Here is a 57671-nt window from a genome sequence, read left to right as displayed (position 1 = left end):
CCGGCACCGCCGCTGGGCTCGCCGGCGGCACTACCACGATCATCGACTTCGTGATTCCCAACCCCGGCCAGCCGCTGATGGAGGCCTTCGAGACCTGGCGCGGCTGGGCCGAGAAAGCCGCCAGCGATTATGCCTTCCATGTCGCGGTAACCTGGTGGGACGACAGCGTGCATGAAGATATGGGCACCCTTGTGCGCGAGCATGGCGTCAACAGCTTCAAGCATTTCATGGCTTATAAGAACGCCATCATGGCTACCGATGACATCCTAGTGGCCAGCTTCACCCGCTGCCTGGAGCTTGGCGCAGTGCCCACCGTGCATGCCGAGAACGGCGAACTGGTCTACCACATGCAGCAGAAGCTGCTCGCTCAGGGCCTCACCGGCCCTGAAGCGCATCCGCTGTCGCGCCCGCCACAGGTCGAGGGCGAAGCCGCCAGCCGTGCCATCCGCATCGCCGGGACGCTGGGCACGCCAATCTACGTGGTCCACGTCTCGTGCCGCGACGCGCTCGACGAGATCACCTACGCCCGCCGCCAGGGCCAGCCGGTCTACGGCGAATGCCTCGCCGGGCACCTGATGATCGACGACAGCGTCTACCGCAACGCCGACTGGGCCAAGGCCGCCGCCCACGTCATGAGCCCCCCGTTTCGCAGCAAGGCGCATCAGGACGCGCTGTGGACCGGGCTACAGTCCGGCAACCTGCAGACCACTGCCACCGACCACTGCTGCTTCTGCGACGATCAGAAAGCGATGGGTAAAGACGACTTTACCAAGATCCCCAACGGCACCGCCGGGATCGAGGATCGCATGGCGGTGATCTGGGACGAAGGCGTCAACGGCGGGCGCATCTCGATGCAGGACTTCGTCGCCGTCACCTCCACCAACACCGCCAAGATCTTCAACATGTACCCGCGCAAGGGCGCGATCCAGGAAGGCGCCGACGCCGACCTGGTGGTCTGGGACCCCAGCGCCACGCGCACCATCTCCGCCAAGACCCACCATCAGAACGTCGATTTCAACATCTTCGAGGGCAAGACCGTGCGCGGCATCCCACGCCACACCATCAGCCAAGGCAAGTGGGTATGGCGAGATGGCCAAGAACTACACGCCGAGAAAGGCGCTGGTCGCTACATCGAGCGGCCCGCCTATCCCGGCGTCTATGACGTACTCAAGAAACGCGCCGAGCGCAACGCGGCCACCGCCGTCGAGCGCTGAGCCGCACCTTCGTCGCTGACCGAATTGCATAACAAGAAGCGGCCCGCCGATGCGCTCTACGCGAACGGCGGTGCCGAAGGAGAGCTACCGTGACCCACCCTCTCAACCACCTGCCTCGAACCGGCGATGGCACCCGTGATGGCACTACCGCGCTGGAGGCCAACTTCAGTGACTTGCATCCGCCACTGACCCAGCGCCAGGCATTCATCGAGAGCCAGCGTTGCCTGTACTGTTATGACGCTCCGTGTGTCGAGGCCTGCCCGTCGGATATCGACATTCCGCGCTTCATCCGCGAGATCGCCGAGGACAATATCAACGGCGCCGCCCAGACCATTCTCGAGGAGAACATCCTCGGCGGCAGTTGCGCCCGGGTCTGCCCCACCGAGATCCTCTGCGAACAGAGTTGCGTGCGCAATCACGACGCCGAGTGCCAGCCAGTGTTGATCGGCCTGCTGCAACGCCACGCCGTCGATCACATGCACTTCGACGGCCATCCGTTCGTGCGCGCCGCCGACACCGGCAAACACATTGCCATCGTCGGCGCTGGACCTGCCGGACTCTCTTGTGCCCACCGGCTGGCCACCTTCGGCCACCGGGTGACGGTCTTCGAGGCCGAGGCCAAGCCCGGCGGGCTCAACGAATACGGCATCGCCAAGTACAAACTGGTCGACGACTACGCCCAAAAGGAGGTCGACTTCTTGCTTGAAATCGGTGGCATCGAGATCCGACACGGCCAGCGCCTGGGCGACAATCTCGATCTCGAGACCTTGCAGCGCGAGTACGATTCAGTGTTTCTGGGCTTGGGCCTCGGCGCCAGCCGCCAGCTTGGCCTGACGGGAGAACACGCTACGGGCTTGATGCCCGCCACCGATTACATCAAGGAACTACGTCAGAGCGAGGACATTGGCGACCTGGCGCTGGCCAAGCGCTGCGTGGTGATCGGTGCCGGCAACACTGCCATCGACATGGCGGTGCAAATGGCTCGCCTGGGCGCCGACGCAGTCACCCTAGTCTATCGGCGCGGAGTCGAGTCGATGGCCGCCACCGGCCACGAGCAAGAAATCGCCAAGGCCAACGGCGTGCGCATCGTCACCTGGGCCCAGCCCGAACGGATTCTGCTCGACGACGCTGAACGCGTGGCCGGCATGCGCTTCGCGCGCACCGAGTCACAAGATGGCGCCCTCGCCGCCACCGGCGAAACCCTCGACATCCCCGCCGACGCGGTGTTCACGGCGATCGGCCAGGCCTTCGATGAGAATAGCCTGAGCGACGTGCGTGCCGGCCAGCTCGGCCAAGAAGCCGGCAAGATCGAGGTCGACGGTAACTTTCGCACTCGGCTTGCCGGCGTGTATGCCGGCGGCGACTGCATCGCGGCCGGTCAGGACCTGACCGTCCAGGCCGTGCAGCACGGCAAGCTGGTCGCTCAGGCCATCCACAACGAGATCATGGCCCAGCAGGAGGTGGCGTAATGAAGGCATCCGCGAAAAAGCCCGACGTCGATCTAAGCATCGAATTCGCCGGCATCCGCTCGCCCAACCCCTTTTGGCTGGCCTCCGCCCCGCCCACCGACAAGGCCTATAACGTCGAGCGCGCTTTCGAAGCCGGCTGGGGTGGCGTGGTCTGGAAGACCCTCGGTGAGGACCCGGCGGCAGTCAACGTATCGTCGCGCTATTCGGCGCACTTCGGCAAAAACCGCGAGGTGCTGGGCTTCAACAATATCGAGCTGATCACCGACCGCAGCCTGGAGATCAACCTGCGCGAGATCACCGAGGTCAAGAAGCGTTGGCCCGACCGTGCGCTGATCGTCTCGCTGATGGTGCCCTGCGTCGAGGAGAGCTGGAAGGCGATTCTGCCGCGGGTAGAGGCCACCGGCGCCGACGGCATCGAACTCAACCTGGGTTGCCCGCACGGCATGCCCGAACGCGGCATGGGCGCCGCAGTGGGCCAGAACCCCGATCTCATCGAGCAGGTCACGCGCTGGTGCAAGCAGTATTACTCCAAGCCAGTGATCGTGAAGCTCACGCCCAATATCACCGACATTCGCGTTGCTGCTCAGGCCGCACTGCGCGGTGGCGCCGACGCGGTCTCGCTGATTAACACCATCAACTCGATCACCTCGATCGATCTCGACAACATGGTCGCCAAGCCCACCGTGGGCAACCAGAGCACTCACGGCGGCTACTGCGGAGCGGCGGTCAAGCCCATTGCCATGAACATGGTCGCCGAGATCGCCCGTGACCCGGAAACCCAGGGCCTGCCGATCTGCGGTATCGGCGGCATCTCCAACTGGCGTGACGCCGCAGAATTCGCCGCACTCGGCGCCGGCGCGGTGCAGGTGTGCACCGCTGCCATGCTCCACGGCTTTCGCATCGTCGAGGAAATGCAGGACGGCCTGGCGCGCTGGATGGCAGAGAAGGGCTATCGCAGTCTCGCTGAGTTTTCCGGCAAGGCAGTGACCAATACCACCGACTGGAAGTATCTGGACATGAACTTCCAGACCATCGCGCACATCGACCAGGACACGTGCATCCAGTGCGGACGCTGCTACATCGCCTGCGAGGACACCTCGCACCAATCGATTGCCAAGTTGATCGACGCCGCCGGTGCGCGGCGTTATGAAGTCATCGAAGAGGAATGCGTGGGCTGCAATCTGTGCCAGATCACCTGCCCGGTCGAGGACTGCATCAGCATGGTGCCGCAGCCAAGCGAAAAACCCTACATGAGTTGGAACGAAGACCCGCGCAACCCGTTTCGTGAATCCGCCTGAACGCGTTCCTGTCCATTCGAGCGGCGCCTCTGGCAGCAATGCTGGGGGGCGCCCCGCTCGCGGACGCTCACCTCACGGCGATAGCCCTATCCCACGCAAGATGACGCTAGTCACTGTCTGCACCGCATGCTCGAACTGAGTGTCGTCGAGGGGCGCATCATCGTTGAGAAGATAGATTTGGTAATCGAAGTCGGCATAGTGCTGGGTCGACGCCCAGATCATATACAGCAAATAGGACGGCTCGACAGGCCAGATCTTCCCCGCCTCGACCCATTCACGTATCTTCGCTTCCTTGAGCTTGGCCCACTCATAGAGGTTATCGCGAAGCGAATCGCCGATCACCGTTCCACCTTGCATGACTTCGGCTGCCCAGACCTTGGAGCCCGCCGCGCGGCCACGCGAGTGGTTCATCTTGGCGCGAATGTAGGTGGAGAGCACGATCCGCGGATCGTCGTAAAGCTCGAAGCACAACGCATCCTGCTTCCACACCTCAAGCAGTTCGAGCAAAACGTCACGGTAAAGCTCTTCCTTGGTGGAAAAGTAGTAATGCACGTTGGACTTGGGAAGCCCCGCCAATTGCGCGATCTCTCCCATCGAGGCGCCGGCATACCCTTTCTCGGCAAACACCTGCTCCGCCGCCAGCAGGATCTTCTCCACGTTCTGCTGACGAATCCATCCCTTACGTCTGGCCATTGTTCTCTCAATCCGCTCGAATCCTCACGCTATTGTGCGAGTCTACCACCGCTCTCACCACACTTGCGCCGCGCGCTTCAACCGGCAAGACCATCCGATGCTTGAGGGTTGCGGTATACCGACCTAATAGCGCACTGTGAATGATCAGGCTCGATCACCTTAAGGAGTTCACTATGACCATCGCACAAGGCGACAAGCTGCCCAGCGTCACCCTCAAGACCAACGGCGCCAACGGCCCCGAAGACCTCGACACCGGTGAGCTGTTCGCCGGCAAGCGTGTGGTGCTGTTCGCGGTGCCCGGCGCGTTCACGCCGGGGTGCTCCAACACCCATATGCCGGGCTTCGTGATTAATGCCGACGACATCCTCGCCAAGGGGGTGGATACCATCGCCTGCCTGGCCGTCAACGATGCTTTCGTCCTGGGTGCCTGGCAGCAGGATCAAAACGCCCAGGCGATCACCATGCTCGCCGATGGCCATGCAGACTTCACCCGCGCCATCGGCATGGAGAAAGACGCCAGCGGCGCCGGCATGGGCACCCGCAGCCAGCGCTATGCCATGATCGTCGACGATGGCGTAGTCAGCTACCTGGGCGTCGATGAAAAGGGCGTCGAGAAAAGCAGCGCCGAAACCATTCTCGCCAATCTGTAAGTTCGCTCAGCGTCGCCCTCCCCATGGCCCGCCTCTCGGCGGGCCATTTCGTAAGCGCCTGACTGGCTTTCGTAGCGACGTCAGCGACCAGATTATCTATGTCGATGGTGGCTTGCTTATCGTGATCTAAGCCGCTGCTGCCCACTCATGGTGCGCCAACACTATACAACTCCCCTTCTTGGCGCATCATTTCCCCGCACCATCGCCATCGTGGCATTCAATCTCGACGCCTTAAAAATATAAGTATTTGATATATATGATTTTTATAAAAAATGGCACGCACTTCGCTATCTATAAGATACGAAGAACGCCAACCATCGAATCCGGCGCCTTCTTCCCCCTTTTTAGCGTCGCTGCCCAGCAGCGATGAACCGAGTGAGCTGGCGTGCTCCCCTAGTCCCCTTCTTGGGGACTTTTTTTTGCTCGCCTTTTGGAGTCTCTTCCACCCATCGGCCACACTAAGCCTTTCCCTGCAATGGAATGCATGCCGAATGTCGTCTTTACTACGTCGCTCCTGGCACTTATCGATACTGACCATCACGCTCGCCGGCATGGCACTGCCCGCTATGGCGGCCATCGATCGCCCGGCACTCGAGGAAGCCGCACAACGTATCGGGGATTTGCCGCGTACGCATACGCTACTGATGGCCATCGACGGCGACACAGTCATCGAACGTGGCTGGCGCGGGCACGACGTCGACGAGACAGCCAACATCAAGTCGCTCTCCAAGGTGTTGATCTCTGCATTGGTGGGCGCGGCCATCGCGCGTGACGTCATCCAGGGCGTCGATCAGCCGATCACTGACCTGCTCGGTGATCGCGTCCCCGCCGAGGCCGACCCGCGCGTCGCTGACATCCAGGTCGGCCATCTGCTTTCCATGCAGGCCGGGCTGGAACGCACCTCCGGCGCCAATTACGGTGGTTGGGTGGCCAGTGACGATTGGGTCGGCAACGCCCTGTCACGCCCCTTCGTCGCTGACCCCGGCGGGCGCATGCTGTACTCGACCGGCAATAGCCATCTGCTCTCTGCCGCGCTCACCGATGCCAGTGGCCGCGATACGCTCACGCTGATGCGCGAGTGGTTGGGCACGCCTCTGGAGATCGCAATACCGCCCTGGACGCGTGACCCACAAGGCATCTATTTCGGGGGCAATGAAATGGGGCTTTCGCCGCGCGCCTTGTTGAAAATCGGCGAGCTATATCGTCAAAAAGGCATGTACGACGGTGAACGCGTGCTCCCCGCCGAATGGATAGAGCGTTCCTGGCAAACGCGTACCCGCTCGCATTTCAATCAGGACGACTACGGCTACGGGTGGTTCATTACCCAGCTTGCCGATACGGCGGTCTATTATGGTTGGGGATATGGGGGACAGTTACTGTTCGTGGTGCCGGCACATGACGCTACCATCGTCATGACCGCCGATCCCACGCCACCTTCCAATGGCAGCGATTATCTGGATCGCGTCAAGGCAGCCGCGACCGACCTGATCGAAGCCATCGATTGATATCGGCATCATGTCTTGCCGACAACACAGCCATCACCCAACAAGGAGTCGCTCATGTCAGCCTCTCATGAAAGCCAAGGCACCTGCCTGTGCGGCGCTGTCAGCCTTCGCGTGTCGCTCACCGGTTACGGCGTGAGTGTCTGCCACTGCCGCATGTGCCAAACCTGGAGCGGCGGCCCGATGCTTGCCATCGAAAGCGACGAGCCCATGACCCTGGAAGGCGAGGAAAACGTCAGCGTATATGCGTCTTCGGACTGGGCCGAACGCGGCTTCTGTCGGCAGTGCGGCACGCACCTCTTCTACCGTCTCGCCAATGGCCAGCACTACGCCTTTCCCCTCGGTCTGCTGGATGCCGGCGAACCCTGGACAATCGCCCAGCAGATCTTCATCGATGAAAAGCCCAGCTTCTACGATTTCGCCAACGACACTCCCCGCCTGACCGGCGACGAGGTCTTTGCGCAATTTGCGGGCAGCGCTGGCAGCTAGGTGCCGCTGCCAGCCAAGGAAAGCAATGGCCCCGCATGTGCGGGGCCATCGAGTTTCAGGAGGGGAAGGAGAACTGCGTCCCTTCGCGAACGCCGGCCGATGGCCAGCGCTGAGTAACAGTCTTGCGCTTAGTATAGAAGCGCACCGCATCGGGACCGTAGGCGGCCAGATCGCCGAACAACGAGCGCTTCCAGCCCCCGAAACTGTGATACGACACCGGGACAGGTAGCGGCACGTTGATGCCGACCATCCCTACCTGGATATTGTCGCTGAAGTAGCGCGCCGCCTCGCCGTCACGGGTGTAGATGCAGGTGCCGTTGCCATACTCGTGAGCGTCGATCAGTTTCATGGCCTCTTCCATGGAACCGACACGTACCACCAGCAGCACCGGGCCGAAGATCTCCTCGAGATAGCACGTCATATCGGGCGTGACGCGATCGATCAGGGTGCCGCCGACGTAGAAGCCGTTCTCATGCCCCGGGACCTTCACGCCACGCCCATCGACCACGATTTCGGCCCCCTGTTGCTCGGCACCGTCGATGTAGCCGCAGACCTTCTCCTGGTGAGCTTTGGTGATCACCGGACCGAAATCGTTCTCGGCGTCATGGAAGGGGCCAACCTTGAGGGTCTTCATCTGTGTCTGCATCTTGGCGATCAACGCATCGGCTGCCTCGTCGCCCACCGCCACGGCGACGGACAACGCCATGCAGCGCTCGCCCGAGGAACCGAAGGCCGCCCCATTCAGCGAATTGACCACGTTATCCATATCGGCATCGGGCATCACGATGGCGTGGTTCTTGGCGCCGCCGAGCGCCTGGCAACGCTTGCCGTTGGCACTGGCGCGGCTATAGATATACTCGGCGATCGGCGTGGAACCGACGAAGCTCACGGCCTGCACGCGGTCGTCGTCAAGCAGTGTATCGACGGCTTCCTTGTCGCCGTTGACCACATTGAGCACGCCGGCGGGCAGGCCCGCTTCGAGTGCCAGCTCGGCGATGTAGAGCGCCGAGGTCGGGTCGCGCTCGGAGGGCTTGAGCACGAAGGTATTGCCGCAGGCGATGGCCATGGGATACATCCACAGCGGCACCATCGCCGGGAAGTTGAACGGCGTGATGCCGGCCACCACGCCCAGCGAGTGGAACTCGCTCCAGGAGTCGATACCCGGCCCGGTATTCTTGCTGTACTCGCCCTTGAGCAATTCCGGTACACCGCAGGCGTATTCGACATTTTCGATGCCGCGCGCGAGTTCCCCCTTGGCATCGTGGACAATCTTGCCATGTTCCTGGCCGATCAGCCGGCAGATCTCGTCGGCGTTCTGCTCCAGCAATTGCTTGAAGTTGAACATCACCCGAGCCCGCTTGGCGGGCGGCGTAGCGCGCCAGGCCGGGAAGGCAGCCTGGGCGGCGGCGATGGCCTCCTCGACGGTGGCCTTGGAGGCCAGGCTGACCTGGCTGCCGACCTCGCCGGTAGAGGGGTTGAAGATGTCCTGGGTGCGCCCTTCACCGGCGACGCGTGAGCCGTTGATTAGATGGCCGAGGGTGGTCATATGCTACCTCTCATAGGAGTGTTGTAGGTTGAAGTCTTCAGCCCAATAAGGTGATTGGCGGGTGGCTCGGGGCTGATCCCCGTCGACGGGTCTCTGAGGAGGCGCCGTTAACCCTTCCATGGGGGCTACTTTTGCCATCCATGGCAAAAAACCTCCTCTTCGCCCCGTCCCCGGTGCCCGCATCTTCCACTAATACTGTTCCGTTCAATCCAGTTCGCCGATGGAATCGCCCAGCACATTGACGAGGCGATCGATCTCTTCGCGCTCGACGATGAAGGGCAGCCCGAGCTGAATGGTGTCGCCGCCGTAGCGCACGTAGAAGCCCTTCTCCCAGCACTTCATGGCGATCTCGAAGGGACGCCGTCCCGGCTCGCCGGGATATGGCTCGATCTGCAGGGCGCCGGCAAGACCGTAATTGCGGATGTCGCTGACATAGCGCGTGCCCTTGAAACCATGGAGCGCCTCCTCGAAGATCGGGCTCATCTCCCGCACCCGCTCGATCAGGCGGTCGTTCTCGAGTACATCCAGCGCGGCCAATGCTGCGGCACAAGCCACCGGATGGCCCGAATAGGTATAACCATGGGGCAGCTCGAGCATATAGTCGGGCCCGCCTTGTTCCATGAACGTCCGATAGATCTCGCCCTGCACGATCACTGCACCCATGGGCACCGCGCCGTTGGTCAACTGCTTGGCGACATTGAGAAGATCTGGCACCACGCCGAATTCCTCGGCGCCGGTCATCGATCCCATGCGGCCGAAGCCGGTGATGACCTCGTCGAATATGAGCAGGATGTCGTTGGCATCGCAGATCTCGCGCAACCGCTTGAGATACCCTTTGGGCGGCGGAATCACCCCGGCGGAACCGGCCAGCGGCTCGACGATCACCGCCGCGATGTTGGAAGCATCGTGCAGCGCGATCAGCTCCAGCAGCTCATCGGCGCGCTCGGCACCCTGCTCGGGCATGCCTTTGGTGAAGATGTTCTCCTTGAGCAACGTATGCGGCAGGTGATCGGCATCCACGCCTTGACCGAACAAGGTGCGATTGGCGCCGATGCCGCCCAGGCTGAAACCACCGAAGTTGACCCCGTGATAGCCCTTGGCACGCCCGATCAGCTTGGTCTTGCTCGGCTTGCCCTTCTTGCGCCAGTAGGCACGGGCGATCTTCAGCGAAGTATCCGCACTCTCCGAACCGGAGCCGGTGAAGAACACGTGATCGAGCCCTTGAGGCGTCAATTCTCGCAGACGATGGGCCAACTCGAAGGCCTTGGGATGGCCGTACTGGAAGGCCGGTGAGTAATCCAGCTCCCCAAGCTGGCGGCTGACCGCCTCGGTGATCTCGGGACGACAGTGCCCCGCGCCGCAGGTCCACAACCCCGAGAGCGCATCAAAGATTTGGCGCCCCTGGGCATCGGTCAAGTAACTGCCCTTGGCGCCCACGATGAGACGCGGGTCGCGCTTGAATTGACGATTGCCGGTATACGGCATCCAGTAGGCATCCAACTGTTCCGGGCTCAAGCCCGCCATAGGTGGAAACGCGCGATCCGACATCTCTCCTCCTGCCGCTAGACGGTAATAAGTTGTTCTATCGGAAAAGCTAGGCGGGGTCGTCGATAAGTTAAATCCAGAAATACTGAATCTCATGCAAGTCACTGGTTAACTTTATGCACGGGCGGGGCTATCCTCGAAGGCCCCCATCATCGAGAAGAGGAATTCCGCCATGCCTTCCCGCAGCGAGACCCTGATGGGTCAGCCCAGCGATGCCGACCTCCGGCTGCTGAGGATTTACCGCAAGGTGGTGGAGTGCGGTGGGTTTTCCGCCGCCGAGGTAGAACTCAACATCAGCCGTGCGGCGATCAGCATGGCGATGAATGACCTGGAGACACGCCTCGGCCTGCGGCTCTGCCAGCGCGGGCGCAGCGGCTTCGCCCTCACCGACGAGGGCGCCGAGGTCTACGCTGCCACTCTCCAGCTACAGAGCGCCGTGGAAGGGTTCCGCACACGCGTCAATGGCCTGCATGCGCGTCTCAAGGGCGAGCTCAGCATCGGCATCACCGATAACCTGGTGACCATGCCCGAGATGTATATCACCGACACCCTCAGCGCGCTCAAGGCGCGTGGCCCCGAGGTACGCATCAATATCCGCATGATCCCGCCTAGCGACATCGAACTGGGCGTGCTGGATGGACGCCTGCATACCGGGGTGATTCCGGCGCTCAAGACGTTGCCGGGGCTTGCCTATCTGCCGCTCTACGAGGAATCCTCGCGGCTCTACTGCACCGCCGGCCATCCGCTCTTCGAGGCCGAGGACGTAAACGAGGAACGGCTCGCCGCACATGACGCCGTGGTGCCCGCCTACGCGCAGACGCCGGAGGTCAAGGCGTGCCACGCTCCGCTCAAGGCCGCCGCCTCGGCGACCGACCGCGAAGGTATCGCCTTCTTGATTCTCTCCGGCCGCTATATCGGCTACTTGCCGACCCACTATGCCGAGCAATGGGTGCGTGACGGCCGCATGCGAGCCTTGAATCCCGAACGCTGGCATTACCTGACCCACTACAGCGCCATCACTCGCAAGGGCGCGCCCCCCAACCTGATACTGGAAAGCTATCTTGAGGCGTTGGAGCACCTGATCCAGACAGCACCAAGCATCAAGCCTTGCGACTGACCAGCACGATACCCACCAGAATCGCCACGCCGCCGAGCACGAAATTCCAGGACAAGGGTTCGTCGAGCAGCACGGCCCCGAACAGCACCCCGAAAATCGGTGACAAGAACGAGAACACGCCGAGTTGCGAAGCCCAGTAACGACGCAGCAAGGCAAACCACAGAAGCAACGCCCCCACCGAGATGACCAGCGTCTGGAAGCTTAAGCTGGCCACTGCCATGCCGCTGAACGCGACGTCTTGCCAATCGCCTAACCACATTGTGATGGGCAACAACAGCACGCCTGCGGTCAACAGCTGATACGTCAGCGTCTGAAGCGGCGGCGCCTCGGAGAGTGAAGAGCGGCGCACCATCAGCGTGGTCGCGGCCCAGGAAACCCCTGCCAGCAATCCCAGAAAGTCACCCAGCAGTATCGCGCCGATGCCTCCATCGGGAGATGCCGAGGGCATCATGGCGATGAGCATGCCCAGAAACGCCATGCCGATCCCCCACCATTGCGAGCGCACCAACTGCTCGCCCGGCACCCAGAGATGCAACCCCAATGCCGCGAACACCGGCGCCGTATAGAGGAAGACCGACATATGCGATGCCAGGGTGTAATTGAGCCCCCAGGCGACGAAGGCGAACTCCCCCGCAAAGCCCAGGCCGACCAGCACGCCCGCGCCCAGACGCGCACGGAAATCCGCCAGCCGAATGCCTCGCCAGCGCGCAATACCGAGCACCAATATCCCCGCCAGCAATGATCGCACGACGATCTGAGCCAGCGGCGGGATATCCCCGGCCACGGCCTTGATGGCGACTTGCTGCAGTCCCAACGCCACACAAAAAACCGTCATCGCCACGCCAGCGGGCATGTCGAGACCGCGCCGCGCGTGAGTCGATGTCATGCTGGCACGAGACGTCACAGTGCCTGAGGAAGATTTCGTCATGATCGCATCCCTTCTTGAATCACGACTCAGTGGAGCATTTGCCGCGCGGCGATCCAAACGATTAATCTGCCCCCTCAGGCTCAGGAAAACTCAACTCATGAAGATCGAACGACTGCCCCTCAACGCGCTACGCGCCTTCTCGGAGGCCGTGCGCGCCGGTAGCTTCAAGACGGCGGCCAAGCGCCTCGGCGTCACGCCCGGCGCGGTCAGCCGCCAGGTCAAGCAGCTCGAAGACCGGTTGGGCGTGGCACTGTTCGAGCGTCATGCCAACGGCGTACGCGTCAGCGAGGCCGGCCATCTGCTGGCCGAAGATGTCGATGCCGGCCTAGCGCGCATCGCCAACGGCGTACAAACCGTGCATGAACATGCCCATGCGGCCACCACGCTGACCCTCAGCGCGCCGCCATCGTTCACCCAATTCTGGCTACTTCCACGTTTGGCGGCATTCGAGGCACTGGAAAGCCATATCGAGATATCCCTGGACGCGGACCAGAACCTGAGCGACCCGATATGGCAAGGCGACAGCGCACGACTCGCCCTGCGCTACGGGCGCGGCCCCTGGCCCGGCGTCAGAAGCATACGGCTCCTCGAGGACTCGCTGTTTCCCGTCTGCTCCCCCGCCCTGTTGGAGCGCTCTCCTATCGACACGCCCGCCGACCTACTCGCCCATCCATTGCTCGAGGTAGTCTGGTAATCACGGCAGAACGTCGACTTCCCCGGCTGGCGAGATTGGTTCGACGCCGCCGGGCTACCGGGCAAGACACTGCCGATTCAGCAGCGGTACTCCCTCTACGGCCTGGCTCTCGACCAAGCGATCGCCGGACGCGGCGTGATACTCGCCAGCCCGGCCGTCGTCGCCGACCGTCTTGCCAGCGGCGTGCTTGTACGCCCTTTCGGCGAACGCCACGTGATCGACTCGCCGTTCACCTACGACCTGATCCTCCCCGCCACCGGCCAGGCCCCACCCGCGATCCAACACTTCATCGACTGGCTCATTGGCGAGGCCGAACGGTTTCGGCAGCAATCTATAGCGTGAAATGCTCTTCACCGCATGACGACTCGCAAGTCGTCCAACTGGCAACGGCCATCTTATCCTGGGGCACCATCTGCACCACGCTGCCCACGACGATCAAGCATGGCGATGGGAGCGGCGTGGCGGCGAGCTTTTCAGGCATGTCGCCGAGCGTGCCGATCAGGGTTTGCTGTTCGGGCAACGAGGCATTGGCGGCGAGCATGATCGGCCAGTCGTCGGGCAGGCCGGCGTCGCGTAGTCCTTGGCAGATTTCAGCGACCTTCGAGAGCCCCATATAGAACACCAGCGTCTCGTCGCGGCGCGCCAGCGCGGTCCAGTCCGGCTCGCCACCGGCGCGGCAATGCTGGGCGGTGACCAGCCGTAGCTGCTGGGCATGGGCGCGGTCGGTGAGTGGCATGCCCAGGCTGGCGGCGGCAGCGGAGGCGGCGGTAATCCCGGGGACGATTTCGGTGGGCAGCCCCGCCTCGGCCAGCACGGCAAGCTCTTCGCCCATGCGCCCGAAGATGCCCGGATCGCCGCCCTTGAGACGCACCACCGATTTGCCTTCACGCGCCAGACGCGCCAGCAAGCTACCGATCTCGGCTTGCGGCACGCTGTGATGGCCGCGCGCCTTGCCCACGTAATAACGCTCGCGCCGGGGTGGAATCATGCCCAGAATATCGTCGCCGATCAGGCGGTCGTAGACGATGGCATCGGCTTGCGTGAGCAGACGCCAGGCACGCAGAATGAGTAGATTCGCGCTACCCGCCCCGGCCCCCACCAGATAGACATGGCCGGGGCGCGTGGCGCATCCCGCCGCCGGTGTCTGAGCGAGCGGTGCCCTGAGATTTTCCCGCGTGCCGGGCCACCAGCGCGCCAGCAAGGCACTCACGCTTGCGATGGATGCTTCAGGCCGTTTCCAGCGCTTCATCAGCCCCAGCATGCGCCACCTCCTCTTCGAGCAATGACTTGAGTTCGGGAATACAGGAACCGCACTGGGTCCCGCAGGCCAGGCGCGCGCCCAGCGCATCGACATCGCTATCGCCACCGCGAATCGCCTCGCGGATCGCCGTGGCACCGACCTGATGACAACTGCACACCACCGGCCCCGTGTCGGCCTCGCCGGAGGCACATCCTGCCAGCACGCGACGCCGCTGTTCGGTTTCCAGCGCGATATCGCCGAAGCGGGCATCGAGCCAGGCCAAGCCCGGCAATTCGCTGGGTGGGCCGACCATCAGCCACCACACCAGGCGCCCGTCGCGAATTCCTGCCGCGCGCAGCCGCCCGCTCGCGACGTCCTCGCTCCAGAGCGTCGCCGCCACTCCGAACTGCTCGGCGCACCAGGCCGGCCAGTCACGCGGTGAGGCGCCCGCCTTGCTGGCCAATTGCCAGCGCTCGGCATGCTCAAGCGGCATGCGCGCCCAATAAGCAAGCGATTCGCGCTCGGACAACGCGCCGCTATCGTTCGCCACCAGCAGCGTCGCTTCTTCGGCGATGGCCAGCGGTGCCAACGCGACAGCGCCATGTTTGGTTTCGGGCTGTCCGGAGACGGGATCGGTATGCGCAGCAAAGAGCGTGCCCACGCGCCCGGCATTGCTGAACTGCGCGTTCCAGTGGATCGGCATGAAGGCCTCTCCCCGGCGCTGCGCCGTCGCCACGCGCGCCCGCACTCGGGCTTCGCCGTGGGCGTTGTAAAGCCGTGCCAGGCCGCCATCCGCGACACCGGCGACCTCGGCATCGTCGGGATGCAGATCGACATAGGGTTCGGCGCGATGATTGAGCAAGCGCGGGGCACGGCCGGTGCGCGTCATGCTGTGCCACTGATCGCGCACGCGTCCGCTGTTGAGGCGCAACGGATGCGCGCCACTCACGGCCTGGCGCGGCGCGTGCGGCGTCACCGCGACCAGCCGCGCGCGCCCATCCGGCGTGGCGAAGCAGCCGTCCTCGAACAGCCGCGCGGTACCGTCTGGCGCGGCCTCGGTCACCGGCCACTGAATCGGCACCAGGGCATCGTAGGCGGCGCGATCCAGCCCCGCCAGGGCGGAAATATCGAACACACGCGGCACACCATCGGCGCGGTTGGCGTGGCCGGAAAGTCGCGCGTGCTCGACGAAGATATCGCGGGGGTGGCAGTAAGCGAACGCTTCCTCATAGCCCAGATATCTGGCGACCTGGGTGATGATCCACCAGTCGTGGCGCGCCTCACCGGGCGGCGGCAACATGCCACGCTGGCGCGAGATCCGCCGCTCGGAGTTGGTCACGGTACCATCCTTCTCCGCCCAGGAACTGGCCGGCAGCACGATGTCGGCATACGCCAGGGTATCGGTATCCGCCATGCATTCGGAGACGATCACCAGCGGGCATTTTGCCAGGGCGCGCTTGGCACGGTCGGCATCCGGCAGACTGACCACGGGATTGGTGGCCATGATCCACAGCGCCTGGATTTCGCCACGCTCGATGGCCTTGAAGAGCTCGACGGCCTTGAGCCCCGGACCGTCCGGCAGATGAGGAGCGTGCCAGAATTCAGTCACCAGCGCTTGGGCACCCGGGGTGTGGTAATCCATATGCGCGGCGAGCTGATTCGCCAAGCCCCCCACCTCGCGCCCGCCCATGGCATTGGGCTGGCCGGTGATCGAAAACGGCCCCGCGCCAGGCAGGCCGAGCTTACCGCCCGCCAGGTGGCAATTGATGATGGCGTTGCACTTGTCGGTGCCGCTCGAGGACTGATTGATGCCTTGGGAATACAGCGTCACCACGTGCAATTGCGAGGCGAACCAATAGTAGAAGGTTTCCAGCGCCTCAACGTCCAAATCGCAATCGTCGGCGATGGCGGCAAGCGTCGTCGCTTCGTCACGAGCCGCCGCCAGTGCCGCGTCGAATCCTTGGGTATGACGCTCGAGATAGACCCGATCCAGCTTTTCCTTGTCGGCCTGGAAGGCCAGCAAGCCATTGAAGAGCCGCGCATCGCTGCCCGGCTTGAGCGGCAGATAGAGATCGGCGACCTCGCAGGTGTCGGTCACGCGCGGGTCGATGACCACTACGCGCAGCAACGGATTGCGCTGCTTGGCGGTGCGCAAACGCTGAAACAGCACCGGATGATTCCACGCCAAATTGGCGCCCACCAGCACTACCAGTTCGGCCTCTTCCAGATCCTCGTAATTGCACGGTACGGCATCCGCCCCGAAGGCACGCTTGTACCCCGCCACCGCCGAGGCCATGCACAGCCGTGAATTGGTATCCAGATGCGGCGAGCCCAGAAAGCCCTTGAACAGCTTGTTGGCGGCGTAATAGTCCTCGGTCAGCAATTGCCCGGAGAGATACCCGGCAATCGCCTCACCGCCGTGACGTTCGCGCACCGCCGTCAGGCGATTCGCCACGCTGGCCAGCGCGTCGTCCCAGCTCACCTCGCGTCCATCCACGCGTGGCGCGAGCAGGCGCCCGTGATCGCCCAGCGTTTCATGCAACGCCGAGCCTTTCACGCACAGCCGCCCATAGTTGGCGGGATGCTCCCGGTCGCCTTCGACGCCGGTCATGACGCCGTCCTCGATGGTTGCCGTGACGCCGCAACCGACGCCGCAATAGGGGCAGGTCGTGTGCTGCTGCATGCTGTCTCGCCCTCCGCCTGCAAACGCAAGAGGCCCGACCCCGCCGCAGCAGGATCAGGCCTCTTTGCCTGGTAGGGCGACCGCGTGGCCGCCCGCCAATGATGAATTGCGTCTCGCCGCCGTTGGCGTTTTCGGCGCGCCGTGGCCGAAAAAATGACGTACACCACTTATGCAAATCCAGCGCCACCTTGGCTCTAATTCCGTTTAAACAACCACTTGCAGTGCCACTTGGTTGTCTTGCATTCCTCTCCCGGCATCGAAAGGCACCAGCCTGGTGCAATTTGCTCGCCATGCGCACAGCCAGTGCGCACGTCTCACCATGCACGGCCACCGGCGCATCCTGTCGAAATCACCCAAACGACTGAAAAGAAAGCCTTGGCAGGCGATTGGCATATCTCTGGCATATCTCGAAACAAGGCGGGTCAACGTCGACCCCTTGGGCCCGAGACGCACACACGTCTTGCGCCGCCCGGAGCCGACACACGGCTCATGACAACACGATGACCTTCAGGCAAAGGCGCCTGGCATCCGATTTCCCCATCGGGTGTCAGGCGCCTTTGCGTTTCTGCTGCACCTTTTTAGAGGGTGTTTACAAAGAGGAAAGGGGCAATGAGCGCAAACGACGAACATCTGGTGATCGTCGGCAACGGCATGGCCGGGCATCGCTTGCTCGAGCGTGTGCTGGCGCATCCCCATCGGCCGCGTCACATCACCATCCTCGGCGACGAACCGGAGACGGCTTATAACCGCATCCTGCTCTCGCCGTGGCTGGCCGGCGAGATGGAGCGTGAGGCGCTGACGCTGCGCGAACGCGACTGGTACACGACGCACGACGTGACCCTGATCGCCGGCGAACGCGTCACCGCCATCGACCGCCAGGCGCGCACCCTGACCACCGACCGGCAACGCCGCCTCGGCTATGACCGACTGGTGCTGGCCACCGGTTCGCAGGCCGCGCGCCCCGGCGTGCCGGGCGACGACCTCGACGGCATCCACACCTTTCGCGATCTGCGCGACGGCGAGCGGCTGGCGCGCCTGGCCGATAGCGGCGGTCACGCCGTGGTGCTCGGTGGTGGCCTGCTGGGACTGGAAGCCGCTGAAGGGCTGCGCAAGCGCGGCATGACGGTGAGTGTATTGCATCGCAGCCCGCACCTGATGAACCGCCAGCTCGATGCCACCGCCGCCGGTATGCTCGCCGACGAACTTCGCTCGCGCGGGCTCGATGTCATCACCGGCGCCCGGCTCGCCCATTACGAAGCAGGTGGCGATGGCCGCCATGTGACCGGCGTAACGCTCGAAGACGGCACCACGCTGGCGGCCGATGGCGTGGTCGAGGCCATCGGCATCGTCCCGCATATCGCCCTCGCCGAGACCCTGGGCCTCGCCACCGGGCGCGGCATCCAGGTCGACGCCTATCTGAGCACCCATGATCCGCGCATCTCGGCGCTGGGTGAATGCTGCGAATTCGAGGGCACCACCTACGGCCTGATCGAGCCCATCTGGCGCCAGGCCGAGGTACTCGCCGCACGGCTATGCGGTGACACGCCCGAGCCCTACCGCGAACAGCCCTGCGCCACCAAGCTCAAGGTCAGCGGGATCTCGCTGTACGCCTTCGGCCCCATCACGCCCGCGCCCGAGCACGACGTACTCACCTACCACGACCCGCAGCACGGCGACTACCGCCGACTGCTGCTGCGCGATAGCCGTCTGGAAGGCGCCGTGCTCTACGGCGATACCGCCGCCGGCCCCTGGTACTTCCAGCAATCTCTCGCCCAGCGCGACCTGAGCGCCTGCCGCCAGGCGCTGCTGTTCGGCGAGCACGACGCACAACCGCTACTCGGGGAGGTCGCCTAGTGCTGACATTTTTCATGCGGCCCGAGGGCTGGCCGGCGCGAAGGTCATTCGTCATGGATGACGAATGTAGCGCCCAGGGAAGGGTTTACAGCGCCTTCGCAATGGCCCTGCCCCGGGCCGTCACGTTTCATCGCCGACATTGGGACAGGAGTTCTTATCCATGAGCAAACAACAACTGGTTATCATCGGCAACGGCATGGTCGGCCACCACCTGATCGAGCAACTCGTCGCGCTCGGCGCCCATCGTCAATACGCCATCACCGTGTTCGGCGAGGAACGCCATCTGGCCTACGACCGCGTACACCTTTCCGAATACTTCAGCGGCCGCGACGCCGACTCGCTGGCGCTCTCAAATGCCGACTACTACGCCGAGCACGGCATCGAACTGCGACTTCACGAGGCCGTGACCGTCATCGACCGCAACGCCGCCGAGGTGGTAACCGATCACAACCGATACCCCTATGACCGGCTGGTACTGGCGACCGGCTCCTATCCCTTCGTGCCGCCGATTCCCGGCAACGAGCGTGAGAAGTGTCTGGTCTACCGCACCCTGGACGATCTCGACGCGATCCGCGACGCCGCCGCCGATGCCAATACCGGCGTAGTGGTGGGCGGGGGCTTGCTGGGGCTGGAAGCCGCCAACGCACTGCGTGGCCTGGACCTGGATACGGCCGTGGTCGAATTCGCGCCGCGCCTGATGCCCATGCAGGTCGATGTCGAGGGCGGTGCGCTGCTGCGCGAGAAGATCGAAGCACTGGGCGTTCAAGTGCTCACCGGCCGCGCCACACAGCGCATCGAAGACGGCGAGACGAGCTTTCACCGCATGGTCTTCCAGGACGACAAGGTGCTGGAAACCGATCTCATCGTATTCTCCGCCGGCATCCGTCCCCGCGATCAACTGGCGCGTGACTGCGCCCTGGAGATCGGCGAGCGCGGTGGCATCGTCATCGACGATCACTGCCTGACCAGCGACCCGGCGATCCTCGCCGTCGGCGAAGTCGCCCTGTGGCAGGAAAGCATCTTCGGACTGGTCGCGCCGGGCTATCAGATGGCCAAGGCCGCCGCCGCCACGCTGACCGAAGGCGACGTGACCTTTAGCGGTGCGGACATGAGCACCAAGCTCAAGCTGCTGGGCGTGGATGTCGGCGCCATCGGCGATGCCCATGGCGAACGCACGCCCGGCGCACGCACCTTCCGCTACCTCGACGAGATCAAGCAGGAATACCGCAAGCTGGTGGTGTCCAGCGACGCCAAGAAACTCCTCGGCGCCATGCTGGTCGGCGACAACGCCAGCTACGATACCCTGATGCAGTACTACGCCAACGGCCTCGAGCTCCCCGAAGACCCGGCCTCGCTGATCCTGCCCTCCAGTGACGGCGCCCCCACCCTGGGGCCGGACGCACTGCCCGAGACGGCCACGATCTGCTCGTGCCACAACGTCACCAAGGGCGATATCTGCACCACGCTCGACGCCGGCGCCCTGGATCTAGCCAGCGTCAAGGGCGAGACCAAGGCCAGCACCGGCTGCGGCGGCTGCGCGGCGCTGCTCAAGAGCGTCGTCGATCATGAGCTGGAAGCGCGCGGCGTGGAAGTCGACCAATCACTGTGCGAGCACTTCGCGCACACCCGCCAGGAGCTCTATTCCATTGTCCGCGTGGAAGGCATCAAGACCTTCAGCGAACTGATCGAGAAGCACGGCACGTCATCCGGTCATGGTTTGGATTCTTCATCAGCCCCGAAGCTTGGCTCTTCATCAGCCCCGGGGCTCGGCTGCGATATCTGCAAACCCGCCGTAGCCTCGATACTCGCCGCCTGCTTCAACGAGCCGATTACCGATGCCGCCCACGTGCCGTTGCAGGACACCAACGACACCTTCATGGCCAACATGCAGAAGAACGGCACCTACTCGGTCGTGCCGCGCATCCCCGGCGGCGAGGTTACCCCCGAGAAGCTGATCGTACTCGGCGAAGTCGGCAAGAAGTACGGGCTCTACACCAAGATCACCGGCGGCCAGCGCGTCGACCTGTTCGGCGCGCAACTGCATCAGCTCCCGGATATCTGGGGCGAGCTGATCGAGGCCGGCTTCGAGACCGGCCACGCCTACGGCAAGGCCACGCGCACGGTGAAATCCTGCGTGGGCAGCACCTGGTGCCGCTACGGCGTGCAGGACAGCGTGGGTATGGCGATCTATCTCGAGGAGCGCTACAAGGGGCTACGCTCGCCGCATAAGCTCAAGTTCGCCGTCTCGGGTTGCACCCGCGAATGTGCCGAGGCACAGAGCAAGGATGTCGGTGTGATCGCCACCGAAAACGGCTGGAACCTGTATGTCTGCGGCAACGGCGGCATGCGCCCGCGCCACGGCGAACTCTTCGCCACCGACCTCGACGACACGCAACTAATCCGCACCATCGACCGCTTCTTGATGTTCTACATCCGCACCGCCGACCGCCTGCAGCGTACCTCGGTGTGGCGCGAGAACCTGGAAGGAGGGCTCGACTATCTCAAGAACGTGGTGCTCGACGATAGCCTCGGCCTCGGTGACGAACTCGAAGCCCAGATGCAGCACGTCATCGACACCTACGAATGCGAATGGGCGAACACCCTGTCCGACCCGGAAAAACTCAAGCGCTTCCGCACCTTCGTCAATGACGACAGTCCCGACCCGGACATTATCGTGACCGAGGAGCGCGGCCAGCTCAGGCCTGCCTGAACGGCCGAGTCGCAGCAACCCTGGAATTGTCACAGGTACAGGACAGAATTTTGTGGGAGGGAACTTGTTCCCGATGATGGCGACTCCAAGGCCAACTACATCGCGAATGAATTCGTTCCCACAAAACCCAACTCCAAGCCGGGGAGAGATGCGCCCGGCCTTGGCTGTAGACCGATACTGACCTTGTGGGAGGGACTTCAGTCCCGATGGATTCAGGCCGTTTATCGCGAATGAATTCGCTCCCACAAAACCCAGCTCCAGGCCGTTGAGAGGAAATTGATTACCGATCGAGAAGTTCTGCAGGGCCATGAGTGTGAACGAAACAAACATAGCGACTTAATGAGGTGACAACCATGAACACTGCAACAGCCCTCAAGAGCGAAGTGACCTGGCAGACGCTGTGCTCAAGGGCCGATCTGGTGGCCAGCTCCGGCGTCGCCGCCTGGCTGGCCAGCGCCGACACGCAAGTCGCGCTCCTGTATCTCCCCGGCCAGACGCCCGAGGTCTACGCCGTGGACAACCACGATCCGTTTTCCAACGCCAACGTTATCGCACGCGGTATCGTCGGCGATATAAAAGGCGAACCGGTGATCGCCTCGCCGATCTACAAACAGCACTTTCGCCTCGCCGATGGCGTCTGCGTCGAGGATGAAAACGTTCGCCTGCGTACCTGGGAGGTTAAGATCGAAGGCGATGACGTCATGATCAGGGCATGATGAAGGGCATTGACCTAGACACTTTTCGGGCGATGCCTACTCAGCAATGTCACCGTATACGCAGCGCCCCGCGACGAAGGTACGCTGGGGGCGCAGGGCGCGATCGAGCAAGGTGATATCGGCGTCGAAGCCCAGCGCCAGGCGCCCTTTGTGGGCATGCAGGCCCAGCACGCGAGCAACGTTGGCCGTCAGCAGGCCCAGCGCCGATTCGAGGGGCAATACCTCGTCATGCACGAGGCGCTGCCAATCCGCGATCAGCGCCGTATTGCGCGCCACCTGCATGCCCACATAGGCACCATCGGCATCGAATTCCGGCAGGCTGCCATTGCAGTCCGAACTCAGCGTGATCCGCGCTGCGGGCACGCCGTGCTCGAGCAGCCGAATCACCGCCGCGTAAGCGGAAAGCCCATCGCCGGCGTCCTCGAAGGCGGTGACATCCACGCTCGCGCCGAACGTCAGTGCGTAATCCGCCGCCTCCTTGAGCAGCTCAGGGCGGCGATTCACATGGGTCGGAATGATCTGATCGGGCGGAATCTCGGTGTCTTCAAGCAAGCGACGCAAGGGCGCCAAGCCGCGCTTGCCATCGCCGAGATGGAAATGACAGATGCCCCGTTTGCCGGCCAGCATGGCGCCGACCCGCGCCTCGCTCACCAGCCGCTCGAGTTCATCCTGGCGCGGCTGACTCGAACGGTGATCCGAGATGGCGATTTCTCCCACCCCGATGACCTCGGGGATCCATGCCAGATCGCGCTGAATGTCGCCGGTGAGCGTTGGTGGCGGCACGCGATACGCGCCCGTGTACATGTAGGCCGCTAACCCCTCGGCCGCGAGGCCACGCACCGCAGCCAGCAAATCGGCCGGCGAGCGGCTGATGCCGTCGGTGCCCAACACCCCGACGACCGTGCCGATACCCATCGAGGCGATATCATGGGCGCTGATCGGCGGGCAGCGCGTACCGCAACCGCCCTCGCCCCCGCCACCAGTGACATGCACATGCTGGTCGATGAAGGCGGGTACGGCGATCAGGTGACGCGCGTCCACTTCACGGACGGGCCAGCCCTGGGGAATATCGAGCCCCTGTCCCAGCGCGACGATTTTCCCGCCGGCCATGAGGATATCCGTCACCTCGCAGCGTTCGGGGGCAAACGCTTCACCGACACGCAGCAGGGTCATCGTCTCAAGAGGGCGTGTCTTATCAGAGTTCATGGACGGGCTCCTTCGACGCCATTCGGCGCAGACGGCTCGAAACGCCGTCCGCGCAAACGCTCGGTGACGGCATCGACATCATCCACCAACAACACCAGCAGATCGCCCTCTGTGGCCTCGTCGAGCGCCCGGTCCACCGCGTCGAGTTCTTGCATGACGGTCTCGACCCGGCAGGCGCCGGGCACCGACGCCGCGCCCGCACGCAGCAAGTCAACGGTTTCGCCCTCAGGGCGCCCACGCGGGATGGTATCGCAGAGAAAGACGATGTCATGCATGTTGGCAAGTTGAACGCCCAACTCGAACAAGTCCTCGTCGCGTCGATTGCCCGGGGCACTGGCCACGCCGATGCGACGCTGCGCCGGGATGCGGCTCACCAGCTCGCTCAAGGCCTCGAGTGCCGGCACGTTGTGGCCATAGTCGATCAGCACCTTCACGCCCCCGGCATCGATCAGGTTGGTGCGCCCGGGGTTCTGCCCCGGCGTCGGGTGGAAGGTCTCCAACCCCCGCTGGATATCGGCAATCCCCAGGCCCAGGGCATGGGCCGCCGCACTCGCCGCCAAGGCATTGGCGATATTGAAGCGCGCGAACCCATCAAAGGTGATCGGCGCGTTGGCCACGGGAAGCACCTCGGCCACTACCTGGCCTTGCAGCATCACGATATGGCCGTGATGCACCGTGAAGGCGACGCCGTGATCGCGTACATGTTCGCGCACAATCGGCGAGTCGGGGTCCAGCGTGAAGAAGACGACCTCGCCACGCGCCCATTCGCCACTCGCCAGCACACGCGGGTCGTCGGCGTTGAGTACCGCCGTCCCCGACTCGCCGACCGCATCGATCACCACGCTCTTGCAGCGCGCCAGTTCGTCCAGGGTATGAATGTCGCTTTCGCCCAGATGATCGCTGGCAATATTCAGCAATACACCGACCTGACATTCATCGAACCCCAAGCCTCGGCGCATGATGCCGCCGCGCGCGACCTCGAGCACGGCGTACTCGACGGTAGGCTCACGCAGAACGGTTGCGGCGGCCTGTGGGCCGCTGTAGTCGCCACGCATGATGACGTGATTGTCGATCTCGATGGCCCCCGTGCACGCCGTGCCGACACTGCGTCCTGCCTGACGCAATAGATGCGAGATCAAACGCACCGTAGTCGTCTTGCCGTTGGTGCCGGTGACCGCCACGATGGGAATGCGGCCGTTATCCTCGCTATCCGGAAACAGCATATCGACCACGTGCTGGCCGACATCGCGGCCGGTGCCGTGGGTCGGGGAAAGATGCATGCGAAAGCCCGGCCCGGCGTTGACCTCGACCACTGCCGCCGACTGCTCTTCCAGCGGGCGCGTCAGCGTCTCGGCGAGCAGATCGATGCCAATGATATCGAGTCCCACCAGGCGGGCGATGCGCTCCGCCGTGTAGATCACATCGGGATGCACGTCCTCGGTAACATCCGTCGCTGTGCCGCCGGTACTCAGATTCGCGGTGGGCTTGAGATAGACGATCTCGTCGCTTGAGATGACGCTGTCCAGCGTCAGATTCTGCTGCGCCAGCAAGCGCAGCGTCTGTGCGTCGACATCGATCTGCGTCAGCAGGTTTTCATGGCCGATGCCACGCCGCGGATCGCGATTCTCGTTGTCGATCAACGCCCGCAGCGTGTTTTTGCCATCGCCGACCACATGGGCCGGACGCCGCCTGGCCGCCGCCACGAGCTTGCCATCGATCACCAGCAGCCGGTGATCTTCTCCGCGGATATACTGCTCGATGATGACCGCATCGTTGTGACCGGACGCGACCGCAAAGGCGTTTTCCAAGGCCTGGTCATCCTCGATGTCCGTGCTGACACCGCGACCGTGGTTGCCGATCAACGGCTTGACGACGACTGGGTAGCCGATTTCATGCGCCGTTTCCAGCGCCTCATCGCGTGAATGACATACGTGCCCGCGCGGCACGGGAATACCCGCCTCGCCGAGAATCCGCTTGGTCCAATGCTTGTCATGGGCGATGCCATGGCCGATCAGGTTCGTGCGACAGGTTACCGTCGCCTGAAAGCGTTGCTGACGATGTCCATGCCCTAATTGTACGTAACTGGTGTCTTCATCCAGGCGCACATAGGGAATTCCCCGGCGCTGCGCGGCCGCCACGATCGAAGCGGTCGACGGCCCTAGCATGTGGGCGTCGCGTATGTCCTTGAGGCGGGCGATGATCGGCGCGATATCGACCTCATCGTCCGCGAACAGTCGGGTGACGATCTCCACCGCCTCGACCCCGGCCGCCAGTCCACATGCCTCGTCGCGGTAGCGATAAACGACGTTATAGATCCCCGTCTCGTAGGAATCGACCGTCTTGCCATATCCCACCGAGAAGCCGATCAGGTTCTGCAACTCGATCGCCACATGCTCGACGACATGGCCAGCCCAAGTACCACGCTCGAGACGCTCCAGAAAGCCGCCAGGCCGCCCCACCGAGCAGCGGTGCTCCGACAGGGTCGGCAAAAGCCGCGAGGTACGCTCGACGATGCCGGGCACGGTGTCGCTTGGCTGCGCCTCGAGTTCTTCGATATCCAGGCGCATGAAAATCGCCGGATAACGACTGTAATAGTTCGGTCCGCGCAGCGCGCGGTGTTCGAGAATCTTCATGTATTGCGCCTCCCTGCCAATACTGTTTGGAGCTCCTCCGCCACCAGATAACGCCGCGCATCGACATCGTAGCCATGACCACTGACCAGAGCGTGCAGCACCATGTTCTCGATGGCGACCGGCTCGCCCATCTCGAGTTCCGCGATATTCGAACTTGCCAGATCGCGGCTATCGATGATGATGACGTGTCCCGGCCCGATGGTTTCGAGCACCCGGTTGGGGTAGATGATGACGGCAGCGTCCTCGCCGAGGCCGATGCCCAGTTGCTCGGGATTGCTGGCGCCGACTTCCATGAGGCGGGTGAAGCGCCCGCGTTCGAGGAAATGGCTGTCGATGATCATGCCGCGCACGAAGCCGAGCCCGAAGGTCATGTTCACCGCGCCTTTGCGCAAGGCATCCGCCGCCGCGCCGTTGTAGATCATGGTGCTGGGCATCGCCGCCGCACCCGCGCTGGTGCCTGCCACCACGGCGCCCGCCCGCAAACGTTCGCGGATGGCACGCAATGTGGCGGAGCCTCCCAGCACATTGGTCAGACGCAACTGGTCGCCCCCGGTGAAGAAGATCACCCCGCTGCGCTGGATCAAACGGACATTGTCGGCATCGGCGGCTTGCTGGCGATCCTGAATATCCAGCGCGTGGACCTGACTCGCACCCAACCGCTTGAAGGCGGCTTCATAGCTGGGCAGAAGCTGCTCGGGGATACTGCTCGCGGTGGCGATGACAGCCACTTCGTTGCTGTCATCAGGTGCCAGCTCGAAGACACGCTTGAGAATGGCGAGCTCAGAGGTCTTGTCCTCGGCACCGCCAATGGCCACGATGTGACCGCATACGGTAGGGGGTCGTGATGTCATGCTCCTCCCGCCGCCTAGCGACGCTTTTAAGGAAATGCTGAATCATTACCTCTTCCATGAGCAATGTCGTATCGCGTGACAATCGAACCCGATTCTTCACTTATAACAGCCCTTCAGCCTCCCCGCTAGATTAATGACAACCCCCCGAAGCGGACTGCTCTTTTCCCGTCGCACGGTGAGATTTCTGCTTTCCCAACTATTGTGACTACACGACAGCGATAATCCGCTATTCTTCAACCATCGGCATTTCCCCCCGCCTGCCCCTTGCGGTCAGGCCTACCAGCGGTATGAACCATTGAGCCTCGGCGGCAAGGAAGACAACAGCCGAGTCTGCGCCAGGAGGCGATCATGAGCGATCGGAACGTGTTCGTTGTCGGGTTGGATGCACTCAACAGGAAACGCCTGGAACATCTGCGGGGTGCCGAGCACTATCGGTTCCATGGCGTTATCGAGCCTTCGGAAGTCTATGACACGGAAATTTTCCCCATCGAAGACATGCTGTCCCGGGCCGAAGCGCAACTGAACGACTTTCATGAACCGATCGACGCCATCGTCGGCTACATGGACTTTCCCGTGTCGACCATGCTGCCCCTGCTCTGCGAGCGTTTTGGCACGCGCTCTACCAGTTTGGAAAGCCTTCTCAAATGCGAGCACAAGTATTGGAGCCGATGCGTTCAACGCGAGGTCATTGCCGACTATATTCCGCGATTCACAGCGTTCGATCCCTTCGATCCTGAGGCACTGCATAAAATAGGCGAAGAAGGCCTTTATTTTCCCTTCTTCGTCAAGCCGATCAAGTCATCGGGTTCACGACTGGGATTCCGCATCGAAAGCCCTGAAGACTTCGAGCATGCCATCTCACGGCTATGTGAAGACATCGGGACGATTTCAGAGCCTTTCAATTTCGTCCTGGATCACGCCAAACTACCCGATGAAGTGCGCGCCATCGATGGTGGCTATTGCATGGCGGAAGAGATCATCGGTGGCTGGCAATGCACGGTGGAAGGGTATGTCTTCCAAGGCGATGTTGTTCCCTACGGCATCGTCGACTCGATTCGCTATCCTCAGGTTCTAAGCTTTTTCCATTACCGATATCCGTCGCGCCTTCCCGATCATATTCAGGAAAAAATGCGGGAACTCACTCGCCAGATAATGAAGCATATTGGCTACGATAATGCCGCCTTCAACATCGAGTATTTCTGGGACGAGGTACAGGATCGTATCTGGCTTCTGGAGATCAATACCCGCGTCGCCCAGTCGCATTGCGATCTTTTCGAGAAAGTCGATGGGGTCAGTCACCAGCAGATAACGGTGGATCTGGCGTTGGGCCAATTGCCCGATATGCCCTATCGCCAAGGGACGTTCAAGGTGGCGTCGAAATTCTTCTATCGGGTGTTTTTCGTCGATGCCACCGTTACCCGCGTCCCCACGGAAGATGAAATAGAGACCTTGGAGAAAGCGTTTCCCGGCACCGTGATCACGCTACAAGTCGAGGCAGGCATGCGCCTTTCCTCGCTGCCCGAGCAGGATAGCTACAGCTTCGCGCTGGCCTATATATGGATGGGCGCGGACGACGATACTGCGCTGGAAGAAAATTATGCACGGCTCGCCGAACAGCTACATTTCGAGTTCGAGGACATCATCGGCTGATGCCACGTCATCGTCATCCCCATCGAGCGCACCATGACCTCTCGTTCAAAGGAGTAGCGTATGCACATCGTCCACCACTTTCCCCGCCAGATTCACGAGGAGGAGGACTGGATCACGCTGGCCGATGGTTGCCGACTGGCCGTGCGTATCTGGCGCCCGGTGGATGCCGAACGCGAGCCCGTGCCGGCGATACTCGAGTACTTGCCTTACCGCAAGCGCGACCTGACGGCGATGCGCGATGCCCAGTCCCACGCTTACTGGGCCGGCCACGGTTACGCCGGCATCCGCGTCGACATTCGCGGCAGTGGTGAATCGGATGGTGTGCTGCGTGATGAATACCTGCAGCAGGAACTCGACGATGGCGTCGAAATCCTGAAGTGGCTGGGGCAACAAACGTGGTGTACCGGGGATGTCGGCATGATCGGCATTTCCTGGGGCGGCTTCAACGGCCTGCAGATCGCGGCGTTGCAGCCCCCCGAGCTCAAGGCAGTCATCACTCTGTGCTCCACGGATGATCGCTACGCCGACGATGTCCACCATATGGGGGGCTGTCTGCTCGGCGACAACCTGTCGTGGGCCTCGACCATGTTCGATGCCAATGCCTGTCCTCCCGATCCAATGCTTGTCGGCGAGCGTTGGCGCGAGATGTGGCAGGAACGCCTCGAAGGAAGCGGCCTGTGGCTGGCCAAATGGCTTCAGCATCAACGTCGTGACGCCTATTGGAAGCATGGCTCGGTGTGCGAGGACTTCTCGCGCATCCGCTGTCCCGTCTACGCCGTCAGCGGCTGGGCCGATGGCTACTGCAACGCCGTGTTTCGCTTGCTGGCGGGACTCGACGTGCCGCGCAAGGGGTTGGTGGGCCCCTGGGCGCACAAGTATCCCCACCTTGGCGTACCGGGCCCCGCCATCGGTTTTCTGCAGGAATCGCTACGCTGGTGGGATCAGTGGCTGAAGGGCAAGGACACGGGAATCATGGACGAGCCGATGCTGCGCGTGTGGATGCAGGAATCGGTGCCGCCCTCGGCGCGCTACGAGACACGCCCCGGGCGCTGGGTATCGGAGCCCAGTTGGCCGTCACCGCGCATCGACATGCAGCCCTTCCGCCTGACCAGCGGTCACGACCTGCTGCCGATGACGGCGGCAGCCACTCTACCCGAGGACCACGACGAGACGCCGCTGACGATACGTTCACCGCTATCGGTGGGGCTTTTCGCCGGCAAGTGGTGCTCCTACAACGCGCCGCCGGATCTGCCTCACGATCAACGCGACGAAGACGGCGGCGCGCTAGTCTTCCAGACGGCGCGACTCGAGCAAGACATCGAGATCTGTGGGCAGCCCGTGGTCGAACTCGAGATCGAGGCCGACCAACCGGTGGCCATGGTCGCCATACGCCTCAGCGACATCGCCGAAGACGACAAGGCCACGCGAATTTCCTATGGCCTGCTCAACCTTACCCACCGTGACAGCGACGAACACCCTCAGCCACTGGAACCGGGCAAGCGTTATCATGTGCGCGTGCCGCTCAAGCATATCGCCCAGCAGTTCCCCGCAGGCAACGCCATTCGGCTGTCGATATCGAGCAGTTACTGGCCGCTGGCCTGGCCCGCGCCAGTCCCGGTCAAGCTGACGATTCATCCCGCCGGCTGCCAGTTGCTATTGCCGTGTCGCGCTCCCCAACCCCAAGAAGAAGCCGCGCTGCCCGAATTTGCACCGCCCGAGGCCGCACCGCCACTCCCCAGAACCTTGATCCAACCCAGCCAGGAAACATGGCGGGTGATCCGCGATCTGGCCAATGACCAGACCACGCTCGAAGTCATCAACGACGAGGGCACCTTCCGCCTTGATGACATCGACCTGGAACTCTCGGTGCGCATCACCGAACGCTACACCTACGCCTACGGCAACTACGACAGCATCAGCGGGTGGACGCAGTGGGAGCGTAGCTTCCGGCGGGGCGACTGGATGGTCCACAGCGTGACCCGTACCTTGATGACCTCCACCGCCGAGAGCTTTCGCTTGCGTGCTACGCTGGATGCCTACGAAGACGACAGCCGCGTCTTCTCCAAGAGTTGGGATGAGGAGATTCCGCGCGACCTCGTTTAGAGGGTGTTTACAAAAGGGCTGCACTCGACAATACAGCGTTGAAATCGGCCTCAAAATACTCATTTACGTCGTGTAAACTCCGTTTTTTCGCCCAATTTCGCCTTGTCTTGCCTTCGCTCGCCTGTTTTGTAAACACCCTCTTAGGGAAACACTGCATAAATGCCTGCGCCGTCCGGGGTGGCGCGATACATCACGCGCCACTCCACCGACTAATTCTTACCTACTAATTCCTACCTACCATGCAGTACAGTGCATATTGACCCGATCTCGAGGAGGAGCGATATGACCCAACGTATTCTGTTTACCGGCGGTAGCGGCAAGGCGGGCCGACATGTCGTGTCCTATCTGCTGGAGCGCGGTCACCGGGTCGTCAACGTCGATCTGACGCCGCTGGACCATCCCGACGTCGATAACATCATCGCCGATATCACCGACAGCGGTCAGATGTTCAACGCGTTGAGCAGCTATGCCGCCTTGGACGAACTGGAGCCGGGCACCGGCGTCCCGCACTTCGATGCCGTGGTGCATTTCGCTGCGATCCCGCGCATTCTCATCAAGCCGGATAACGAGACATTTCGCGTCAACACGCTGGGCACCTATAACGTCATCGAAGCCGCCGTAAAGCTCGGCATTCGCAAGATCGTTTTTGCCTCGTCCGAGACCACCTATGGCATCTGTTTTGCGGACGGTGTCGTTCAGCCGCAGGTGCTACCGGTGGACGAGGAGCATCCGACCGAACCGATGGATAGCTACGGCATGTCCAAAGTCGTCAACGAGCGCACCGCAAAAGCCTTCCAGAAGCGCTCGGGGGTCGACATCTACGGCTTGCGGATCGGCAACGTCATCGAGCCCCACGAATACACCGCGAACTTCCCCGCTTACTTCGCCGACCCATCACTGCGGCGGCGCAATATTTTCTGCTACATCGACGCGCGCGATCTCGGCCAGATCGTCGATCGTTGCCTAACCACCGACGGCCTGGGCTATCAGATCTTCAACGCCGGCAACGACGATAATTCCGTCAATCTGACCACCCGGGAGATCATCGAACGCTTCTATCCCGAAGTACCCGTGACCCGCGAATTAGGCGAACACGAGGCGCTGTACTCGAATCGCAAGATCCGCGACGTACTCGGTTTCCGTGAAGAACATGCGTGGCGGCATTATGTCGCCGACCCGCGAAACAAATAGCATCGGTTGAGCATTAGATTCTGTACGAGAACTACCAGCGTCTCAAAAATTGCAATTTTTGGTCGCTCGGCCATGCTTGAGTCATGCAACACACAAAGGAGAATGCCCGACACCCCACCTCGACCGGACTGTTTAGCAGGCGACGCTGCCAGGGTGAGTCGGACGCCACAGGGGCGCAACATCATCCTGTCAGGGTCGGAGAAGCCGTTAACCAAGGAGTGCTTCCCCCGATGGTGAGACTCGACAAGAAAGCGACCCGGCTCTACGTACTGGATACCAATGTCCTGATCCATGACCCCGCAGCCCTGTACCACTTCGAGGAACATGATGTCGTCATCCCCATGACGGTGCTGGAGGAGCTCGACAAGCACAAGAATGGGATTCGTGAAATCGCCCAGACCGCGCGGCAAATCAGCCGCACCCTGTCCGACCTGACCTCTCGCTTCACTCCCGAGCAAATTCAAGAGGGCATTCCGCTACCGGTGAGTCACGGCCCCAGCGGCCGCCTGCGTTTTCTGTGCTACACCGACCTCAAGACACTCGACCCGTTGGTCGATTCCCCCGATAACCGCCTGCTCGCCGAGACCTGCCTCCTGCGTGACGAGCGCCCCGATGCCTCGGTGATCCTGGTCACCAAGGACATCAACCTGCGCGTCAAGGCGGCGGCGCTGAACGTGCCGGTGGAGGATTACCTCAACGACCGCGCCTTCGACGACCTCGACGCCATGATCGAGGGCGCCAAGGTCTACGCCGAGGCCGGCGAGGAAGGACGCGGGCTGTGGGATCGGCTCAACGTCGAGGTCGATGTCGAGCGCACCGAAAAGGGCACCTTCTACCACCTCGCGGGCGAGCTACCCAAGGACTGGCACGTCGGTATGCTGGTCTCGGACAGCGACAACGGCGCCGGTTTCGAGGCCATCGTACGCTCGCTCGCGCCGCACCGCGCCACGCTGCAACTGCTGACCAACTACCGTCATCATGACGGCGTATGGGGCGTACACGCCCACGACAGCCGCCAGAATTTCACCCTCAACCTGCTGATGGACCCCGAGATCGACCTGGTCACCATCGCCGGCAACGCCGGGACCGGCAAGACCTACATGACCCTAGCGGCGGCCTTCCAACAAACCCTGGATAGCAAGCACTTCGAGCGTATCGTCTTCACCCGCGCGCCGATCCCCATGGGCGAGGATATCGGCTTCCTCCCCGGCACCGAGGAAGAAAAGATGTCGCCCTGGATGGGCGCCTTCCACGACAACATGGACAACCTGTTACGCGACGAACAACACGGCAGCTCGAGCTGGAACGACGGCGCCACCCGCCAGTTGATCGGCTCCCGCGTGCAGATCCGCTCGCCGAGCTTCATGCGCGGGCGCACCTTGAGCGATACTTTCCTGATCATCGACGAGGCACAGAATTTCACACCCAAGCAACTCAAGGCACTGATCACACGGGCGGGGCGCAATACCAAGCTGGTGCTGCTGGGCAATGTCGGGCAGATCGACACACCCTACCTCACCGCCAACACCTGCGGCATGGCCTACGCCGTGGAACGCTTCCGCGACTGGCCGCATGCCGGCCACGTGACGCTGAAAAGCGTCGAACGCTCACGCCTCGCCCTCGCCGCCGAGGAACTGCTCTGATAACGCTTCGCTAACGCAGCGCTCCTTTTATCCTTCGCCAAGCAAAGCGCCCCGACCAAAAGGCCGGGGCGCGCTCTTTGCCACTGACGTTACAACCAACGTTACAACCGTCTTGACGACTCACTTGACGGGCGTGGGAATACGCCACATCAGCGTGGGACTACTCTTCGGTAGAGGACGGCTTGCGGTTGTTGACCACATCCTCGATGAGCTGTTCATTCTCGCTGCGCGGCATCTCGTCGAGCATTTGCTTAGCGGTCTGATAATCGCAGATCTCAGTGTTGCACGAGCTGCAGAACACGATATCGTCAGGTTGTTGCGCCTGGGAGACCGTCACCTTGTGGCTGCCGCAATTCGGGCATCCCTTGGGCAAACGCAAATCGACGGAAAAATTTTCGTTCATCGCCTTTCCTCCATGATCCTGCAGTGGCGGAACGAGCGCCGCTTTGTGCCGCGACCCTCGCGATCCATATGTCTATCTATCCATGTGTCTATCCACAGTGTTTGGGGCCAGGGCCGAGAAATCAAGCGTTCGCCGCACGCCGAAAGACCACGCCCAGGTTGTTCGCCGGCAGTTCCTCGACGCGTTGCAACGCAAGACCGTTTAGCCGAGCCTCGGCCTCGACGTCTTCCAGCGCACGAATGCCCCAGGCGGGGTCGCGCTGGCGCAGGTCGGCATCGAAGGCCGCGTTACTCGCGGCGGTGTGTTCGCCATCGCGCATGAAGGGACCGTAGACGATAAGCACGCCATCTTCAGGCAAGCGCTGCCCTGCCTCGCGCAGCAACGCCTGGGTCGCCGCCCATGGCGAGATATGCAGCATGTTGATGCACAGCATGGCCGTGGGTTCACCGGCGTCATCGGGCCAGGGCTGCATCACATCCAGCGCCAGGGGTAAGCGCAGATTGGCAAGCGCCGCGTGACGCTGCCAGGCAGCGATGGAGCGCCGCGCACGTTCGTTCGGGTCGCTGGGCTGCCAAGTGAGCGCGGGAAGATGCTCGGCGAAATACACGCCATGCTCGCCGCTACCGCTGGCGATCTCCAATACGCGTCCCGAGGCGGGCAGCACCTCGCGCAGCAGCGCCAGAATAGGCGCGCGATTGCGCTTCGCGGCAGGCGTGGAAAGACGCACGCCGTCGCCGGGCTCGGGCGTTTCCATCGTCTGCATCACGCCTCCTGGGCACCGAGACGTGCGTTCAACCAGCGCCCGATGTCCTCGATCTGTTCGGGGCACAGCGCATGCTGCATGGGGTAAGTACGGTAATTCACCGCGTAGCCCAGCGCTTCCGCCCGTTCGGCACCCTCGTGGCCCAAGGTTTCGGGCACCACCGGGTCGAAGCTGCCGTGATGCACCTCGATAGGCAGTGCGCGATTGGCCTCGCTGAGCTGGATCGACTCGGCCGTGGCGAAATAGGTCGACAGCGCCAGCAGACCCGCCAGCGGCTGGGGATAGGTCAGTGCCGCGTGATAGGCCACCGCGCCGCCCTGCGAGAACCCGGCCACGATGATGCGGCGGCTGTCGATGCCCTTGGCGATCTCGGCGTCGATCAACGCATGCACCCTGTCCGCCGACGCCTTGAGCTGTGCCTCGTCGATGCGCCGGCCAAGATTCATGTCGAGGATGTCGTACCACGCCGGCATTTGCATACCGCCATTCACCGTCACCGCCAGACGCGGCGCATGCGGCAGGATAAAGCGCACCGCCAGATCATCCGCCAGTGGCAATGTCGGCACCAGCGGCTCGAAATCGTGGCCATCGGCGCCCAGCCCATGCAGCAGGATTACCGTGGCATCAGCGGCACGCTGGCGGGGTTCGATGATCAGTGGCGAAGAATCGGCCATCGGCTCGGCTCCTTGAAAGGCACTCGAAGATATAAAAGCTCAGGATGTGCAAAACGGCCCTGGCTGTCCATGTCAGTGGCAATGTTGACGGGATCTAGAACGGCCAGACCAGCGGAACCAACGCCAACGTCATTACGCCGACCAGCACGCTCAGCCCGCCGCCTACACGCAGATAATCGCCGAAGCGATATCCGCCGGGCCCATAGACCATCAAGTTGGTCTGATAGCCGATGGGGGTCAAAAAGCTCGCCGAGGCGGCGAACATCACCACGATCACGAAGGGCATGATATCCACGCCGAGTTGCTGCGCGGCGCCGGTCACGATGGGAAAGCTGATCACCGCCGCCGCATTGTTGGTGACGATCTCGGTCAACAACGCCACCACCAGATAGGTACCGATCAGCAACAGATACGGATTGCCATCGGCCAGCGCCAGGGCAACCTGGGCAAGCGCCGCAGCGGCGCCGGAGCTTTCCATCGCCGCCCCCAGGCCGAATGCGGCGGCGATGGTCAGCAACACCTGCGTATCCAGTCCCCGCCGCGCCGCGCTAATCGTGCAGCAACCGGTTATCAGCGCCAGAGCAGCGCCGAGCATCGCCGCCTTGAGCAGGCTCAACACGCCGAACGCCGCCAGGGCGACCACACCCAGCATGATCGACCACGCCACCCAGGCACGCTCGTGGTGCGGGCGCGCCTGTCCGTTGAGCTCGCTGATCAGCAGGAAATCCCGCGACTGGCGATGGCGCTCGATGAACGCCGGGCGCACCTCCATGAGCAGCACGTCCGCCGGCTGTAGCTGGATCTGCCCCAGATTGCCGGATACCCGCTCGCCATGGCGGCACACCGCCAGCACCGAGGCGCCATAGAAGGTACGAAAATGCCCCTCGCGCAGGCGTCGTCCCAGAAACTGGCATTGCTCGGAAACCACCGCCTCGACCAGACGCCGCTCGGCGAAGGATTTCTTGAGACTCGACGGGCCTTGCCCGGTAGGCCGCAGACCGCGTATCTGTTGCAGTTCCACCGCCGCGTCCGTGGTCCCGGCGAAGATCAGCCGGTCGTTGGGCTTGAGCCGCTCGCCGCGCCCCACCACCGAGACGACGTTACCTTCGCGCTCGATCTCGACCAGGAACAAGCCCTCGAGATGGCGCAGCCCCGCCTCCTCGACGCTCTTGTCGACGATGGGGCCTTGCGGGTCGACCTGCATCTCGATGGTGTACTCGCGCGGATTCTCGAATACATCCGCCGCCGTGCGCCGCTTGGGCAACAACCAGCGCCCTACCAGCATCAAGTACGCTAGCCCCGCCAGAGCCACCGGGACGCCTATCCAGGCAATATCGAACAGATGCAGAGCCTGGTCGGGATAACGCTCGCGCAGCAGTCCATCGACCACCAGATTGGTACTGGTACCAAGCAGCGAGCAGGTACCGCCCAGGATCGAGGCAAAGCTCAGCGGCATCAGCAAGCGATGCGCCGGCAAACGCAGCCGCCGGCTCCAGCTCAGCACCGCAGGCAGAAACGTCGCCACCACCGGGGTGTTGTTGAGAAAGGCACTTGTCGTCGCTACCGGGAGCAGCAGACGTGCCTGAGCCCCTAGCTCACGGCGCGGTCGCCCCAGTACATAGCGGATGAGCAGGTCGATGCCGCCCGTCTCGCGTATGCTGGCCACGAGAATGTACATGAAGGCCACGGTGAAAAGGCCAGTGTTGGAAAAGCCGGCCAGGGCCTCGTCGGCGTTGATGATGCCAGTGCCGAACAGCGCGATCACCGCGCCCATGAGAATCACGTCCGGGCCGAGGCGACTCGTCGCCATCAACAGAAAAGACGCGGCCACAATGGCCAACGTCAGCCAAGCATCGAACGGCATACCACCAGTGTCCTGACAAGAGATACGATGCCCGCATTGTGACGAACCACGAATATTCCCGGAAGTTATTTGTGGGAATGGTCTTAGACACTTTTTGATCTATACAGACAAGGAACGCCCATGGTTCGCTGGTGGCTGACACTACTACTCGTCAATGCCGCGCTCATCGCTACGGCAATCCCCCGCTTAGGCGTCGCCGCCATGCCCTGGCTGGCGCTGGAAGGCCTGATGCTGGTCGGCATTCTGAGCCTGTGGCCCCGGAAGCGCCTGCCGCGCCGGCTGTTGGCGTACGGCAGTGCCACGTTGATCGTGCTGGCGCTGATCTGTGCGCTGGGCGACACGATCACTCAGGAGATCCAGGGCCGGCCGCTCAACCTCTATCTCGACCCCTCACAGGTACCGATCCTGCTGGAGTTGTTGCGCGACAATCTAGGCCTGCCAGTGAGTATCGCAGTGGTGCTCGCGACGCTCCTGGCGCTGCTGGCCATCGGCCTCGGCTTGGGCCATCTGCTGGCGACGCTGCTTCGCCCTGACACGCCACGCCGCTGCGCCTGGGGCACGCTGGTGCTCGGCGTGGGACTGGCACTTCTCGGTTTGTGGCGCGACATGGCACCCGTCGGTACGCCTGGCATTACACTGCTCACCGAGCAGGCCACCCGCGCCTACGAGACCCGTGCCTCGTTACGTGATTTCGACGAGCGCCTGTCCGAGCGTGAATCCCCGCTCGATGCGCCGGACGGTCAGCCCTTGCCCGGCCTCGCCAAGACCGATGTCATTCTGGCGTTCGTGGAATCCTACGGCATGGCTGCGCTCGAACGTGAGCCCTTCGCCGAGCCGGTGAACGCCCGACTCGACGCCATGGCCGAGGCCTTCGCGCAAGCCGGGCTCAGCGTGGCCAGCGGCCGGGTTGCCTCGCCCACGCTTGGCGGGCAGTCACGCCTGGCGCATGCCAGTGTACTCAGCGGGCTGTGGGTCGACTCCACACTGCGCTACGACCTCTTTCTCGAAAGCCCTCGCGCCACCTTGATCGACGACTTCGAACAAACCGGCCACACCAGCGTCGCCATGATGCCGGCGATCTACCGGGACTGGCCCGCAGGACGGCGACTCGGTTATGACGAGATTCATGACGACGAGCGGCTCGACTATCGCGGCCCGCGCCTGGGCTGGGTGACGATACCCGACCAGTTCGTCTGGCATCGCCTACGCCAGGCACGCCGCGAACATCGCGAACCGTTGTTCGCTGAACTAGCCCTGATCAGCAGCCATGCGCCCTGGGTGCCGGTGATCGAACCGCTGGCCTGGGACGAACTCGACGACGGCGAAGCCTTCGCGCGCTGGGAAGGCGAAGGCAGCGACTTTCTCGAGCTTTGGGGAGATAACGCCGGCATGCGGCAACGCTACGGCCCGGCGCTGGCGTATTCGCTGGCGGTCGCCGGCGAATACGCCGAGCGCTACGTGAACGACGACACTCTGTTGATTCTGCTTGGCGATCATCAGGCCGCACCCGGCATGCTGGGTGATACCCCCAACCGCGAAGTGCCCATCCACATCATCAGTGGCGACCCCGCATTGATCGCGCCGTTCCTCGAGCACGGATTCCAACGCGGGATGCAGCCTGGACGCGACACGCCCGCGCGCTCGATGGACGAGCTACGCGAGCTGCTGCACCAGTTTTACGGCGCCACCGACTAGAGAAGCTTACAGCGGGCCGCCTATGCGATCAGGCACGCGCCCGGTCGTGGCGGTCCTTGAGCAAGCTCGCCACCCCCGTAACCACCAGCGCGCCGACAATGATGGTCATCGACAACCAGATGGGGATCTCGGGAATCGACTCGATGGGATGGCCGCCGTTGATGAATGGCAGCGTATTCTCGTGCAAGGCCTCGAGGACCAGCTTGACGCCGATGAAGCCCAGAATCACCGACAGCCCCAGTCCCAGGTAGACCAGACGTGACAACAAGCCACCGAGGAGAAAATAGAGCTGCAGCAGTCCCAGCAACGCGAAGGCGTTGGTCGTGAAGACGATATACGGCTCACGCGTCAGCCCATAGATGGCCGGGATGGAATCCAGAGCGAACAAAAGATCGGTGAAGCCCAGCGCCACGATCACCATGAATAGCGGCGTCACCACGCGCTTGCCGTCGACTTTCGCCAGCAAATTCTTGCCGTGATATTCATTGGTAACGGGCAACCAGCGCTGCACCAGCCGCACCGCCAGATTGGGGCGGTATTCCTCTTCTTCGTCGCTGTCTTCGAAGCTTTCCTTGCCCAGCTTGTAGGCCGTCCACAGCAGGAAGGCACCAAAGATATAGAACACCCAACTGAACTGGTGGATCGCCGCCGCGCCCACGGCGATAAAGATACCCCGCATGACCAGGGCGATGACGATGCCGATCAGCAACGCTTTCTGCTGGTGAATACGCGGCACCGCAAATTTGCTCATGATGATCACGAACACGAACAGATTATCCACCGACAGGCTCTTCTCGGTGATAAAGCCGGCAAAATACTCCGCGCCGTGCTGTGCGCCCCACACCCACCAGAGCCCGGCACCGAATGCCATAGCGATGGCGATAAACACACACGACCATGCCGCCGCTTCCTTGAAGCTCGGCTCGTGCGGCTTGCGAACGTGAAAGACGAAATCAAAAACGAACAGCGCGGTGATGCCAGCCACAGTGGCCAGCCATACCCACAGGGGGACGTGCATAGGTCTACCTCCGGTCAACGGTCAACGTTGCCGAAGGTCTCTCCCGCTTGGCATGAGTGCCGAGCCGCTGTCACCGGGGCGTTGCGCCCGTGCTGACGATGACAGCGCGAAGGTACGGGCCTGGCGACCCGCTTCGGGAATACTCCCCTTCCGCTGCGGCGCATTGTGGGACTAGGCCTACCGCAACGCAACGTTTATCGTCGCGGCGGCATGCCTTGATGACCTCACCCCCAGCAATGCACGTAGCGATAGGCCGTTTCCGCCAGGCGTGAATCCAGTCCCCAGGGCGCGAAGCGACGCGCCATTTCATCGACGACGTCACGCAGCGGACGTCTCGCCTCGCGCACCTGCGACTCAATGATGGTCCCGATCGTGAACAACGCACTGTTTTCGGGGCTGGTGTCATCCACACGCGGGGTTTCCAACCACGGCGCATGCCGCGCCAATTCCACATCATCCTTGGTAATCATCTCGTGACCTCCACTCGCTTATTCGCGCGTATTGCTTGTGACTCACGGCTCTCTATACGACTTTAGTGCAAGTCACGAAGTTCCGCCATGCGTCAAATCGGTGCAGTCGCATGACACGCTTTAGCGAATTCACCAATCTTCAGCCGAGTATAAAGATCACACAGGCGGCGGTAAGCGCCCCCATGGTCACGTTGAACACTCTCCAGGCGCGCGGTCCCTTGAGCCAGTGACCAATGGCCATGCCAAAGCCTGCCCATAGCGCGATACAAGGAAAAGCCACGAGCTCGGCCGCTCCCGCCAGTGCGAACGCATTGATCAAGGTATTGCCATCCTCGGGCAAAAAGCTCGCCATTAGCGTCAAGCCCATGACCCAGGCCTTGGGATTGGCGAATTGGAAAGCTACCGCCTGCCAGAAGCTAAGTGGCCGCCCTTGGGTATCGCCGAAGCGGGGTGGTGGCGCCGTGGCAATCCCCCAGGCGAGGTACAGCAAATAGAGGCTGCCGATCACCCGCAGCGACGTCTGTACCAACGGAAAGCGCTCGAAGATCATTCCCAGGCCTAACGCCACGCCCGAGAACAACAGGAAGCACCCGCCCAGGATGCCTAACAGATGCGGCAAGGTACGTCGGAAGCCGTAATTGGCACCGGATGCAGTAAGCATCACGTTATTGGGGCCTGGCGTGATGCTCATGGAAATCATGAACAGGGCGGCGGGCCCAAGAGCGGCCAAGGTCTCCATCTTGATTGTACCCCTACAATTTTAAATTAATGGTTTCAATTTACCGGATATATTGAGAATAATGAGTACAATAAAGGCGTCAAAGGTTTTATTGTCACCATGACAATTTGGACACCCGAGCTGCCTGAAGGCGGCCCACGCTACCGGCGTATCGCCGAGGCCATCGCCCAAGGAATTGAACGTGGCGAGCTCGCCCCTGGCGATAAGCTACCGCCCCAGCGCCAGCTCGCCGATCGCCTGGGCGTCACCATCGGCACCATTACCCGCGCCTACGCCACGGCGCATCATCAGGGTTGGGTAGAGTCCCGAGTTGGCAGCGGTACCTATGTGCGTCGCTCGATCGAGGAAATCCCTACCAGCTTTCGCGCCGGCCAGCCACTCGACCGGGGCATGATCGACATGGGCATGAGTCTACCGCCACCCCATCCGTCAAGAACCCAAGGCCTGCAACGTGCGCTCGAGCACATCACCGCCTCGCCCAGCGCCCTCCAGGCCGCCACGGAGTATCAGCCCGAGGCCGGCAACGAGACTCAGCGCGCGCGAATCGCCGCCTGGCAAGGTAGCCTCGGCTTCCCCGACGATCCAAGTCGGCTGGTGATTACGCAGGGTGGCCAGCACGGCATCCAGCTCGCACTGCAGGTACTCTCTCAACCAGGCGACCTGGTTGCGAGCGATACCCTCACCTACCCCGGGTTCATCTGCGCTGCCCAACAAGCCCATCTACGCCTGATGGCAGTGCCAATGGACGCCAACGGCCTGGACGTCGATGCCCTGGCCAGGCTATGCGCTCGACAGCCACCGCGAGTGCTCTACACCACGCCGGACCTCAACAATCCGACAGGCGCCCAGCTCGATGAGACACGCCGCAAGCAATTGGTGGCCCTGGCCCGCGAGCACGACATCTGGCTGATCGAAGACGCCGTGCAGTATCTGCCGGTGGCCAATCGTGGCACGCCACTCGTCACGCTGGCCCCGGAGCGCACCTTGCACATCTTCAGCACCTCCAAGATACTGACCGGCGGGCTACGCGTCGGCAGTCTTACAGCGCCAGAACGCCTCCTGGAACGCCTGGGAACGGCGATCCGCGCCCAGAGCTGGATGGCGCCGCCACTGATGGTAGAGACGGCCTGCCACTGGATGGAGGACCCTGGCAGTCGAGAACTACTGCACTGGCAGATCGGTGAGCTGGCCGCCCGCCGCGAATTGGCTCTGGAACGCCTGGCTGCCTATCAACCACTAAGCCACGAGGGCTCGTCGATACTCTGGTTGCCACTCCCCGCAGGGCGGCGTAGCAGCGAGTTGCAGATCCTGCTGGCACGACGCGGCGTCAAGGTCTCTACCCCTGAGCCATTCTGCATGGGAAGCGAGCCAGCGCCCCAAGCCCTGCGGCTGTGTCTAGGGCCGCCCATCGACCGAGAATCGCTAGCGCAAGCATTGACGATCATCGACGAGGTCCTCGCAGAGGTACCGGCCTCGCCCTGGCAGACCCTTTAAGCTCATGTTTCAAGTGCCGGACAACGGTTCGGCACTCATGCATGATATTCGTGATACTCACACCCCCAGCAAGTCGCTCCTCCCTGCAAAATGAAAAAGCCGCCGGTTGATACCGGCGGCTTTGCGGCTTTTCATCAGGGCACATTGCCGTAATGCGTCAGCTCGTGCGGGAGGCGTCAGGCAAAGCGGCGGGCTCGCTCGCGCCTTGGCCACGCTCGCGCAGGGTGAAGGCCCCCACCGTCTCGGCGAGGCGTTGCGACTGCCCCTTGAGCTCAGCGGCGGCGGTAGCGCTTTCCTCGACCATGGCGGCGTTCTGCTGCGTCATGTTGTCCAGGTCAGTCACCGCGACGTTGACCTGGCTGATGCCGTCACGCTGCTCGCTGGTCGCGGCGCTGATCTCGTTGAGCACGTCCGTGACGCGTGCCACGCCCTCGACGATCTCATTCATCGCGGTGCCCGCGCCGCGTGCCAGTTCGGCGCCGCTGTGGGTCTTGCTCGAGGCGTTATCGATCAGCGACTTGATCTCGCGGGCGGCCTCGGCACTACGCGTGGCGAGCTGACGCACCTCGCTGGCGACCACCGCGAAGCCACGCCCTTCCTCGCCGGCACGCGCCGCCTCCACGGAGGCATTCAAAGCCAGTAGGTTGGTCTGGAAGGCGATGCCATCCATGGTGGTGACGATCTCGGCGACTTGCTGCGTAGCGGTCTCGATCTCGTCCATGGTGCTGACCACGTCCCCGACGACCTCGCCACCGCGTGTCGCCGACTGGCTAGCCGACTCAGCCAGGCCGCTGGCCTGGCTCGCCGAATCCGCAGTATGCGAGACGGTACTGGTCAATTCCTCCATCGAGGCCGAGGTTTCCTGCAGGCTGGAGGCGGTGGTATCCGTGCGGCCGGCGAGGTCCTGGCTCGCCGAGGCAATCTCCGACGACGCCACGCGGACCGAATCACTGCTGTCGCGCACCTCCAGCAATACGTCGTTCATCTTGTCGGCGAAGGCATTGAACTGCGTCGCCAGCTCGGCGATCTCATTACGCCCACGCACCGGCAAGCGCTGGGTCAGATCACCGCCGCCGGAAGCGATATCGCGCATGCGCCCGGCCAATTGACGCAACGGCCGCGCCAAGCTGCCGCCCAGCAACCAGCTCACCACCAAGCCCAGCGCCGCGATCACCGCACCCACCGCAATCATGCCCATCATATCGGCCTGGCGCTGATCCTCGAGATCGCCCTGAAGATTATTGGCCCCGGCCATGACCACATCGGCCGGCAGGCGAATCGTCAGCACCCAGGAGGCCGGTGAGTCGCCGATGGTGAAGGGACGATAGATCTCGAAGCGCCCGGCCGCCTCGTCGAAGCGATAGATCGTTTCGCCGTTCGCGGCTGCGGTCAGCGGCTCGCGCATCGATTCGTCGAGAGCGTCAGAAGCCTCTTGGCCCAATGAGTCAGACGCCTGGGTAGCTGCGGCAAGCACACCGCGAGAAGCCACCAGCGCCATGTCCCCTGCGCCGTCGTAGAGCCCCTGATTGGCCTCGGTGAGCAAGCCTTGCAGGAAATCCACGTCGAAGTCCACACCGGCCACGCCGCGGAATTCACCGTCGACCTGGACCGGTACGTTGAAGGAAGTGACCAACTTGCGTTCGCCGCCGTAGTCGTAATAGTACGGATCGATGACGCAAGTGCGGCCAGTTTCCTGCGGACACAGGTAGTACTCGCCCTTGCGAACGCCTTGCTCATTGGGCGTCTGTAACCCCTGGCGGTCGTTCAGTGCCAGAGTCAGCACCTCGAGCTCGTCATCGGCGGTGCGATACCACCACGGCATGAAACGGCCATTGGGGCCATAGCCTGCGTCTTCACGCCCCGTGTAATCGCTGTCATCGCCAAAGGCGTTGGGCTCCCAGCCGATGAAGGCATCCAGCAAGTCGGGATTTTCCGTCACCGTGTCGCGTACAACATTCGACAGCTCATTGCGGGTCAGCGAGACACCCTCATCCGTCCCCATCAGCTCGTTAAGTGAAGCCAAGTTGCGTGCCTGGCCCAGCGCCTGGGTCAACCGGGTATTGATCCGCTCGACCTGGGTCGACGCCACAGCGTCCAGACGCTGCTCGATGTTCTGCTCGAGCAATTCGCGTGTCTGGTCACCGACGAAGGTCATCGAACGAGAGTTAGCAAAGGTGGCATAGCCGACCAAGGCCACCACCAGCACCACGATGCAAGCCCCGACGAGCGTCGCGACGAGAGTGCGGATCGACTTGAAATGCATGCTCACACCTCCCGCCGTGACGGCTCGGTGGGGATACATGCAGGAAGCGACGCCAATACGGCACCACCCGCCACGTGGTAGCACATGGGCAAGCAAGACAACATGGAAACGATCTCGTTTGGGATAGGATTCGAACGGGAAGGAGCATGGAATCGATGCCCCATGCCACGCGTATCGGCATGTCAGGTATGAACTTTAGAGATGGAGTGGAAAGCCGGCGCTTTCGGGTTCGCGGTCAAGAGGAGCCCTACGGTCCCACCTAGGAAAGATTGCGGAAGCGGAGTGCGCTCAAGCGCTCAGGCGGTTCTCGTCGGGGTCGACCATGATGATGCGCGCCGGCGAATAGAAGCGTGACGTCAACAAAGCGGCCAGCCCGATGGGCCCCGCGCCAACGATGGCGACGGTATCTCCCAGCCTGACCTCGCCGTTCAACGCGCCGATCTCGTGGCCGGTGGGCAGGATATCGCTCAGCATCAGCGCTGCGGCGGGCGCGAGCCCCGGCGGCAATCGATACAAGCTGTTGGCGGCATGCGGGATGCGCACATACTCGGCCTGGGTACCATCGATCTTATGACCGAGAATCCACCCGCCATCGCGGCAATGCGCGTACATACCCTGCTTGCAGAAATCACAATGCCCGCACGACGTGATGCACGAGATCAGCACATGATCGCCGACCGCGAGACCGCTGACGCCCCCGCCGACCTCCTCGATCATTCCGATACCCTCATGACCCAAGGTACGGCCCGGCGTCACCGCCGGCACATCGCCCTTGAGAATGTGCAGATCGGTCCCGCAAATAGTGGTATGCGTCACCCGCACGACGGCATCCGTTGGCTGCTCGATCCCCGGCCGCTCCTTCTCCTTCCAGGCCCGTTGCCCCACTCCCTCATAGACAAGCGCTTTCATCTCGACCTCCACGGGTCACGCCCACCGCGACTCGGCAGGCACTCCGACTGAGTATAGAAAGGGCCGAGGAAAAGAGATTGATTGGGGTCATGTTTCCGCGATTGCGGCGAAGGGAATGGGTGGTGGGGGTAGCTAGGTAAGCTGGCTGGGGGTATGAGTTCGCTTTTAAGTCAAAGAGATACTGGTGTTAAAGGACAAGCAACCGTAATTGAGATAAAGGTACAGTACTTTGGAATCAGTAGGCTTGAGAGACATATCCAGCATCGTGAAATCCAACTCATCCTCTCCCGTATCGACGCAAATACACTTTTAACCGCTCAAAGCGTGGATCAGCCTCTAGTTCAGGCGTGGTTGTGCGAATCGCTTCTAAGCAAGCTCCAAGGTCACGAGGTGGCCACTGAGCTTGGTCATCTATCACTAGGCTAAGGAAGTCCAATACCTGCTCCGGAAACCTGGTACAAAGGTCAACCTCATGAAGCCTATGCACCAAAAAGTTTGGGTGAGCCGGTGGTTGCAGCCAGGCACGGAGCATCGCCAATGCTTCAGGGAACATATCTTGAGCCGCGACGCACAGGCGGCCAAGGCTTTCCGCAATGGCTGGTGAAATGTTGTCTCGTGTTTTAGGCCAGATGTTATGAAGGTAGGGAGCTACTCGATTGCTCCAGTAATCAGCACGTTGTTCGCCCGCTCCTTCCAATGCTCTTACTAGGGCCTTCGCTGAGTCGTGCAAACCATCCTGAGGGAGTGAACGAGTAGCTCCAGCCAGTTCGGATGCGGTGAATGTATCACTCGGGTCGAGAGCTGCGAATGTCAGTAGCGATGCGTATTGACCGTCGTGTTTGGTCAATGCTCCATAGTGACGTGCCGTGTCAAGAAATGCCGGCTTGAGTACTTCCATCAAGGGCCGATATAGGCGCGGGGACCACAGGAAGCCCTCCCAAGCAGCGAGCGCCTCGGCCTCAGCGCGCTTCCAGTCGAACATCGGCAACAAATGTTGCGTCGTCCATTCCAAGTCGACGCGGAATAATGCAATGACATGGGCTGCCAGCAAAACGCGTCCATGCCGGAACTTGTCGACCTGAATATCGCAAAGATTAGTAAACGTAGCTTTGATCTCTGATGGCAGGCCTTGCCCATCTTCCAGTGGTCTTCGGTACCACCAGCGCAAGAGCGCTTCCGTCACATGCCCCACGGGATGATTGATAGCGCGCATGATGGGTTCATCGGTATCGACGGCATCCTGATGATCTAACGCCAGGATACGACGAGCGAGCGTGAAGAAGTGTGCTTCTTGACCTTCGAACGTCTTCGCGATGGCTTGCAGCCACCAACTGACACCGCAGGCAAGCGTTTGCAGAAATTCAGTCGGTGAATCTGCCAGAATTGGGGCCAAATAGCGCCAAGAGCGTTTGACAAGGTTTTCCTCTGACCACGCCTGCAATGCCTCGCGCCAGCGGTCGGTCGGCCATTCGCCTTCCTTGGCCAATGCACATAAAGCACAAGCGGTAGTGGCAAAGTTGTCACGGCAGCGCTGCCGCCAGTCATCTTCCTGCCAGTGATCGGTGGTAGGATTCTGCTTGAGCCACTCGACCAACTCGCGGCGTCTAGACGGGGTGGCAATAAATTTACGCCACTCATCACCATCGCCCACCCAATAAGGAAACTCGTCGCGCTGATCTGCTTCCAATTGCCAGTCTGGGTACTGATCGGCAAATCCGTTCAGCCGCTCATGGCCAGCGTCACCCAACATCACTCCTGCTTCAACGACCTTGGCCAGTCGCAACCAGATCTCCCGGTCCACGATTCGCACCCAGCGCTCAGGCTCGATATCGTCCTCGAACATGATGCGGGGTGGTCCAGCAAGGATGGCTGACTCAAGCTCTTCTAGCATCGCTTCATCGAGCTGCGGCGCCAGAGTGACTAACAGCCGTATCGCTTCTCGCTCGGTTTCCACCGACCACAGCCACCAGTGATCATCTGCTAGCAACCAGTCGAGTGCGCGTCGATGGGGTATCACGTTACCCTGTGCCGCGGCAAAGAAGGCGAGGCGCCGGAATAGCGGGTAAGGCGTATACCACCAGGATTCTGCCGCGAGCGCCGCCCACTCAGGAGTCTGAGCAGCCGTGGCCAGCCAGGCATCCCGGGTAAGGTCGATCAATGCGGTCCAATCGTGGAAGTCTCGGTTCTGCGGGTGCTCACTGATCGAGGGTTGGTGGATGTAGGATAAATCGCTCTGGGTGTCGGCGCTGCAGAGCTCACGCATCAGATCGAGCGCGTCGCGCAACAAGGCACTGAAATCGGACAGTAGCTCTGGCAGCACGGCGGTCCAACGCTCATCCTTGGACAGGTCACCCAACCCTGAATGAACGTGGTCTGTTGATAGCACCAGCTCCCATTCCACTAGGTCCCTGATGCGCGTTGGCTCCTCGCCATCCCTGTCCTTCGTAGGCCAGCGAAAGGGCTCACGTAGCGATATGCGTGGCGTCAGCGTTTCGCGCAGCTCAAAACGCAAGGTGGTAGTGAGCCCATCGCGCTTGAAGCGGTCACGCCAGCGATATAGGTCAAAGTCGTGCAGCCAGGATCTCAAGCGCCCGGTCAATAGTAGTCGCCACAGAGTGCGCATCAGAGGGCCGGGGATGGCGTTGGGTGCGCTCTCACGGATGCACGCCAACTCGACGCTATTATCATCGTGCTCTAGCTTGGCCAACTCATCCAGACGGTGTTCAATCAACCAGATCAGGTCATCGTGCAGCTGACCACCGCGCTTGGCTAGCCATAGCAACATTGCTGGGTCGTCAAGATGTCGGATCAGCCATCGTGCTAGGTGGCGCATCACATCGTCCCAACTGCTGCCACGCGCACCGGCATCGACGACACACATCGATGGTGCCAGAAGATAAGGCGCGGGTCTGCAGGTTAGGCTGAAGGTCAGCTTGTCATCCGCAGGCGTCTTCGGTGTAACTCCGAAGCGGCGCAAGTCCGAGTAGTCATAGCGATCCTCGCTCAAAGGCTGCAGCCAATCCAGTGGCGGCACTGGGTCAAGCTCGGCAAAACGCTTGGCGGGTAGACCGCCCGGATCGCTCAGCGCCCACAAAAGTCGACCTACGAAGTCATCCTGCCGGGTGCTTGTCAGTGGGCGTCCCATTGCACACTCAACGACAATCCGCTCCTTGCCGCGTACCCCGTCCCGGTAGGTCTCGGCCCAGACTCGCAGGGTTTTATGTAGATAAGCGTGGCGATTGTGCTCGCGATAGAGGATGGGTGTAACGTTCTTAGCTCGCCACCCGTTAGCCCGCTCCTCTTCTTTACCCTTGGAGTAGCTACCAAATGCGAACATCTCTGGAGGCGACTCGCCGAGCAGTCGGTCGGCGGCTAGCGCATCCATCATATAACGCAACACCGGGTCGTTGATGCTATAACCGACGAAACAGACGGTGTAGTTGCGGAACAATTCACCGACGAAACGGGCCGCCCAACGCTCGGTGAGGTAGGCTAATCCGAAATCACCACTGGAAACGACCAACTGATCCAGCTCGCTTACAGAAGGCTTGACGCTAAGCAAGCCATGCAGATACACCAGTCCATCCCAGCGGTTCTTCGGCACCGGCAGAAGCGGTGCCTGAAACCGCTCGACCAGCAGCGATTTCACGGTAATCACCTCCTCGAACAAGCGATCGAAGTTCGTGGTGATGAGTCGAGTCTGTCCATTTCGGCACTTGCCCAACGTCAGCAAAGCTTCGTGGGTCGTTGTAGCATTGGGGGCGGTCAGGTTTGGTGTGAGGATGCCCGCCAAGGCCCGGCGCACAGTCTCGCGTCCACCGACAATATCCGCTTCCAACAGACTGATTGCAGTGTCGAACTGCCCCGCTTTCATCGCGGCCTTCTGCACTGCATTGGGAGTGGTAGCAAGGGCCGTGTAGAGCTTTTCAACCAACCCGGAAAAGCCCGGAAGACGCGCTGGGTATGAGATCCCTGCGCCGCAAAAGAACACCACGCGACCGTCCTCATGCGCTTGCAGGAGACGTTCAGGGATGTCTGGGCCGTGACCAACGAACTGCATAAGAGTGCTAAACCTTTAGTTGGGCGCAATTGAGAAAAACATAGTCGTATACAGCTCCCTGTTATTTAGCCAATTATTTACCTAAATTCTCACCTCGCCCTGACCTCCCCGCCAGCAGCTTCAGAATTAACAAGGCAAACTCCCGCCCCGTTTCCTCATTCTCCAGCAGCGGCATGCTGAGTTTTTCGTGATCGTTCATGGCGTCGAGTACGGCGTCGGTGACCTTCTTCGGGAACAAGCCGTGCATCACTTGGCCTTCGCTATGGCTGCGCACTTGGTCCATTACCGCTTCGTCGCGTTCGATGCGGTCGGCGATGCCGTTGGCGAAGTGCAGCTTGTCGTCGTCGCTGACTTCAGACCCATAGAGGTCGTTGAGGCGGTCGATGATCTCGGCGAGGCGTTGTTTCTCGGGGTCATGGGGCTTGCCGGAGCCGACGTCGGTACCGGGTTTGAGCGGCTTCCCCTCGGCGACTTCCAGCTTCAGCTGTTGTTCGGCGCGCTTGGTCATGCGGTAGTGGGTCAGTTCCAGTTCACTGACATCGACCGGATCTTCGTCCGTCAGTCGCTCGCTCCGCAGTAGCGGTTGGAGATGCTTGGCGTAAACGCACAGTTGTTCCAGTTCGAGATCGTCGAAGGTGATGATCTGGCTGAGAAACTCGTAGGAGCGCACGAAGCTGGTGAGGTTCTTGCGAAAGAGATCGAGCTCGTCGAGGGAGGTCCCGGCGTCCTTTAGCTCCTGCTCGGCGCGTAGTCGGCCTTTTTCATCGCCGTTTTGCTCGGCCTGTTGGCGTGCCTCGGTCCAGGTGTCGATCTGGTCGAGCAGCGCGCTATAACGCTTCTGGAAACGGTCCTGCGCGGGCTGGCAGTAATAGCTGAGGCTGGAAGCCGGCGCCTTGGGGTCATAGAAAGCCTTGGCGAAGGCATCGACTTCCTGCCAGTGGTAGATGCCAGCGGCATCCAGGGTACGCTTGAGGTCGAAAACCACCTGAGGGTCGGAGACGCCCTCCAGCTCGGCCTGCCGGTAATACGGCGCGAAGGCATCGAGAATATCCTTGGCGTCGTTGTAGAAGTCGAGGACGAAGGTTTCCTTGCCGGGGTATAACCGATTGAGCCGCGAGAGAGTCTGTACGCAGTCCACGCCCTGGAGCTTCTTGTCCACGTACATGGCGCACAGCTTGGGCTGATCGAAGCCGGTCTGAAACTTGTTGGCGGCGATCATGACGTTGTAGTCCTCGGTATCGAAGGCGTCCGCCAGATCGCGCCCCTTGAGGTCGGGGTTGAGATGGGGGCTGGTCTCGGTAACTTCCTCGGGAATCACCTCATCCGGGGCGACGGCGCCTGAGAACGCCACCAGCGGATGCACGTTTTTATAGCCCTTATCGGCGATGTAATCGCGCATGGCCAGCTGATAGCGTACGGCCTCTTGTCGGCTGGCGGTGACCACCATGGCCTTGGCCTGGCCATCGAGCAGATGGCGCACATTGGCGCGAAAATGCTCGACGATGATCTCCACCCGCTGCGAGATATTGTGGGGATGCAGCCGCACCCAGCGCGCCAGGGTCCGAGAGGCCTTCTTGGACTCCACCTCCTGCGCGTCGGCCGCCGGATGAGCCAGCTTCCAAGCGGTGCTGTAGGTGACGAAATTCTTGAGCACATCGAGGATGAAGCCCTCTTCGATAGCCTGGCGCATCGAGTAGAGGTGAAACGGCTCGGGCTTGTTGTCGTCACCTGCGGGCAGTGTCGGATCGGGCGGACGGCCGAATAGCTCCAGCGTCTTGGCCTTGGGGGTGGCGGTAAACGCGTAATAGCTGATGCGCTCGCTAGGGCGGCGGGCGGTCACGGCGGCATCCATCAGCGCTTCTGAACTGACTTCCTCATCGTCTTCTACGTTTTCCCCCGCAGCGGCCAACAGCGCTTTGAGCTTGCTGGCTGAGCTGCCGGTTTGCGAGGAATGAGCCTCGTCGGCGATCACCGCGTAGCGGCCCTCGGCGAGCTGAGGGCGTTTGTCCAGGGCATCGAAGAGCGCCGGAAACGTCTGGATGGTGACGATGATGATGCGCGTATTGCTGGCCAAAGCGTCGGCGAGCTGTTCGGATTTACTCTGGTTGCCGGTATCACGCGTAATGGGGCACACCACACCGTGGGCGTGCTCGAACTGATAGATGGTGTTCTGCAATTGGCTATCGAGCACGGTGCGGTCGGTGACGACGATCACCGAATTGAAGAGCTTCGTGCCGTCATCGGCGTAGAGGTTGGCCAGTTGGTGAGCCGTCCAGGCGATAGAGTTGGACTTGCCCGACCCCGCGCTGTGCTGCACGAGATAGCGCCCACCGGGGCCCTCCTCGCGCGTGGCGTGAATCAACTGGTTGACCGCTTCCCACTGGTGATAACGCGGGAAGATCAGCGTTTCCTTGGTCTGGCGACGACCGTGGAAATCCTCGGTGGTCTTTTTCTCCAGATGCAGAAAACGCCCCAGAACTTTCAGCCAGGCATTGGGTTGCAGCACGTCCCGCCAGAGATAATCCGTCGCGTAGCGGTATTCGTCAGCGGGCGGAGGATTGCCGGCACCGCCTTCCTCGGTGCCCTTGTTGAAGGGCAGAAACATGGTCTGATCGCCAGCCAGGCGGGTTGTCATCGCGACCTCATCCTGACTGACGGCGAAATGCACCAGAGCACCACGCTTGAAGGTAAGCAGCGGCTCAGCCTTGCGCGTAACCGGGTCCTTTATCGGGCGGTCGAAGCGATACTGGCGTTTGGCGTTCTCCACGGATTGCTTGAACGCACTCTTGAGTTCCAGCGTCGCCGTGGGAATGCCGTTGACGAACAGAACAAGATCGAGACGGGGGTTATAGGCCTGCCCGCCCTTGCCTTGCTCTCGGGCATGCGGGGAGTAGGAGACCTCCGGCACTACGCGCAGGCGATTGGCGCGATAGCGGGCGAGCGAGTCCGGGTTCATGACGTGATCGGGCTGGAAGCTGCACAAATCGAGCTTCACGCCCGGCACCTTGAAGCCATGGCGCAATACTTCCAGAGTGCCGGCCCGATCCAGCTCGCGGGCGACCTTCTGGATCAGCACCGTCTCCGACGCACGAGGATTGGCCTTGCAGAACTTGTCCCAACGCTCGGGCCACGCTTCCCGCTGATAGGCGATCACGTCTTCGGTGTAGAGCGCCGTGACACGGTCATAGCCGCTAGCGGTGCCGACCTGCCAGCCCCCAGCCACCATGGCCTCGATAATGTCCTGCTGGAATCGGTGTTCCCGGCTGTCCGCCATGCGTGCTCCCCACAAATCATTCTTTACTTTCTTAGCGCATGCTTAGAGCCTACCCCGCCAGCGTGAGCTTCACAAAACTTAACCGTATGTGGCGTGCCGGTGAAGGGCAAACAGAACCTTATCTAATGGCTCTGTCTTGATTGCCATACACCGCCCGAGTGCCTATCATGTAGGCATGGATTGGGAATGCCCGATCGGCAAGAGGCCTCGGCGAATGCGTCGGGGCCTCTTGTTTTTACGGGTATACCTTTAACCCCCAGCCTTTAACCTGACCTGACCGGCTACGACGGAATTTACCATCCAGAATCTCGAAAGCCCGGTTGGGTTGTTCAGGATTCAACAGGTGGCGGCCGATGGGACGTGCCACCATATCGGCTAGCTGCAGGCCCGCCGAATTCACTTTCTTGCTGGCCATAACGATATCTAGGGTATCTGCCAAGCCTTCCATCCGAGACCGGTCCATAATACGACGGAACTCCAGCTCAAGAGCCTGATCTTCTTGCAGTCCCCTCTGCTCAAATACAACGTGAGTTAGTTGGCCACGCTGCCCAAGCCTTTGCAACTCCATGAAAACGCGCTCTAGACCAAACTCCATCGCAACATGATAAGGGTTTCCATCAACACCGTGCTTGTATGAAAACTGGACTTTATCAATACAGCTGGCTATCAACGTGAAAGGGGAGCTTTCTATAATTCCCGACAAATCACCCATGAAGTCACGCCTGACATTAGGGTTAAGAAGAATATCAAACGGCTTCCTTGCCTTACGTATTTCAGCCTCATGAAGAACTATCATATCATGCCCAAAATAACGAAATTTCAGCTCCTGTATCTTGGGCACAATCTGAGCCAGGTAATCTTGCTTATGCACGATACAAAATGCCAAGACAAAAACAGGGTAATCAGGATTGATATTCCTGAGGCCGTGGTCCCCGCTTTCATCTACGTATACGATATATTCTCCAAAAGCTCCCATTCCTATTTCCCTATTCTTGTTATTCGATTTCCTCGTTCACCACAGCACTCACCTGCTGATCCTGCCAGTCAGCATAAGACTGCCCCGTCGCCTCTACCTTCCAGTCCATACGGCCGTTGGCGGCTCGCCCTGCAACGATGGCTGCGGCTGGGCTGGGGCTCGTGAAGCCATAGTCGCGAACGAACGTCTTGAAGCCATTACCGTCGTCCACGAGCACACCTTCATCGCAGAGCTGCTTATAGAGGTGGCGATAGTTATGTTTTAGGTCGATCCATTCGTCCCTGGCCAGGGAGCCCTCGAGGACGACGAACTCACCATCGAGCTCTTGCGCAAAGGCCACGATATTGTGTTTCTTGACTTCCATTTTCAGGCGGGGATTTTCCACCTCAGCCAGCGTGTGCGTTTCAGGTTGCGCTGACGTGAACGGCTCCGACTGTTGGCTTGAGGAAGGCTTCGCGGTGCTGCGCAGAAAGTCCAGACCGAGGACGGGCAATACCGTACGAATCTGCTCCATGAAAAATGCCATATCAGCCCGGTCGGATTCTGGCAGACCGATATAGTCATGCGCCGTGCCATTGGCCAGCTTACAGCGTCCCATGGCACCGGCATTTTGGATCAGCAAGCTTTCCAAAAACTTCACGTGAGCCTTGGTCAGGTTCTGGTCTTTGCTCGTGACGAGACAGACCTTTTCCCAAAAATCCTTGCCCCCTTTTTCCTCCGGCCGATTGTGCTGTTTCAGCCGCGTTGCTACATCGTCACTTTCACCGATGTAGACTAGGGGCCTCAGGTCGCCATCGGGGTCCGTACCGACCAGAAAATAGATACCGGTGCGCCCGCACTCGGGACGCTGCACCAACTCGCTCAGCTTGCTGCGCGGCCCGGTGAGCACGTGGCCAGTCCAATTCATGATCTCGGCGGTAAGCAGGCCGTTGGGGGCACCGTCCACCAGAAAGAGCCGAATGCTGCGTCCTTGGGTCATTTTGGTTCCTTATTATTAGGCGTAAGTGACACGTTCCTCGGCGGCCATAAGCACCTCAGGCTGCTCGGAGTGTTGTTCAGCCTTCCAACCGCGCACATCGATCTTGCCAGTGACGGCGGCAGAGATCAGAGCGGAGCGGCGTTCTTCAAGAAGCTTTATAGCCAAGCTTGCCTCTCTGGATAGCAAATCAAAAGCATTCTTTACATCTCTCAAATGCTTACATATCTCCACCTGTTCTTTCATCGGAGGCAATGCAACTTTCCTTGTGCTCATGGTTGATAATGGTATGCGCGAACGAGTGGAGCCAGATGCCATCACCCCGGCATCCGCCTCTGCACCTGATGAAAGTTGCTCTGCAACAAATTCAGGGGAAGCTGTATCCTGGATAAGGCGAAATCTAAAGCAATCCGCTTTTACCATAGCGGGCTCTATCCCAAAGGGTGCTACGCATGCTCGCCCAACAATATTTCGCTCATCTCCCAAGCCTGCAATAAGCACGTCTCCAGAAGCGACATCACTTTTGGCTATCGATCTATTGTAATATCCTTCGTCTATGTAAGCAGAGTCAGAATCATTGTAGCGTCCTGATTTAATGTTCTGGAGGCGAATAACACGAACGCCATGATCAGTGTAATGCTCAGACTTCAACGCGGAGCCAAATGGGCCATCACACTTCTCAGAAGCAATTAAACCAAGCTTGATCACCTCCCAATGCTCAGGCACCTCGCCCAGCCACTGCACTCCGGAATCTTTCATCGGCACGTTGGCGTCCAGCCCCTTAGTGACGGCATGGGAGATCACCGCTTGGCGCTTCTCCTTGAGCAACTCGATCAGGCGCTGTTGCTCCTCCACCAAGGCGTCAATGCGAGCGGTTTCGTGGTTGAGGAAATGCGATATGATCGCCTGTTCGCTTTGGGGTGGAACCGTGACCTTGAATGAGGAAAGTTCATCCCCGGATAGCTCAAGAAACGTCGTCCCTTTTCCCCTAACATTCAACGCCTGAGTGCAGTTGCGCAAAAGGTACGCAAAGAAACGTGCTTCTTTTCCTCTGGCAGGAACTAGTGTTTTACATCCCTGGTTGGTGCAAAGCGGCACGGAGGCAATCGCCAACGAGCCAATCGGTGCTCGCGTTGAAAGAACGAGACTACCCGAGGGAACCAATGTTGCGCCGCATGAGGCAAGGCCTTTTGCGGTGATCTGACGAGCAGAAGCGCCCACCTCAAGCGATGGCAATGAACTCAGATCCGCAGGCGTGACCCAAGTTACTTGACCACCCCAGTACTCTTCGTCTGCGCTCGGAGTTGAACCTCCGACAACCTGAAACTGTGTCTTCAGTGGCTGAACTTGCCAATGCGCCGGCACCGCCCCCAGCCACTCGACACCGGAATCCTTGTATTTAGGATAGCTTGAAAAAGTACTCAGGCTATCCCTGTCCTCACCCTCCTGGCCAGTCACTTCGTACCTGTTCAAATTTGTCATACCGACAGCTCCTCGATCATCTGCTTGATCCGGTCGGTGCAGGTCTTGAGGTCGGCGTCGATCTCTTCCAGCGGTCGCGGCGGCGTGAACTGGTAGAAGTGCCGGTTGAAGGGGATCTCGAAGCCGACGATGCCGATGCGGCCGTCCAGCGGGTCGTGCTTTTCCTCATCGATCCAGGCGTCAGGCACGTGGGGCTTCACTTCGCGCTCGAAGTAGTCGAACACCGACTCGTCCAGCGGCACGTTCTCGTTATCACGCAGGCCGGTATCGGGTTCGGGGTTGCCCTTCTTATCCAGGCAGATGTCGGCCTCGGGGTCGCGTTCAGAAAGCGCGTTGAGAATGGCTTTGTGCACCGGCGCGCCGACCTTGAGCCCTGCTTCCTTGAGCGCGGCGTTAAGTGCTTTGATAAAGGCGTCGCGATTAGTCCAACGCTGTTCTGAATCAAGGATCGCACAGGCGGCCTTGAGGGCTTCGCGCTCATCCCCTTCGAGTTTCTGGATCGACTTCTCCTCATCGAGACGAGCCAGGCGCTCAGGAGATGCCTGGAAGTTGAGGCGCAGCGGACGCTCGACGGTGATACGGCGGTAGCCGAAGGCTTCCACTGGGAATAGCTTGCTCTCTTCGTTTTCCTTGAAAGCGCCGTAAAGCCGCACGATCTCTTCGATATCACGATCAGCGACGAACTGACGTTTGCTGCCGAGCGACTTGCGCATCTTGCTGGCCCGGCCGGTGGCATCGATCAGTTGCACCTGGCCACGGCGTTCGGCAGGCTTATTATTCGAGAGAATCCACACATAGGTGGCGATACCAGTGTTGTAGAACAGGTCCGTGGGCAGGCCGACAATGGCTTCCACCAGGTCGTGCTGCAGCAGGTAGCGGCGAATTTCGGATTCCCCACTGCCGGCACCGCCGGTGAACAGCGGCGAGCCGTTGAGGATGATGCCGATGCGTGAGCCGCCCTCCTGCCGCGGACGCATCTTGCTCAC

General features: G+C 61.4%; 40 protein-coding genes and 1 pseudogene (1 of these 41 running past the window's edge). 17 read left to right on the top strand and 24 right to left on the bottom strand.

Annotation, left to right across the window (positions count from 1 at the left end; all coding sequences use genetic code 11):
• The 3 genes from hydA to preA form a co-directional block, all read left to right on the top strand.
• Positions 1–1214, top strand: the 3' portion of a protein-coding gene (gene hydA, locus L1071_RS03205; protein WP_246968637.1) for a dihydropyrimidinase. The gene continues 229 nt to the left of window position 1, outside the view; the window shows 1214 of its 1443 coding nt (coding positions 230–1443); the start codon falls outside the window, past its left edge; its stop codon occupies positions 1212–1214.
• A gap of 89 nt (positions 1215–1303) precedes the next feature.
• The gene (locus L1071_RS03195; RefSeq protein WP_343315216.1) at positions 1304–2683 is read left to right on the top strand and encodes an NAD(P)-dependent oxidoreductase; all 1380 of its coding nucleotides are present in this window, start codon (positions 1304–1306) and stop codon (positions 2681–2683) included.
• On the top strand, positions 2683–3981 hold the full coding sequence (gene preA, locus L1071_RS03190) for an NAD-dependent dihydropyrimidine dehydrogenase subunit PreA (protein WP_246968634.1): 1299 nt from the start codon (positions 2683–2685) through the stop codon (positions 3979–3981). Before L1071_RS03195 ends, preA begins: the two co-directional genes overlap by 1 nt.
• 72 nt (positions 3982–4053) lie before the next feature.
• Here preA and L1071_RS03185 read toward each other — a convergent pair whose 3' ends face one another.
• Positions 4054–4674 carry a TetR/AcrR family transcriptional regulator gene (locus L1071_RS03185; RefSeq protein WP_246968631.1) on the bottom strand — a complete coding sequence of 207 codons (621 nt, stop codon included), beginning with the start codon at positions 4672–4674 and terminating at the stop codon, positions 4054–4056.
• Between the two features lie 173 nt (positions 4675–4847).
• On the opposite strand from L1071_RS03185, the gene L1071_RS03180 reads away from it, so the two are divergent.
• From L1071_RS03180 to L1071_RS03170, 3 genes are all read left to right on the top strand, one after another.
• Complete coding sequence (locus L1071_RS03180; RefSeq protein WP_246968629.1) at positions 4848–5324, top strand: peroxiredoxin; 477 nt, start codon at positions 4848–4850, stop codon at positions 5322–5324.
• Positions 5325–5815: 491 nt separating this feature from the next.
• Positions 5816–6829 (top strand): serine hydrolase domain-containing protein, encoded by a 1014-nt coding sequence (locus L1071_RS03175; protein ID WP_246968627.1) that lies wholly within the window; start codon positions 5816–5818, stop codon positions 6827–6829.
• 54 nt (positions 6830–6883) lie between these two features.
• On the top strand, positions 6884–7315 hold the full coding sequence (locus tag L1071_RS03170; protein WP_246896971.1) for a GFA family protein: 432 nt from the start codon (positions 6884–6886) through the stop codon (positions 7313–7315).
• A gap of 55 nt (positions 7316–7370) precedes the next feature.
• On the opposite strand, the gene L1071_RS03165 is transcribed toward L1071_RS03170, so the two are convergent.
• Together L1071_RS03165 and aptA are read right to left on the bottom strand one after the other, a co-directional pair.
• Entirely contained in the window at positions 7371–8861 is a 1491-nt protein-coding gene (locus tag L1071_RS03165; RefSeq protein WP_246968625.1) for a CoA-acylating methylmalonate-semialdehyde dehydrogenase, read from the bottom strand.
• 204 nt (positions 8862–9065) lie between these two features.
• A complete protein-coding gene (gene aptA, locus L1071_RS03160; protein ID WP_246968623.1) occupies positions 9066–10409 on the bottom strand; it encodes an omega-aminotransferase AptA in 1344 nt (447 codons plus the stop codon).
• A 169-nt stretch (positions 10410–10578) separates the two neighbouring features.
• Here aptA and L1071_RS03155 point away from each other — a divergent pair, with 169 nt between their 5' ends.
• On the top strand, positions 10579–11523 hold the full coding sequence (locus L1071_RS03155) for a LysR family transcriptional regulator (protein WP_246968620.1): 945 nt from the start codon (positions 10579–10581) through the stop codon (positions 11521–11523).
• Here the strand turns inward: L1071_RS03155 and L1071_RS03150 are convergent.
• On the bottom strand, positions 11507–12451 hold the full coding sequence (locus L1071_RS03150) for a DMT family transporter (protein ID WP_246968618.1): 945 nt from the start codon (positions 12449–12451) through the stop codon (positions 11507–11509). The genes L1071_RS03155 and L1071_RS03150 overlap by 17 nt on opposite strands.
• Here L1071_RS03150 and L1071_RS03145 point away from each other — a divergent pair.
• Positions 12408–13487, top strand: a pseudogene (locus L1071_RS03145) (LysR substrate-binding domain-containing protein). The gene L1071_RS03150 and the pseudogene L1071_RS03145 sit on opposite strands and share 44 nt — an antisense overlap.
• On the opposite strand, the gene cobA reads toward L1071_RS03145, so the two are convergent.
• The gene (gene cobA, locus L1071_RS03140; protein ID WP_246968616.1) at positions 13477–14406 is read right to left on the bottom strand and encodes a uroporphyrinogen-III C-methyltransferase; all 930 of its coding nucleotides are present in this window, start codon (positions 14404–14406) and stop codon (positions 13477–13479) included. The pseudogene L1071_RS03145 and the gene cobA overlap by 11 nt on opposite strands.
• Positions 14372–17068 carry a nitrate reductase gene (locus L1071_RS03135; protein ID WP_246968614.1) on the bottom strand — a complete coding sequence of 899 codons (2697 nt, stop codon included), beginning with the start codon at positions 17066–17068 and terminating at the stop codon, positions 14372–14374. The genes cobA and L1071_RS03135 overlap by 35 nt, the downstream gene beginning before the upstream one ends.
• A 609-nt stretch (positions 17069–17677) precedes the next feature.
• Between L1071_RS03135 and L1071_RS03130 the strand changes: the two genes are divergently transcribed.
• The 3 genes from L1071_RS03130 (at position 17678) to nirD (ending at position 22348) form a co-directional block, all read left to right on the top strand.
• Entirely contained in the window at positions 17678–18922 is a 1245-nt protein-coding gene (locus tag L1071_RS03130; protein WP_246968611.1) for an NAD(P)/FAD-dependent oxidoreductase, read from the top strand.
• Positions 18923–19082: 160 nt separating this feature from the next.
• Positions 19083–21632, top strand: a complete 2550-nt coding sequence (gene nirB, locus L1071_RS03125; protein ID WP_246968608.1) for a nitrite reductase large subunit NirB — start codon at positions 19083–19085, stop codon at positions 21630–21632.
• Positions 21633–21985: 353 nt separating this feature from the next.
• Positions 21986–22348, top strand: coding sequence for a nitrite reductase small subunit NirD (gene nirD / locus L1071_RS03120; protein WP_246968605.1), 363 nt, complete (start codon positions 21986–21988; stop codon positions 22346–22348).
• 36 nt (positions 22349–22384) lie between these two features.
• On the opposite strand, the gene iadA is transcribed toward nirD, so the two are convergent.
• Genes iadA through L1071_RS03105 form a run of 3 tightly spaced genes read right to left on the bottom strand, consistent with a single transcriptional unit; the run spans position 22385 to position 27038 of the window.
• The gene (gene iadA, locus L1071_RS03115) at positions 22385–23554 is read right to left on the bottom strand and encodes a beta-aspartyl-peptidase (protein WP_246968602.1); all 1170 of its coding nucleotides are present in this window, start codon (positions 23552–23554) and stop codon (positions 22385–22387) included.
• Positions 23551–26187 carry a cyanophycin synthetase gene (gene cphA / locus L1071_RS03110; protein ID WP_246968600.1) on the bottom strand — a complete coding sequence of 879 codons (2637 nt, stop codon included), beginning with the start codon at positions 26185–26187 and terminating at the stop codon, positions 23551–23553. Before cphA ends, iadA begins: the two co-directional genes overlap by 4 nt.
• Positions 26184–27038: a cyanophycinase gene (locus L1071_RS03105; protein ID WP_246968597.1), complete on the bottom strand. Its 855-nt coding sequence runs from the start codon at positions 27036–27038 to the stop codon at positions 26184–26186. The genes cphA and L1071_RS03105 overlap by 4 nt, the downstream gene beginning before the upstream one ends.
• Before the next feature lie 348 nt (positions 27039–27386).
• Here L1071_RS03105 and L1071_RS03100 point away from each other — a divergent pair, with 348 nt between their 5' ends.
• The 4 genes from L1071_RS03100 (at position 27387) to L1071_RS03085 (ending at position 33625) form a co-directional block, all read left to right on the top strand.
• On the top strand, positions 27387–28688 hold the full coding sequence (locus tag L1071_RS03100) for an ATP-grasp domain-containing protein (RefSeq protein ID WP_246968594.1): 1302 nt from the start codon (positions 27387–27389) through the stop codon (positions 28686–28688).
• A 60-nt stretch (positions 28689–28748) separates the two neighbouring features.
• A complete protein-coding gene (locus L1071_RS03095) occupies positions 28749–30791 on the top strand; it encodes a CocE/NonD family hydrolase (RefSeq protein ID WP_246968592.1) in 2043 nt (680 codons plus the stop codon).
• 282 nt (positions 30792–31073) lie between these two features.
• The gene (locus L1071_RS03090) at positions 31074–31982 is read left to right on the top strand and encodes an NAD-dependent epimerase/dehydratase family protein (RefSeq protein ID WP_246968589.1); all 909 of its coding nucleotides are present in this window, start codon (positions 31074–31076) and stop codon (positions 31980–31982) included.
• 230 nt (positions 31983–32212) lie between these two features.
• Positions 32213–33625, top strand: a complete 1413-nt coding sequence (locus L1071_RS03085; protein WP_246968586.1) for a PhoH family protein — start codon at positions 32213–32215, stop codon at positions 33623–33625.
• Between the two features lie 160 nt (positions 33626–33785).
• Here L1071_RS03085 and L1071_RS03080 read toward each other — a convergent pair whose 3' ends face one another.
• The 4 genes from L1071_RS03080 to L1071_RS03065 all read right to left on the bottom strand — a co-directional run bounded on the left by L1071_RS03080 (position 33786) and on the right by L1071_RS03065 (position 37329).
• Complete coding sequence (locus tag L1071_RS03080) at positions 33786–34028, bottom strand: hypothetical protein (RefSeq protein ID WP_246896994.1); 243 nt, start codon at positions 34026–34028, stop codon at positions 33786–33788.
• Positions 34029–34149: 121 nt separating this feature from the next.
• The gene (locus tag L1071_RS03075; RefSeq protein ID WP_246968583.1) at positions 34150–34791 is read right to left on the bottom strand and encodes a DUF938 domain-containing protein; all 642 of its coding nucleotides are present in this window, start codon (positions 34789–34791) and stop codon (positions 34150–34152) included.
• Positions 34791–35465 carry an alpha/beta hydrolase gene (locus L1071_RS03070; RefSeq protein WP_246968580.1) on the bottom strand — a complete coding sequence of 225 codons (675 nt, stop codon included), beginning with the start codon at positions 35463–35465 and terminating at the stop codon, positions 34791–34793. The genes L1071_RS03075 and L1071_RS03070 overlap by 1 nt, the downstream gene beginning before the upstream one ends.
• Positions 35466–35559: 94 nt before the next feature.
• Positions 35560–37329 (bottom strand): SLC13 family permease, encoded by a 1770-nt coding sequence (locus L1071_RS03065; protein WP_246968578.1) that lies wholly within the window; start codon positions 37327–37329, stop codon positions 35560–35562.
• A gap of 120 nt (positions 37330–37449) precedes the next feature.
• Between L1071_RS03065 and L1071_RS03060 the strand changes: the two genes are divergently transcribed.
• The gene (locus tag L1071_RS03060; protein WP_246968576.1) at positions 37450–39024 is read left to right on the top strand and encodes an alkaline phosphatase family protein; all 1575 of its coding nucleotides are present in this window, start codon (positions 37450–37452) and stop codon (positions 39022–39024) included.
• Between the two features lie 28 nt (positions 39025–39052).
• Here L1071_RS03060 and L1071_RS03055 read toward each other — a convergent pair whose 3' ends face one another.
• The 3 genes from L1071_RS03055 to L1071_RS03045 form a co-directional block, all read right to left on the bottom strand.
• On the bottom strand, positions 39053–40042 hold the full coding sequence (locus tag L1071_RS03055; RefSeq protein ID WP_246968573.1) for a TerC/Alx family metal homeostasis membrane protein: 990 nt from the start codon (positions 40040–40042) through the stop codon (positions 39053–39055).
• 224 nt (positions 40043–40266) lie between these two features.
• Entirely contained in the window at positions 40267–40512 is a 246-nt protein-coding gene (locus tag L1071_RS03050; RefSeq protein ID WP_246968571.1) for a hypothetical protein, read from the bottom strand.
• A gap of 139 nt (positions 40513–40651) precedes the next feature.
• On the bottom strand, positions 40652–41251 hold the full coding sequence (locus tag L1071_RS03045; RefSeq protein ID WP_246968569.1) for a LysE family translocator: 600 nt from the start codon (positions 41249–41251) through the stop codon (positions 40652–40654).
• A gap of 99 nt (positions 41252–41350) precedes the next feature.
• Here L1071_RS03045 and L1071_RS03040 point away from each other — a divergent pair, with 99 nt between their 5' ends.
• Positions 41351–42745 carry an aminotransferase-like domain-containing protein gene (locus tag L1071_RS03040; protein WP_246968567.1) on the top strand — a complete coding sequence of 465 codons (1395 nt, stop codon included), beginning with the start codon at positions 41351–41353 and terminating at the stop codon, positions 42743–42745.
• A 157-nt stretch (positions 42746–42902) separates the two neighbouring features.
• Here L1071_RS03040 and L1071_RS03035 read toward each other — a convergent pair whose 3' ends face one another.
• The 8 genes from L1071_RS03035 to L1071_RS03000 all read right to left on the bottom strand — a co-directional run.
• Positions 42903–45008: a methyl-accepting chemotaxis protein gene (locus L1071_RS03035; RefSeq protein WP_246968565.1), complete on the bottom strand. Its 2106-nt coding sequence runs from the start codon at positions 45006–45008 to the stop codon at positions 42903–42905.
• A 288-nt stretch (positions 45009–45296) separates the two neighbouring features.
• On the bottom strand, positions 45297–45917 hold the full coding sequence (locus L1071_RS03030) for an alcohol dehydrogenase catalytic domain-containing protein (protein ID WP_246968562.1): 621 nt from the start codon (positions 45915–45917) through the stop codon (positions 45297–45299).
• A 277-nt stretch (positions 45918–46194) separates the two neighbouring features.
• Positions 46195–49977 carry an anti-phage defense-associated sirtuin Dsr1 gene (dsr1, locus tag L1071_RS03025; protein WP_246968559.1) on the bottom strand — a complete coding sequence of 1261 codons (3783 nt, stop codon included), beginning with the start codon at positions 49975–49977 and terminating at the stop codon, positions 46195–46197.
• 73 nt (positions 49978–50050) lie between these two features.
• Complete coding sequence (locus L1071_RS03020; protein WP_246968556.1) at positions 50051–53251, bottom strand: type I restriction endonuclease subunit R; 3201 nt, start codon at positions 53249–53251, stop codon at positions 50051–50053.
• A gap of 235 nt (positions 53252–53486) precedes the next feature.
• A complete protein-coding gene (locus tag L1071_RS03015) occupies positions 53487–54227 on the bottom strand; it encodes a DUF3800 domain-containing protein (RefSeq protein ID WP_246968553.1) in 741 nt (246 codons plus the stop codon).
• A 19-nt stretch (positions 54228–54246) separates the two neighbouring features.
• A complete protein-coding gene (locus tag L1071_RS03010; protein WP_246968551.1) occupies positions 54247–55206 on the bottom strand; it encodes a GIY-YIG nuclease family protein in 960 nt (319 codons plus the stop codon).
• A 15-nt stretch (positions 55207–55221) separates the two neighbouring features.
• The gene (locus L1071_RS03005) at positions 55222–56685 is read right to left on the bottom strand and encodes a restriction endonuclease subunit S (protein WP_246968549.1); all 1464 of its coding nucleotides are present in this window, start codon (positions 56683–56685) and stop codon (positions 55222–55224) included.
• The coding region (locus tag L1071_RS03000) for an HsdM family class I SAM-dependent methyltransferase (RefSeq protein WP_246968547.1) at positions 56682–57671 on the bottom strand (990 nt) is incomplete at its 5' end. The genes L1071_RS03000 and L1071_RS03005, both read right to left, overlap by 4 nt.

The organism is Chromohalobacter sarecensis, assembly GCF_023061135.1.
Classification (GTDB): Bacteria; Pseudomonadota; Gammaproteobacteria; order Pseudomonadales; family Halomonadaceae; genus Chromohalobacter; species Chromohalobacter sarecensis.
This window is presented reverse-complemented; position numbering and strand designations above follow the sequence as displayed.

Bases quoted from the DNA above. Each gene is read 5' to 3' on its own strand.
- preA (WP_246968634.1), top strand. From the start codon at position 2,683: ATGAAGGCATCCGCGAAAAAGCCCGACGTCGATCTAAGCATCGAATTC.
- L1071_RS03185 (WP_246968631.1), bottom strand. From the start codon at position 4,674: ATGGCCAGACGTAAGGGATGGATTCGTCAGCAGAACGTGGAGAAGATC.
- L1071_RS03180 (WP_246968629.1), top strand. From the start codon at position 4,848: ATGACCATCGCACAAGGCGACAAGCTGCCCAGCGTCACCCTCAAGACC.
- L1071_RS03175 (WP_246968627.1), top strand. From the start codon at position 5,816: ATGTCGTCTTTACTACGTCGCTCCTGGCACTTATCGATACTGACCATC.
- L1071_RS03170 (WP_246896971.1), top strand. From the start codon at position 6,884: ATGTCAGCCTCTCATGAAAGCCAAGGCACCTGCCTGTGCGGCGCTGTC.
- L1071_RS03165 (WP_246968625.1), bottom strand. From the start codon at position 8,861: ATGACCACCCTCGGCCATCTAATCAACGGCTCACGCGTCGCCGGTGAA.
- aptA (WP_246968623.1), bottom strand. From the start codon at position 10,409: ATGTCGGATCGCGCGTTTCCACCTATGGCGGGCTTGAGCCCGGAACAG.
- L1071_RS03155 (WP_246968620.1), top strand. From the start codon at position 10,579: ATGCCTTCCCGCAGCGAGACCCTGATGGGTCAGCCCAGCGATGCCGAC.
- L1071_RS03150 (WP_246968618.1), bottom strand. From the start codon at position 12,451: ATGACGAAATCTTCCTCAGGCACTGTGACGTCTCGTGCCAGCATGACA.
- cobA (WP_246968616.1), bottom strand. From the start codon at position 14,406: ATGCTGGGGCTGATGAAGCGCTGGAAACGGCCTGAAGCATCCATCGCA.
- L1071_RS03135 (WP_246968614.1), bottom strand. From the start codon at position 17,068: ATGCAGCAGCACACGACCTGCCCCTATTGCGGCGTCGGTTGCGGCGTC.
- L1071_RS03130 (WP_246968611.1), top strand. From the start codon at position 17,678: ATGAGCGCAAACGACGAACATCTGGTGATCGTCGGCAACGGCATGGCC.
- nirB (WP_246968608.1), top strand. From the start codon at position 19,083: ATGAGCAAACAACAACTGGTTATCATCGGCAACGGCATGGTCGGCCAC.
- nirD (WP_246968605.1), top strand. From the start codon at position 21,986: ATGAACACTGCAACAGCCCTCAAGAGCGAAGTGACCTGGCAGACGCTG.
- iadA (WP_246968602.1), bottom strand. From the start codon at position 23,554: ATGAACTCTGATAAGACACGCCCTCTTGAGACGATGACCCTGCTGCGT.
- cphA (WP_246968600.1), bottom strand. From the start codon at position 26,187: ATGAAGATTCTCGAACACCGCGCGCTGCGCGGACCGAACTATTACAGT.
- L1071_RS03105 (WP_246968597.1), bottom strand. From the start codon at position 27,038: ATGACATCACGACCCCCTACCGTATGCGGTCACATCGTGGCCATTGGC.
- L1071_RS03100 (WP_246968594.1), top strand. From the start codon at position 27,387: ATGAGCGATCGGAACGTGTTCGTTGTCGGGTTGGATGCACTCAACAGG.
- L1071_RS03095 (WP_246968592.1), top strand. From the start codon at position 28,749: ATGCACATCGTCCACCACTTTCCCCGCCAGATTCACGAGGAGGAGGAC.
- L1071_RS03090 (WP_246968589.1), top strand. From the start codon at position 31,074: ATGACCCAACGTATTCTGTTTACCGGCGGTAGCGGCAAGGCGGGCCGA.
- L1071_RS03085 (WP_246968586.1), top strand. From the start codon at position 32,213: ATGGTGAGACTCGACAAGAAAGCGACCCGGCTCTACGTACTGGATACC.
- L1071_RS03080 (WP_246896994.1), bottom strand. From the start codon at position 34,028: ATGAACGAAAATTTTTCCGTCGATTTGCGTTTGCCCAAGGGATGCCCG.
- L1071_RS03075 (WP_246968583.1), bottom strand. From the start codon at position 34,791: ATGCAGACGATGGAAACGCCCGAGCCCGGCGACGGCGTGCGTCTTTCC.
- L1071_RS03070 (WP_246968580.1), bottom strand. From the start codon at position 35,465: ATGGCCGATTCTTCGCCACTGATCATCGAACCCCGCCAGCGTGCCGCT.
- L1071_RS03065 (WP_246968578.1), bottom strand. From the start codon at position 37,329: ATGCCGTTCGATGCTTGGCTGACGTTGGCCATTGTGGCCGCGTCTTTT.
- L1071_RS03060 (WP_246968576.1), top strand. From the start codon at position 37,450: ATGGTTCGCTGGTGGCTGACACTACTACTCGTCAATGCCGCGCTCATC.
- L1071_RS03055 (WP_246968573.1), bottom strand. From the start codon at position 40,042: ATGCACGTCCCCCTGTGGGTATGGCTGGCCACTGTGGCTGGCATCACC.
- L1071_RS03050 (WP_246968571.1), bottom strand. From the start codon at position 40,512: ATGATTACCAAGGATGATGTGGAATTGGCGCGGCATGCGCCGTGGTTG.
- L1071_RS03045 (WP_246968569.1), bottom strand. From the start codon at position 41,251: ATGGAGACCTTGGCCGCTCTTGGGCCCGCCGCCCTGTTCATGATTTCC.
- L1071_RS03040 (WP_246968567.1), top strand. From the start codon at position 41,351: ATGACAATTTGGACACCCGAGCTGCCTGAAGGCGGCCCACGCTACCGG.
- L1071_RS03035 (WP_246968565.1), bottom strand. From the start codon at position 45,008: ATGCATTTCAAGTCGATCCGCACTCTCGTCGCGACGCTCGTCGGGGCT.
- L1071_RS03030 (WP_246968562.1), bottom strand. From the start codon at position 45,917: ATGAAAGCGCTTGTCTATGAGGGAGTGGGGCAACGGGCCTGGAAGGAG.
- dsr1 (WP_246968559.1), bottom strand. From the start codon at position 49,977: ATGCAGTTCGTTGGTCACGGCCCAGACATCCCTGAACGTCTCCTGCAA.
- L1071_RS03020 (WP_246968556.1), bottom strand. From the start codon at position 53,251: ATGGCGGACAGCCGGGAACACCGATTCCAGCAGGACATTATCGAGGCC.
- L1071_RS03015 (WP_246968553.1), bottom strand. From the start codon at position 54,227: ATGGGAGCTTTTGGAGAATATATCGTATACGTAGATGAAAGCGGGGAC.
- L1071_RS03010 (WP_246968551.1), bottom strand. From the start codon at position 55,206: ATGACCCAAGGACGCAGCATTCGGCTCTTTCTGGTGGACGGTGCCCCC.
- L1071_RS03005 (WP_246968549.1), bottom strand. From the start codon at position 56,685: ATGACAAATTTGAACAGGTACGAAGTGACTGGCCAGGAGGGTGAGGAC.